The following is a 57,671-nucleotide window of genomic DNA, read 5'->3' on the forward strand; positions in this document are numbered from 1 at the left end:
CCAGGCGAGGATCGGCCAGATTCACGTATCGGCGCACGAATTCCGGTGCGTTCGGATCTTGCGGGGCGAGGGCCATGTTGCGTTTGACTCCAAGGTATGTGGCCGACGCAGGGCGCCGACCGTAAGGGTGTTGGGGCAGGCGCCAGCATCGCCGGCTACCCACGGTTTGGATGTTTCTGTGTTTCAGCGCGTCAGGGCAGCGTTGACCGGTGCACCGGCTTCGGCCCCCGCAGACTCGGAAATCGGCTCGTAAGGCAGGGCGCCGTCGAGGACGTTGTGCGCTCTTGCAAAGTCGACGTCTTTTTCCCATGCGGCCACCACGAGCGTTGCCACGCAGTTGCCGAGTAGGTTGGTAATGGCCCGCGCAATGCCGACGAACCAGTCCACGGGCAGGATCAACACGAGACCGATCACCGGGATGGCCGGAATGGCGGTCAGTGTCGCCGCGAGAATGACGATGGCCGATCCGGGAATGCCATGCGCGCCCTTGGAGGTGAGCAGCGACACGAGCACGACGAGAATGAGGTCGTGGATGGACAGCGGGGTGTTGGTCGCCTGCGCAATGAAGATGACCGCCAGGGTGAGGTAGATGGAGAAACCGTCGAGATTGAAGGAGTAACCGGTCGGCACGACGAGGCCCACGGTCGATTTCTTGATCCCCATCCATTCGAGCTTGCGCATGATGGTCGGCAACACGGCATCGGACGACGCGGTACCCAGCACGATGGAGAGCTCTTCACGGAAGTATTTGATGAATTTGAAGATGTTGAAGCCCGCCAGACGCAGCACGCCTCCCAGTACGACGGTGACGAATACAAAGCAGCTCAGGTAGAACACGAGGACGAGCATGCCCAGCTGTTTGAGCGACGCCGCGCCGTATTTGCCGGTGGTGAATGCCACCGCCCCCAGCACGCCCAACGGCGCCAGCCGAATGATGAATGCCATCACGCGGAAGAAGACATGGCTAAGGTCGTCGATGAAGCGAGCCACGGGACGGCCTCGCTCGCCAATGGCCGCAAGTGCGCATCCGAACATCACGGAAAACACGAGGATCTGCAGGATGTCGCCCTTGGCAAAGGCGTCGGTGATGGTGTCGGGAATGATCTTCAACAGGAAGCCCGCAGTGTCTTTGAGACTCTTCGCATTCTCGGTGTACGCGGACATGGCGCTCGGATCGAGGCTGTGAATGTCGATGTTCATGCCCACGCCCGGACGCGTGACCCACGCAAGCACGGCGCCAATGACGAGCGCGAAGGTCGTGATGATCTCGAAGTACACCACCGCCTTGACACCCACCCGGCCGACTTTGCGTAAGTCTCCCGCGCTCGCCATGCCACTCACAACCACGCAGAATACGATGGGGCCGATGACCATCTTGATCAATTTCAGAAAGCCGTCGCCCAAGGGACGCAATGACTCTCCCAACTGCGGAAACCATACGCCGAGCGCCACACCGACGATCAACGCAATGACAACTCGGCCAAACAACGAACGAAACAGCTTGGGCATGGTTTTGTCTCCTCTGCCTGCGTAAATCACTCTCTCGGATTTCGCGATTTCTACGTCTGACGGACTGCTCTCGGGGGCTGACTCTGTGCATCTACCGCATCGATGAGCGCTGCGCACTCATCCACCACGTTCCAGTGTAGTCAAACACGTCATACCGGTCTGACCAGTGGTGTTATGGCGAATATTAGAAATTCAATATAGTGAGGTCAAGGTGAGTCTTGTGAGGGGATTCCCTAGGGCGACGGGATGCGCCACGGTCGGCTGTGCCGATGGCGGCGATCCGCTCGAAAGTCTTTGTTTTGCCAGGCGAATCCCGCGTCATTCGGGGTGAACTTCGCTTTCCTTCTGTCGGTCGCACAGGTATCTGGCAGGTGGTTCGGGGGGGCAGGCGGCTTCTCGGGCGGCATGCGCAGATTCCCCAAAACCGACGAAGCAGGGAGGCGCCATGCGGATGAAGGACACGGTGGTTCTGGTCACTGGCGGCGGGCAGGGCATCGGGCGCGCGATCGCGATCCGACTGGCCCAGGAGGGCGCGCGGCTGGTGGTCGAGGACCGGCTGGACAGTGCGATGGCTGAGCAGACACTCGATCTCGTGCGCAAGGCCGGCAGCGACGGCTGCGTGATCGCGGGAGATGTGGGCAGTGTCGCCGACGACCGCGCGGTGATCGAGCAGGCGGTCGAGGCCATGGGCCGCGTGGACGTGCTGGTCAATAACGCCGGTGTGGAACGCCGCGCCCCGTTCCTGGAGGTGACGGAGGACGATTATGACCTGGTGATGGACGTGAATCTGAAGGGCGCGTTTTTTGTGACGCAGGCGTTTGTGAAGCACCTTCGGGACACGCAGCGCGGCGGGCGCATCGTCAACGTGAGCTCGGTTCATGAGGAATTGCCGTTTCCGCATTTCGCCAGCTACTGCGCAAGCAAGGGCGGCATGAAGATGATGATGCGCAACCTTGCCATCGAACTCGCCCCGCTCGGCATCGCCATCAATAACGTGGCGCCCGGCGCGGTGGGCACGCCGATCAATCGGAACTTGCTCGCGAACAAGGCCCAGCTCGATGCACTGGTCGCGAACATTCCCCTCGGACGTCTGGCGGATCCCAGCGAGGTGGCCAATGCCGTGCTTTTCCTCGCCTCGCCCGAGGCAAGCTACGTCACCGGAACGACGCTGTTCATCGACGGTGGCCTGCTCTGGAATTATTCGGAGCAATGAGGATGACGGACTCCGCTCAACGCACGCTCGCTCGCGGTGGCATGACGCCAGAGGTCGCGCACTCGGCGCCCTCGGACGTGCTTACGCCAGCCGACCGCTATCAGGAGCTGTTTGTGGCCGTGCAGACGCAACGCATCTTTCCCGACAGCAAGACGTTCGTCGATTGCGTGCCTTCGCTGGCCCCGGAGGAGGTGCTGCGCCGCTACCGGGAAGCCGCGCAAGTGCCCGGCTTCGATCTCTCACGCTTCGTGGCCACGTATTTCACGCTGGAGCGCACGCCGCCAAGCCATTACGTGTCGGCGCCGGGGCAAGCACTGGTGCCCCACATCGACGGCCTCTGGGATGTGCTCACGCGCCAGCCGGAAGCCCACCCGGCATGCAGTTCGCTGTTGCCGCTGCCTCGTGCCTATGTGGTGCCCGGCGGACGCTTCCACGAGCTCTACTACTGGGACTCGTATTTCACGATGCTAGGGCTCGCCAGCAGCGGCCGTCACGACCTGCTGGTGAGCATGGCCGACAATTTCTCGTTTCTCATCGACACCTATGGCCACATTCCCAATGGAAACCGCACGTATTACCTCAGCCGCTCGCAACCGCCGATGTACGGCCTGATGGTCGAGCTCTTCGAGTCGCATGGCGTGAGCCGCGCCTTACGCTATCTGCCGCATCTGCGACGCGAGTATGAGTACTGGATGGACGGCGAGGCGTCGCTCGCACCCGGCGACGCCCGGCGTCACGTGGTGTGCATGCCCGACGGCGCTTGCCTGAACCGCTATTGGGACGAGCGCGATTCGCCGCGCGAGGAGGGCTATCTGGAGGATGTGAATACGGCGCTGCACGCCCCGTACCGTCCCGCGGGCGAGGTGTATCGCGATCTCCGCGCAGGCGCAGCCTCGGGCTGGGATTTCAGTTCGCGCTGGCTCGATGACGTCAATGACCTCTCGTCGATCCGCACCACGGCGATCATCCCCGTGGACCTGAACAGCTTTTTGTACGCCTCGGAACGCCAATTGGCCTGCCTCGCCGAGGCCGCCGGCGACACGCAGGCATCGCACGCGTTTGCCGCCCGCGCGCTGGCCCGGCGCGACGCGATGACCCGCTATCTCTGGAGCGACGAGCTTGGCGCTTTTCTCGACTATGACTGGCAACGCGGGCAACGCCGAACTTGCCTGAGCGCAGCTGCGGCCACCCCGCTGTTCGTCGGACTGGCCTCGCCGCCGCAGGCGCAACGCACCGCCAAGACGCTGCGCGAACACTTGGTCGCCGCCGGCGGGCTGCGCACGACCCAGGCGTCGAGTTTGCAACAGTGGGACCCGCCCAACGGCTGGGCGCCGTTGCAATGGATCGCCATCCACGGACTTCGCAAGTACGGCGAGCAAGCCCTGGCGAGTGACATCGCGCACCGCTGGCTCTCGACCGTGAGCGCGCTGTATGTTCGCGAGAGCAAGCTTGTGGAAAAGTACTCGCTGCATACGAGCGACGCCATGTGCCCAAGCGGCGGGGGCGGCGGCGAGTACCCGCTGCAGGACGGCTTCGGCTGGACCAACGGCGTGGTTCGTCGCCTGCTCGGCGATCACCCGGAACATCACGCGCACCAGGCGCTGGCACAAGGCTCCGCACCCGGCAAATGACCCTGCTGATGACCCGGCAGATGATCGGGGCCGCGAAGCGGCGCCCGATACCGCGCGCGCGGAACCAGCTGCCGGGCTCCCGTGCGCCCGGCAGGCTGGCACCGGGCCGATATTTGGCGTCGTACAATGCGCCTTACGAATCCCCGCATTCCCAGTGAGGCCTCATGAAGCATTCGGCGCATGCCGTAACCGACGCCGCCGTCGCCACTATCCGCGAGCGCATCGAACGCCAGATCTATCCCGCCGGCGCGATGCTTCCCTCGCAGCGCCAACTCGCCGAAGAGCTGGCGATCAGTCGCGCCTCGCTGCGCGAGGCGCTCTCGACGCTCGAAGCGCTCGGCATGGTCGCGATCCGCCCCGGCAAAGGGGTGTACGTGAACGACGCGTCGGCACGGGTCGGCGTCGCCTGGCGCTTTGCCGACCAGATATCGCTCGCCGATACTTACCAACTGCGCTTTGCCCTGGAAGGCTTCTCGACCCGGCTCGCCGCCCACGCCGCCAGTGCCGACGAGATCGACTGGCTCACGGACAACGTCGAAGCGATGAAGGCCGCCCTGATCGAGGGCGATGTGGATACCGCCGCCCATCTGGATTTCGCCTTCCACCTGCGCATCGTGGGACTGGCCGGCAACGGTGCCATCGCAGACATTTTGCGCGGCAGCACCGACATCGTCATGGAAAGCCAGCGCCTGCCGTTCTATCAGCGCGAACTCGTGCTTTCCACCTATCATGAACATCTGGAGATCCTCAACGCCCTGCGACGCCGCGACGGCGCCGCCGCCGGGGCCGCAATGGAGCGCCATATCGTGCTGGCAGCCCAGCGAGCAGGGATTCATTTCCCTATCCCCTCTGCGTATCCGTCGCCCGGCGACACGCCCCCCCGGGAGAACGCAGAGCGTACTGGTGCCGCACACGTTCAGCTTTGAGATACATCGGATTTGCGCTATACTTTGAAGGTTTTAGTCATTTAACCCTCACCCTAGCGCCTACCCGCCTGACATCTCGTCCGCAGCCCGAGCATCCGCTGTGCGCATATTCCGCGCAATTCCGGTGCCCGCGCTGATGTCATCGCGAGCGGACGATGGGGCTGGCAGCCGGGGTGAACCCTTCAGGAGTTTCCCGTGCTGCCGTCATTCCCACCCGCCATTCTCGCGCTCGCTGACGGCACGGTCTTTCGTGGGTACGCCATCGGCGCTGCCGGTCACACCATCGGTGAAGTGGTCTTCAACACGGCCATTACCGGCTACCAGGAAATCCTCACCGACCCCAGCTATGCGCGCCAGATCGTCACGCTGACGTATCCGCACATCGGCAACACGGGCGTCAACGGTGAAGACGTCGAAGCCACGAAAGTCCATGCCGCCGGCCTGATCATCAAGGATCTCCCGATCCTCGACTCGAATTTCCGCGCCAGCAAGACGCTCTCGCAATATCTGAAGGACGAAGGCGTCGTCGCCATCGCCGGCATCGATACGCGCCGCCTGACTCGTATCCTGCGCGACAAGGGTGCCCAAAACGGTTGCATCCTCGCCGGTGAAGAGGCCGACGAAGCCAAGGCCATCGCCCTCGCACAGTCGTTCCCCGGGCTGGCCGGCATGGACCTCGCGAAGGTCGTCTCGACCACGGAAAAGTATTCGTGGACGCAAACGGAATGGACGCTCGAGGAAGGCTACGGCGAACAGACGCAACCGAAATTCCACGTGGTCGCGCTCGACTACGGCGTCAAGCGCAATATCCTGCGCATGCTTGCCGAACGCGGCTGCAAGGTGACCGTGCTGCCTGCCCAAAGCTCGGCTGACGAGGTGTTCGCCCTCAACCCGGACGGCGTATTCCTCTCGAACGGCCCCGGCGACCCGGAGCCGTGCGATTACGCCATTGCCGCCACCAAGACCTTCCTCGAGCGACGCATCCCGACGTTCGGCATCTGCCTCGGTCACCAGATCATGGGCCTGGCAGTCGGCGCCAAGACGCTGAAGATGAAGACCGGCCACCACGGCGCCAACCATCCGGTGAAGGATCTGGCAACCGGCCGCGTGGTCATCACGTCGCAAAACCACGGTTTCGCTGTCGATGCAAACAGCCTGCCCGCCAACGCCCGCGTGTCGCACGTGTCGCTGTTCGACGGCACGCTGCAAGGCTTCGAGCTGACGGACCGCCCGGCCTTCTGTTTCCAGGGCCACCCGGAAGCGTCGCCCGGCCCGCACGACATCGGCTACCTGTTCGACCGCTTCGTGCAGTCGATGGCCGACGCCAAGCAGCCTGCGTAAGGCACGGCGACGACGAACAACGGACAAGGAATCACGTCACATGCTCGGAAACTCGATCGGCATCGTCAACCTCTGGACCTATCTGGCCGGTGTGGTGGTGATCATTCTGCTGCCGGGGCCGAACTCGCTGTATGTGCTGTCGGTGGCAGCGCAGCGCGGCGTGCGCCAGGGCTATGCGGGGGCGTGTGGCGTGTTCCTGGGCGACACGATCCTCATGACGCTGTCGGCCGCGGGCGTGGCATCGCTGCTGCACGCCCAGCCGGCACTCTTCTTCGTGGTGAAGTATCTCGGCGCCGCCTATCTCTGCTGGATGGGCCTGAACATGCTGCGCGGCGCGCTCGCGAATGCGCGGGCGGCCCGCGCCAGCACCGCAGCGTCGGTCGCCGCGCCGAAGCACGTCGACGCGGATCACCCGTTCAAGCGCGCGCTGTTCATCAGCCTCCTTAACCCGAAGGCCATCCTGTTCTGCGTGTCGTTCTTCATCCAGTTCGTCGATCCGGGCTACGCCCACCCCGCCGTGTCGTTCGCGGTGCTGGGCGTGATCGTGCAGACCTGCAGTTTCCTGTACCTGAGCACGCTGATCCTGGCCGGTTACCGCCTGGCCGAGCACTTCCGGCAACGCCGCCGGTTGAGCGCCGGGGCAACCGGCGGCGTGGGCGCGCTGTTCGTCGGCTTCGGTGTGAAGCTGGCGACCGCGACGCTGAGTTAAATTTTTGTTGAGAACGTTATGCCAAAGCGCACAGACATCAAGAGCATCCTCATCATCGGCGCCGGTCCGATCATCATCGGTCAGGCATGCGAATTCGATTATTCCGGCGCACAGGCCTGCAAGGCCCTGCGTGAGGAAGGCTATAAGGTCATCCTGATCAACAGCAACCCCGCCACGATCATGACCGACCCGGATACGGCCGATGTGACGTACATCGAACCGATCACGTGGGAAGTCGTCGAGCGCATCATCGCCAAGGAGCGCCCGGACGCGATCCTGCCGACGATGGGCGGCCAGACCGCGCTGAACTGCGCACTCGACCTGCACCGCCACGGCGTGCTCGACAAGTACAAGGTGGAACTCATCGGCGCGTCGCCCGAAGCCATCGACAAGGCCGAAGACCGCCAGAAGTTCAAGGACGCGATGACCAAGATCGGTCTCGGTTCGGCCAAGTCGGGCATCGCCCACTCGATGGAAGACGCCCTCGCCGTGCAGGCACAGATCATGGCGGAGACCGGCGGCAGCGGCTACCCGATGGTGATCCGTCCGTCGTTCACGCTCGGCGGCTCGGGCGGCGGCATTGCCTACAACCGCGAGGAATTCGAAGAGATCTGCAAGCGCGGTCTCGACCTCTCGCCCACGCGCGAACTCCTCATCGAGGAGTCGCTGCTCGGCTGGAAGGAGTTCGAGATGGAGGTCGTGCGCGATCGCGCCGATAACTGCATCATCGTCTGCTCGATCGAAAACCTCGACCCGATGGGCGTGCACACCGGCGACTCGATTACCGTCGCCCCGGCGCAAACGCTCACCGACAAGGAATACCAGCTGCTGCGCAACGCGTCGCTCGCCGTGCTGCGCGAAATCGGCGTGGAGACGGGCGGCTCGAACGTCCAGTTCTCGATCAATCCGAAGGACGGCCGCATGGTCGTCATCGAGATGAACCCCCGTGTGTCGCGCTCGTCGGCGCTGGCCTCGAAGGCCACCGGGTTCCCGATCGCGAAGGTCGCCGCCAAGCTCGCCGTGGGCTATACGCTCGACGAACTGCGCAACGAAATCACCGGCGGCGCCACGCCGGCTTCGTTCGAGCCGACCATCGACTATGTCGTCACCAAGGTGCCCCGTTTCGCCTTCGAGAAGTTCCGCGAAGCCGACGCCCGCCTCACCACGCAGATGAAGTCGGTCGGGGAAGTGATGGCCATGGGCCGCACGTTCCAGGAATCGTTCCAGAAGGCCATGCGCGGTCTGGAAGTCGGCGTGGACGGTCTGGACGAGAAGTCGACCGATCGCGACGAGATCGTGGCCGAAATCGGTGAACCGGGCCCGGACCGCATCTGGTACGTCGGCGACGCGTTCCGCATCGGCATGAGCCTCGAGGAGGTCTACGCCGAGACGGCCATCGACCCGTGGTTCCTCGCCCAGCTCGAAGACATTGTCAAGAAGGAAAAGGCGCTCGCCGGCCGTACGCTGGAGAGCCTGTCGACCGAAGAACTGCGCTTCCTGAAGCAAAGCGGTTTCTCCGATCGCCGCCTGGCCAAGCTGCTGGGTACCGATCAGACCGCCGTGCGCCGCGCGCGCATCGCCCAGAAGGTGCGCCCGGTCTACAAGCGCGTGGACACGTGCGCGGCCGAATTCTCGACCAATACGGCTTACATGTACTCGACCTATGAGGAAGAGTGCGAAGCCCAGCCGACCAACAAGAAGAAGATCATGGTGCTCGGCGGCGGCCCGAACCGGATCGGTCAGGGCATCGAGTTCGACTACTGCTGCGTGCACGCGGCGCTCGCGCTGCGCGAGGACGGGTACGAGACCATCATGGTCAACTGCAACCCGGAAACGGTCTCGACGGACTACGACACGTCCGATCGTCTGTACTTCGAACCGGTGACGCTCGAGGACGTGCTGGAAATCGTCGACCTCGAGAAGCCGGCCGGCGTGATCGTGCAGTACGGCGGTCAGACGCCGCTCAAGCTCGCGCTCGATCTCGAGGCGAACGGCGTGCCCATCGTCGGCACCAGCCCGGACATGATCGATGCCGCGGAAGACCGCGAGCGCTTCCAGAAGTTGCTCAACGACCTCGGTCTGCGTCAGCCGCCCAACCGCACGGCGCGCGCCGAGGACGAAGCCCTCAAGCTGGCCTCGGAAATCGGTTATCCGCTGGTGGTGCGTCCTTCGTACGTGCTGGGTGGCCGCGCGATGGAAATCGTTCACGAGCCGCGTGACCTCGAGCGCTACATGCGCGAAGCCGTCAAGGTGAGCAACGATAGCCCCGTGCTGCTCGACCGCTTCCTGGACGACGCCATCGAGTGCGACGTCGACTGCATCTCGGACGGTACCGACGTGTATATCGGCGGCGTGATGGAGCACATCGAACAGGCCGGCGTGCACTCGGGCGACTCGGCCTGCTCGCTGCCGCCGTACTCGCTGTCGGCCGAAACGGTCGCCGAACTCAAGCGTCAGACGGCCGCGATGGCCAGGGCGCTCAACGTGATCGGCCTGATGAACGTGCAGTTCGCGATCCAGCAAGGCAATGGCGTGGACACGATCTACGTACTCGAAGTGAACCCACGCGCCTCGCGCACGGTGCCGTACGTCTCTAAGGCCACCGGCCGTCAACTGGCCAAGATCGCCGCGCGCGCCATGGTCGGCCAGTCGCTCAAGTCGCAGAACGTGACGACCGAGGTCTTGCCGCCGTATTTCAGCGTGAAGGAAGCCGTGTTCCCGTTCGTGAAGTTCCCGGGGGTCGACCCGGTGCTCGGACCGGAAATGCGCTCGACCGGCGAAGTGATGGGCGTGGGCCGCACGTTCGGCGAAGCGCTATTCAAGTCGCAACTGGCAGCCGGATCGCGCCTGCCGGCCTCGGGCACGGTGCTGCTCACCGTCAAGGACGCCGACAAGCCGCGTGCCGTCGAGGTCGCCCGCATGCTGCACGCGCTGGGTTACCCGATCGTGGCAACGCGTGGGACCGCGGCGGCGATCGAAGCCGCCGGCATCCCGGTGCGCGTAGTCAACAAGGTGAAGGATGGCCGTCCGCACATCGTCGACATGATCAAGAACGGCGAAATCGCGCTGGTATTCACCACGGTGGATGAAACGCGCACGGCCATCGCCGACTCGCGCTCGATCCGCATGTCGGCGCAGGCGCACAAGGTCACGTACTACACGACCATCTCGGGCGCCCGCGCCGCGGTCGAAGGCCTGAAGTACCTGCAGAACCTGGAGGTCTACGATCTCCAGGGGCTGCACGCCTCCTTGCCGGCCTGAGGAAGTCCGGTCCGCCCGTCCGGGCGGGCCATCCACCCGGCCACCCCGCGGGGTGGGGCGCGATGACGCAAAATTTGGCACGCCCGATGAGGAACCGATCCCCGTCAGGCGCGCCAAACGCTTCATGACTGGCGCAATGTCGTCTGGCGAACCCTCGGGGTCGCGCCGTCGGCAACTCTGCTACACTAGTGCCATACAGGTGTCACAGCCGCGGTTGAGCGGCGTTCGCGAAAAGTGCGAATGCGGCTTTGCTGCGGCAATTTTTTTGTCTTTCGGAATAACGCGCATGAGTACCATTCCTCTGACCAAACGGGGCGCCGAGCTGCTCAAGAATGAGCTGCACCGCCTGAAGACCGTCGAACGTCCGAACGTGATCACTGCGATTGCCGAAGCCCGTGCGCAGGGTGATCTGTCGGAAAACGCGGAATACGACGCCGCTAAGGAAAAGCAGGGCTTCATCGAAGGACGCATCGCCGAGCTCGAGTCGAAGCTCTCGGCGGCCCAGATCATCGACCCGTCGGCGCTCGACGCCGAAGGCCGCGTGGTGTTCGCCGCCACCGTCGAGCTCGAAGACCTCGAGAACGGCGGCACGGTTCTGTACCAGATCGTCGGCGACGATGAAGCCGATCTGGAGCACGGCAAGATTTCGGTGAGTTCGCCGATCGCGCGTGCGCTCATTGGCAAGTACGCAGGCGATGTGGCCGAAGTGCAGGCCCCGAGCGGCGTGCGTGAGTACGAGATCATCGATGTCCGCTACGTCTGATGTGACGTCTGCCGGCGGCGCGCCCCGGCTGGAACGGTTGTTCCGGCTGGTGGCAACGCTCTGGTGCGGAAGTCAGTGGGCGATCGGCTATATCGTTGCGCCCACGCTTTTCGCGGTGCTCGAATCACGCACGGTGGCTGGAACGGTCGCCGGTCGACTGTTCCATACGCAGGCCTGGCTGAGCCTGGTCTGCGGCGCGTTGCTGGTCTGGCTGGCCACGGCGCTCATTGCCCGTACGTCCGATGCCATCGCCGCGCGCAGCTATCGAATGCTGCGCTGGTTGGCGGTGGCGATGATGGTTTGCGTGCTGATCGGCTCGTTTGGCCTGCAGCCGTTCATGGCGGATCTGCGTGCGCAGGCGGAAGCCGCGGGCGTGGAAATCGGTCGGTCGGCTTTCGCTGCCCGATTCGGCATGCTCCACGGTATTTCGAGCGGAATTTACCTGCTGCAAAGTCTGCTGGCGATCGTGCTGATCTGGCGTCAGCCGGTGCGCGGCTGATTGTCGCAGGGGCGGTCGGCCGGGCCGGATCGACCGGTCGGCGGGCTCGTCGAGTCGTGCCGCACGCCGTCGTCCACAAAAAAACGCGCCCGACATTGTCTGGGCGCGTTCTTTTGAGCGAACGCCGCAAAGCGGCAACGGGGTACGGGGCGTCGGATCAGTCGTTGCGCTGACGCTTGACGCTGGTCTGGCGCTTCTTGGCCTTCTTGACGATGCCGCCGGCGGTCATGCGTTCGTTGCCGCGAACGGTCACTTTCTTGACCGTCGGGCGTCGCCCGGCGTTGGTGCTGTGCTTGACGACAGTCACGGTGCGTGGGGCGCGACCCTTGACCGTGGCTCCGGTGCCGCCGGACTTGGCGCGAATCGGGGTGTCGGCAGTGTCGTCGGGCGTGGGGCGGTACAGGACCAGCAGCTTGCCGATGTGCTGCACGGGGGCGGCGCCGAGCTGGTCGCAAATGGCATCGTAGATCGCCACGCGCGTGTCGCGTTCGTCGCCGAACACGCGCACCTTGATCAGTTCGTGGGCCTTGAGGGCGCCGTCGATTTCCTTGAGCACCGCCGGCGTCAAGCCGTCGGCGCCGATCAGAACGACGGGATTCAGCGCATGGGCGGCGGAGCGCAAGTCGGCGCGTTGCGCCGGGGTCAGGGTCAAAGCGGGCATAGAAAACAGACGAGACAAACGAGTTAGGATGCGCCCGCGAGCGGTGGCCGCAGCGTCTGCCGCGCGGCAGACCGGTCCACGCGTTTTTGGGCGCGCAAGGGCGTATTATCCTGCAAATTGCAGCGTTTTCGAAGAATCATGGCAAAAAACCGTTTCAGTCACGCGTGGCTGCACGATCACATCAACGATCCCTACGTCAAAATGGCGCAACGCGAGGGCTATCGCGCTCGCGCAGCCTATAAGCTCAAGGAAATCGACGAACAGGACCGGCTGATCAAGCCGGGACAGGTGATTGTCGACCTGGGATCGACACCCGGCAGCTGGAGCCAATACGCGCGCAACAAGCTTGCCAAGGGCAATCGGGTCGACGGCGGCATCGACGGCACGATCATCGCGCTCGATATCTTGCCGATGGAACCGATTGCGGACGTGCATTTCCTGCAGGGCGACTTCCGGGAAGACAGCGTGCTCGAACAACTCGAGGAAATCGTTGCCGGGCGCAAAGTCGACCTTGTAGTTTCGGATATGGCCCCCAACTTGTCGGGAGTGGCGTCGGCCGACGCCGCGCGAATCGAGCATTTGTGCGACCTGGCGCTCGATTTCGCTCAACGACACCTGAAACCGGAGGGCGCGCTGCTGGTCAAATGTTTTCATGGCAGCGGGTATAGCCAGATCGTCGAGAAATTCAAACAACAGTTCAAAACGGTGGCGCCGCGCAAGCCGAAGGCGTCTAGAGACAAATCTTCCGAAACGTTCATTCTCGGACGGGGTTTGAAAAAACCGGCTTGATGCCCGTCAAACCGGCGCACTGGCGCTATGGTGGCGGTAGAGAATCACTATGGCGGTGCGCCTGCGAGTGGATTAGAATGAATTCCTGGCGCGAAGCGATTTCATGAAGGAGCAACGCTTTGAACAATAATATGTTTTCCAAAGCGGCGGTGTGGTTAGTCATCGCGCTGGTCTTGTTTACTGTTTTTAAACAGTTCGACAAGCCGCACGTCCAGGAGGGCGTGACGTACTCCCAGTTCATGGACGATGCCAAGAATGGCAAGATCAAGAACGTGGTGGTGCAGGGCCGCAGCCTTCAGGTCACGCCCAGCGACGGTCAGAAGTACACCATCGTCTCGCCCGGCGACATCTGGATGGTGGGCGACCTCATGAAGTACGGGGTTCAGGTCTCGGGCAAGGCCGACGACGAACCGAACGTGCTCATGTCCGCGCTTTACTATCTCGGACCGACGCTGCTGATCATCGGCTTCTGGTTCTACATGATGCGGCAGATGCAGGGCGGAGGTAAGGGCGGTGCCTTTTCCTTCGGCAAGTCCCGAGCCCGCCTCATCGACGAGAATGCCAATCCGGTCACTTTTGCCGACGTCGCCGGATGCGACGAGGCCAAGTACGAAGTCGGCGAACTGGTCGACTTCCTGAAGGATCCTCAGAAATTCCAGAAGCTGGGCGGCCGTATTCCGCGCGGTGTGCTGCTCGTCGGCCCGCCGGGAACCGGTAAGACGCTGCTGGCGCGCGCGATCGCGGGCGAAGCCAAGGTGCCGTTCTTCAGCATTTCGGGGTCGGACTTCGTGGAAATGTTCGTCGGCGTGGGCGCGGCCCGTGTGCGCGACATGTTTGAAAACGCGAAGAAGCAGTCGCCGTGTATCGTGTTCATCGACGAAATCGACGCGGTCGGTCGCCATCGTGGCGCCGGCATGGGCGGCGGTAACGACGAACGCGAACAGACGCTGAACCAGATGCTCGTCGAAATGGACGGCTTCGAGGCGAATTCGGGCGTGATCGTGATTGCGGCGACCAACCGTTCGGACGTGCTGGACAAGGCGCTGCTGCGTCCGGGCCGCTTCGACCGCCAGGTCTACGTCGGTTTGCCGGATATCCGCGGTCGCGAGCAGATCCTGAAGGTGCACCTGCGCAAGGTGCCGATCGCGAACGATGTCGACGCTTCGGTCATCGCACGCGGCACGCCGGGCATGTCGGGCGCCGATCTGGCCAACCTCGTGAATGAAGCCGCACTGTTTGCGGCGCGCCGTAACAAGCGCATCGTCGAGATGCTCGACTTCGAAGACGCGAAGGACAAGATTTTCATGGGTCCTGAGCGCAAGTCGGCGGTCATGCGCGACGAAGAACGCCGTGCCACGGCCTACCACGAGTCGGGCCACGCAGTGGTGGCGATGCTTTTGCCGGGGGCCGATCCGGTCCACAAGGTCACGATCATTCCGCGTGGCTGGGCGCTGGGTCTGACGATGCAGTTGCCGGAGCACGACAAGTATTCGGAATATCGCGACACGATGCTCACGCAGATCGCGATCCTGTTTGGCGGTCGTGCGGCCGAGGAAGTCTTCATCAACAAGATGTCGACGGGCGCATCGAACGACTTCGAGCGCGCGACCAAGCTGGCGCGCGATATGGTGACCCGCTACGGCATGTCGGACGCCCTGGGCCCCATGGTCTACGTCGATACGGAGCAGGATTCGGTGTTCGGCCGGATGTCCGCCAAGTCGGTGTCGGAAGCCACGCAGCAAAAGGTCGATGCGGAAGTGCGCCGAATTCTCGACGAGCAGTACGCCCTGGCCAAGAAGCTGCTGGAAGACAACCGCGAGAAGGTCGAGTCGATGACGCAGGCGCTCATGGAGTGGGAAACCATCGATGGCGAGCAGATCAACGACATCATGGATGGCCGTCCGCCGCGCCCGCCGAAGAGCGGCCCGTCGAACGGTGGCGCCTCGGGGGGCAACTCGCCGCTCAAGCCGAGCAACACGCCGGCAACCGTCTGAACGGTTGCCGCGACGCTCGGAAGCACGTCGTTCGAGAAAAGGCCGGCATACCGCCGGCCTTTTTGTATTTTCGGGCCGGGATCGGGCCACGGAGGCGGGCGCCCCCGCCAAATCGGCATATCGGCGTTACCGAGTGTTTCCGAGTGTTTCCGCGGTCGATTCGCAGGGCGAATCCGGTACCATTACGGCCATAAGCGATGTCCCGCCTTGCGGACACGTCGGTCCGCTCCTCCCGAACGGGCCGCCACACAGGTCTTTCTGAGCTACGAGCTGTCGAATGTCCACTGAGCAGTCGAAATCCGCCCCTTCCGCCTCGATGCCCGCCGACGATGTCGTCGTGTCCGCCGATGCCCTCGACACCCCGCCCAAGCCCGCCACGCTGGCGCTGGGCCCCCGTTTTCAGCTCGATGCCAATCGTGTCCACGTGATGGGCATCCTGAATGTGACGCCCGATTCGTTTTCGGACGGCGGCAAGTTCGTGGCCCGCGATGCGGCACTGCGCCATGCCGAGCAACTGATTGCCGACGGGGTGGATATCCTCGACATCGGCGGCGAGTCGACCCGTCCGGGGGCCGAGGCATTGCCGGAGGATGCCGAACTCGAGCGCGTCGTTCCGATCGTGGAGGCGTTGCGCGATTGCGGCGTGCCGCTCTCGATCGACACCTACAAGCCGGGCGTAATGCGCGCCGTGCTCGCCGCCGGGGCGGACATGATCAACGACATCTGGGGCTTCCAGCAACCCGGTGCGATCGAGGCGGTACGCGACAGCGAGGCAGCGCTGTGCATCATGCACATGCTGCACGATCCGAAAACCATGCAGGACGCCCCGATCTACACCGATGTGGTGACCGAAGTTGCGGCCTTCCTTGACGGTCGGGTCGACGCGATGCTCTCGGCCGGTGTTGCACCGACGCGTCTGTATCTCGATCCGGGATTCGGTTTTGGCAAGAATCTCGCCCATAATCTCGCCTTGCTCAAGCACTTGCGCGTGCTCTCGCGCGACGGCCTGCCGTTGCTGGTGGGCATGTCTCGCAAAAGAATGCTCGGTGAAATCACCGGGCGCGCGTTGCCGATGGAGCGCCGCACGGCCAGTGTGGCGGCCGCGCTGTGCGCCGCCCAGCAGGGCGCTGCGATCGTGCGGGTGCACGATGTCGCGGAGACGGTCGATGCCCTGAAGGTATGGCAGGCGGTGCGCGACGCCGAGTAGGCGTATGACACGCCGGGCCAGACGCCGGCCGGGGACCGAGTGGGGACGCACGTCGCAGAAAATGTCGCCGCCCCGCTCGCGCTCGAACGACGAGCAAGATACAAAATGAAAGACGCGCGCGTCCGGCCCATCACGGGGCGAGGGCGCGACGCCTCACCTGGGAACGAAGCAAGATGAAACGACGCTATTTTGGGACGGACGGTGTCCGCGGCACCGTGGGCGAAAGCCCGATCACGCCGGAGTTCGTGCTGCGGCTCGGCTATGCGGCCGGGCGCGTGCTGGCCGGCAATCAGACGTTGGGCCGTCCGACGGTGTTGATTGGCAAGGATACGCGGGTCTCGGGCTACATGCTCGAAGCCGCGCTGGAAGCCGGCTTTGCTGCCGCCGGCGTGGATACCATGATGGCAGGCCCCATGCCCACGCCCGCGGTTGCCTATCTGACCCGTGCATTGCGTCTGGCGGCGGGCGTCGTCATCAGCGCGTCGCACAATCCGTATCACGACAATGGCATCAAGTTCTTCTCGGCCGACGGCAATAAACTGCCGGACCAGACCGAACTGTCGATTGAAGCCGAGCTCGACAATCCGATGTCCTGCGTGCGCTCCGAGCAGCTCGGCAAGGCGCGTCGCCTGGATGACGCCGCCGGGCGCTACATCGAGTTCTGCAAGAGCACGTTCCCGAACGATTTCGACCTGCGCGGCATGAAAATCGTGGTCGACTGTGCGAACGGTGCGGCGTATCACATCGCGCCGCACGTTTTTCACGAATTGGGCGCGGAAGTCATCGCGATCGGCAACCAGCCGAATGGTTTCAACATCAACGAGGATTGCGGGGCGACTGCGCCCGATGCGCTCATGCGCGCCGTGCGGGCGAATCATGCCGACATTGGCGTGGCGCTCGACGGCGACGCCGACCGCCTGCAGATCGTCGACGGCGCGGGACGTCTCTATAACGGCGACGAGCTGTTGTACCTGCTCGTCAAGGACCGTCTGGACAACGGCGGCGTGCCCGGTGCAGTGGGCACGTTGATGACCAATATGGCGGTCGAAGTGGCGTTGAAGGGCCTCGGGGTGCCGTTCGTGCGTGCCAAGGTCGGCGATCGCTACGTGCTCGAGCAACTGCACAAGCATGGCTGGCAGCTCGGCGCGGAGGGCTCGGGGCACATCCTGTGCCTGGACAAGCACACCACGGGCGACGGCATCGTTTCGGCGCTGCAGGTGCTTGCGGCCATTCGTCGTGCGGACAACAAGCCGCTGGCGCGGCTGCTCGATGGCGTGCGTCTGTTCCCGCAACACATGATCAATGTACGCACGACACCCGGTTACGACTGGCAGGCGGACGCACGTCTTGCCGCCGAACGCGACGCCGTCGAGGCAAAGCTGGGCGATGCGGGCCGTGTACTGATTCGCGCGTCCGGCACCGAACCGGTGTTGCGCGTGATGGTGGAGGCGCGCGACGAATCGCAGGCCACCTCGTTGGCCCAGCATCTGGCGAACGTCGTGAAGGCCGCTGCTTGACGCTTGAACGCCTGGATGCCTTGGCGTCTTGGCACCTTGAAGTCGTAACGTCGTAACGCGTCGGCCGGTCCGTCTTCCGGTCGCCGCGCGGCGGCGGTCCGCCGACCGTTCGCGGTCGATCTGCCTGCCCCCCCGATGCGACCTCGTTCGCCTCGCTCGTTCCCGCCGGTGACGCCCGGCGTAGAAGCCGTCACGGTTCGTGGCGGCTTTTTTCGTTTTCAACGTCCGGAAACGCCATTCGGGCGCTTCACAGCACCTTCCAGTCGTAGGAATCAACGCGGCATCGCGCCGTCCGTTTGTGACAGTCCTCGTGACGACTGTCAGCGAATTTCCGACATCGAATCGTCACGGTTACGGCGTGGTCACGGTGCGCGGAACGTGCTTCGCGGGCACGCCCAATGGCCACGGAAATCGGCCCGAAACCCTTGCCTGTCAAAGGTCTTGCTCGTTGCCGGGGTGGCAGGGACGCTGCATGCAATGTGTCGATGGGAAGGCGACTTCGTGACACTTTGATGGTGGGCTTTCGAATATGACACATTACTGTCACATTCCGAATCTATGCTTCGAGCCATCCACACGCTGTACCACACCAACTCGGAGAGATCCATGAAGCTGATGAAGACTGCGATTGCCGGCCTGGCTGGCCTTCTGTTTGCCGCGGGCGCGATTGCGGGCGAGATTACGGGTGCCGGCAGCACGTTCGCCGCTCCCATCTACACGAAGTGGGCCGACGCGTACCAGAAGGCGACCCAGAACAAGGTGAACTACCAGGGTATCGGGTCGTCGGGCGGCATCAAGCAGATCCAGGCCAAGACCGTCGATTTCGCCGGCTCGGACGCTCCGTTGACCGATGAAGAACTCGCCAAGCAGGGCCTGTTCCAGTTCCCGACCGTGGTCGGCGGCATCGTGCCGGTCATCAACGTGCCGGGCGTGAAGGCTGGCGAGTTGGTCCTGTCGGGCGAAGTGTTGGGCGACATCTACCTGGGCAAGATCAAGAAGTGGAACGATCCGGCCATCGCCAAGCTGAACCCGAAGGTCAAGCTGCCGGATACCGACATCGCCGTGGTTCGCCGCGCCGACGGCTCGGGCACGAGCTTCGTGTTCACGAACTACCTGTCGAAGGTCAACGCCGAGTGGAAGAGCAAGGTCGGCGAAGGCACCACGGTCAACTGGCCTACCGGTACGGGTGGCAAGGGTAACGACGGCGTTGCCGCCTTCGTGCAGCGTTTGCCGGGCGCCATCGGCTATGTCGAATCGGCCTACGCCAAGCAGAACAAGCTCACGCACACGGCACTCGTGAATGCCGATGGCAAGACGGTCGAGCCGGATGCCAAGACGTTCGCTGCCGCAGCCGGCAAGGCAGAGTGGTCGAAGACGTTCTATCAGATCCTGACCAACGAGAAGGGCGCCGATTCGTGGCCGATCGTGGCGGCGACGTTCGTTCTGGTGCATCAGAAGGCTGACGCGGGCAAGGAAGCGCAAAGCGCCGACGTGCTCAAGTTCTTCGACTGGTCGTTCAAGAACGGCGTGAACACCGCCAAGGAACTGGACTACATCCCGCTGCCGGAAGCGGTGCTCAAGCAGATCCGTGCCGGCTGGAAGGCGAAGGTTGCCGAGTCGGCCGCCAAGGCCGGTATCTAACGCGCCTTGCAGGCATCGGGCCAATGCCAAGTGGCGTTGCCCGAGACCTCAAACCGGCAATATCCGCGCCGCCTGTTCCGAAGCCCGGACGCTGATCCGGCAACGGCTGGCGGCGCGCTCACGCTGAGACGACATCATGGCAGAAGCCACCAGCCCCCTCGCAACGCCGGGCGCGCAGCGCGCCCCGTCTTCCGTTGGCGACTTTCTCTTCGCGCTGCTCACTCGCGCGGCCGCGTTCATCACGCTGCTCCTGCTCGGTGGCATCATCGTGTCGCTGATCGTGAGCGCAATGCCGTCGATCGAGAAGTTCGGCTTCGCCTTTCTGTGGACGAAGGAGTGGGATCCTCCCGCGGAGCAATTCGGCGCGCTCGTCCCCATCTACGGCACGATCGTCACGTCGGTGATCGCGCTCATCATCGCGGTGCCGGTGAGCTTCGGTATCGCGCTTTTCCTGACGGAACTCTCGCCGGTATGGCTGCGCCGCCCACTGGGCACCGCCATCGAGCTGCTCGCGGCCATCCCGAGTATCGTCTACGGCATGTGGGGCCTGCTGATCTTCGCTCCGATCTTCAGCCAGTATTTCCAGAAACCGCTGCAAACGTTGCTCGGCAACGTACCGGTCATCGGCGCGCTGTTCCAGGGCCCGCCGCTGGGCATCGGTATTCTGCCGGCCGGCGTCATCCTCGCGATCATGATCATCCCGTACATCGCCTCGGTCATGCGCGACGTGTTCGAAGTCACGCCCGTGCTGCTCAAGGAATCGGCGTACGGCATCGGCTGCACGACCTGGGAAGTGATGTGGCGAGTGGTGCTGCCCTTCACGAAAACCGGCGTCATCGGCGGCATCATGCTCGGCCTGGGCCGGGCGCTCGGCGAGACCATGGCCGTCACCTTCGTGATCGGCAACACGAACCTGCTCGACAACGTGTCGCTGTATTCGCCGGGCAACAGCATTACCTCGGCGCTGGCCAACGAATTCGCCGAAGCCGGGCCGGGCCTGCACACCTCGGCGCTCATGGAGCTCGGCCTGATTCTCTTCTTCATCACCTTTGTGGTGCTGGCGCTATCCAAGCTCATGCTGCTGCGCCTCGAGAAAAGCGAAGGTAAATAATGACCCAACAAGCGCTCGAACTGGAAACGCCCGACGTGAAGCCCACCGACGCCTTTACCCGCGTGCGGCTCCAGGCCTACCGCCGCCGCAAGAACATTTTCGCGATCGCCATGTCGCTTGCGGCGATGGCCTTCGGCCTGCTCTGGTTGCTGTGGATTCTCTACACGACCCTCTCGCTGGGGGTCGGCGGCCTGTCGCTGTCGTTGTTCACCGAGATGACGCCGCCGCCGAATACCGCCGGCGGGGGGCTGGCCAACGCCATCGCGGGCAGCCTCGTGATGGTCGGCATGGCCACGCTGTTGGGCACGCCGCTGGGCATCCTCGCGGGCGTGTACCTTGCGGAATACGGACAGAAGTCCTGGCTCGCGAGCCTCACGCGCTTCATCAACGACATTCTGCTCTCGGCGCCGTCGATCGTGATCGGCCTGTTCGTATATGCGCTGGTCGTGGCCAAGATGGGGCACTTCTCGGCGTGGGCCGGCATCGTGGCGCTTGCGCTGCTGCAGATCCCGATTGTGATCCGCACTACCGAGAACATGCTCAAGCTGGTGCCGAATAACCTGCGCGAGGCCGCCTTCGCGCTGGGAACGCCGAAGTGGCGCATCATCGTGAAGATCACGCTGAAGGCTTCGATCGCCGGTATCGTGACGGGCGTGCTGCTGGCCGTGGCGCGCATTGCGGGCGAGACCGCGCCGCTGCTCTTCACCGCGCTGTCGAATCAGTTCTGGTCGATGAACCTGAACCAGCCGATGGCCAACTTGCCGGTCACGATCTTCAAATTTGCCATGAGCCCGTTTGCGGAGTGGCAGGCGCTTGCCTGGGCGGGGGTGTTCATCATCACCCTCGGGGTGCTGTTCCTGAACATTCTGGCGCGCACGCTGTTCGCCAAGAAGTGACCGGCGAATCGAGCGACGCGAAACGACACCTCCCGACACGACGCCTACATGACGGTTGAGACCAACATGACGAACCCGACCCAAGAAATCAAGCTGCCCTCGAAGATCGAAGTCAAGAACCTGAACTTCTTCTACGACAAGTACCACGCGCTCAAGAACATCAACCTGCGCATTCCCGATCGCAAGGTCACGGCCTTCATCGGCCCGTCGGGTTGCGGCAAGTCGACGCTGCTGCGCACGTTCAACAAGATGTACGCCCTGTATCCGGAGCAGCGCGCCGAGGGCGAAATCAACATGGATGGCGAGAACCTGCTCACCAGCAAGCAGGACATCGCGTTGCTGCGCGCCAAGGTCGGCATGGTGTTCCAGAAGCCGACGCCGTTTCCGATGTCGATCTACGACAACATTGCGTTCGGCGTGCGCCTGTTCGAGAAGCTCTCGCGCTCGGAAATGGACGACCGTGTCGAGTGGGCGCTGACCAAGGCGGCGCTGTGGAGCGAAGTCAAGGACAAGCTGCAACAGTCGGGGTACGGCCTCTCGGGCGGCCAGCAACAGCGCCTGTGCATCGCGCGCGGCATCGCCATTCGTCCGGAAGTGCTGCTGCTCGACGAGCCGTGCTCGGCGCTCGACCCGATCTCGACCGGCCGTATCGAAGAGCTGATCGCGGAGCTCAAGGACGACTACACCGTGGTGATCGTCACGCACAACATGCAGCAGGCCGCACGTTGCTCGGACTTCACGGCCTACATGTATCTGGGCGAACTGATCGAATTCGGCGAGACCGAGAAGATCTTCATCAAGCCGGATCGCAAAGAGACCGAAGACTACATCACCGGCCGTTTCGGTTGAAGCCCACGAGGAAATCAGCGACATGAACGACAAACACCTTTCCAGCCAGTTCGACTCCGACCTCAATCAGGTTTGCTCGCGCGTCCTCGAAATGGGCGGCCTGGTCGAATCGCAGATCGTGACGGCCATGCGGGCGCTCAACACGTTCGATCGCGCGCTCGCGGACGAAGTGATCGCCACCGAGCAGCGACTCAACACCATGGAAGTCGAGATCGACGAGGAGTGCAGCAAGATCATCGCCCGCCGTCAGCCGACCGCGCGCGATCTTCGTCTGCTGCTCTCGATCTCCAAGACGATCACCAACCTGGAGCGCGCGGGCGACGAAGCCGAGAAGATCGCCAAGCGCACGCGCCATCTGCTCGAGGACGGCGCCGCGCAGAGCGTGAATTTCGCCGAAATCAAGCTCTCGGGCGAGATGGCCGCTCAGTTGCTGCGCCGCACGCTCGACGCGTTTGCGCGCCTGGACATCGTTGCCGCGGCGGAGATCGTGCGCGACGACAAGGCGATCGACAATGAGTTTCGCGGCTTCGTGCGAAAATTGGTCACGTACATGATGGAAGACCCGCGAACCATTTCCGCGGGCCTGGATTTCCTGTTCATCGCCAAGGCTGTCGAGCGTATTGGCGACCACGCGAAGAACATCGCCGAATTCATCATCTACATTGTCAAGGGCACCGACGTCCGGCACATTTCGCGCGAAGATCTGCAGCGGAAAGTGCAAGGCGAGTGAAGCCAGACATTAACGAAGGTTTGAGAGGAACCGATGCCCAGCAGCATTCTGATCGTGGAAGACGAGCCGGCGATTTCCGAGCTGATCTCCGTTAATCTCCAACACGCGGGTCATTATCCGATCCGGGCGTACAACGCGGAGCAGGCCCTCACGTTGATCAGTGACGTCCTGCCGGATCTGGTGCTGCTGGACTGGATGCTGCCCGGCAAGTCGGGGGTCACGTTCGCGCGCGAGCTGCGCGCGAACGAGCGCACCAAGCACGTGCCGATCATCATGCTCACGGCGCGCAGCGAAGAGCAGGACAAGGTGATGGGCCTGGAGATCGGCGCGGACGATTACGTTACCAAGCCGTTTTCGCCCAAGGAACTGATGGCACGAATCAAGGCCGTGCTGCGACGGCGCGCGCCGCAGCTCACCGAGGATGTGGTGAGCGTCAACGGCCTGAAGCTCGACCCGGCGACCCACCGCGTCACGAGCCATCAGGCCGGCGGCGACAGCATCAAGCTGGATCTCGGGCCCACGGAATTCCGCTTGCTTCACTTCTTCATGACGCACCCCGAGCGCGTGCACAGCCGCTCGCAGTTGCTCGACCAGGTGTGGGGCGACCACGTGTTCGTCGAGGAGCGCACGGTCGACGTGCACATCAAGCGTTTGCGCGCCGCGCTCAAGCCGGCGGGCCACGATGCTATGATCGAGACCGTGCGCGGCAGCGGCTATCGCCTGACGAAGTCCGTCTGACGGTCCGAACCGAGCCTGCGCTCCGAGCGCCTGGCGGCCGACACCTGCCGGGCCACGGCCGCTCTCGTCCGGTGGCGCCGGGCGGCAAAATTCCTGTGCATCGTCTATGAATATCATCTGGGCCCGTGCGCTGGCGTTCCTGATCCTGCAGGCGGTCATTTCGGTGGCCGTCGGCTGGCTGTTCGGCGCGAGCGCGGGTTACGTCACCGCCATCGTGCTGCTGGTGACGCAGCTTCTGTTCAACGTCTATCACGCCCAGCGTCTCTGGCGTCTGCTCGACGCCCCCGTCTACGGAGAAGTCCCCAGCGCCATCGGCCTGTGGGGCGAAATCTACTACCGCCTGCACAAGCTCGCCAAACGCTGGCACAGTCAGGTCAAGCAGGTGGAGCAACAGCACGCCCGCTTCATCCAGGCGATCCAGGCGTCGCCCAACGGCGTGATCATGCTCGACGAGCAGAATCAGATCGAGTGGTGCAACGCGATCGCCGAGGTGCATTTCGGCATCGACGCCAGGCGCGACCTGCGTCAGCAGATTACGCATTTGCTGCGCACGCCGGCGTTCTTGCACTATCTCTCGTCGGAGCGCTACGACGAGGCGCTCATCATGCCGCACATGGGGGCCAAGCGTAACCATGTGCTGTCGATGCAGGTGTTCCCGTACGGAGACAACCGCAAGCTGATCATCTCACTCGACGTGACCGACATCGAGCGCACCGACGCCATGCGACGCGATTTCGTGGCGAATGTCTCGCACGAGCTCAAGACGCCGCTCACCGTGCTCTCGGGCTTTCTTGAGACGGTTGGCGAGTTGCCGCTGTCACCGGAGGAGATCCAGCGCTACGTGGAGATCATGCGTCAGCAGGCCTCGCGCATGCAGAACATCGTGAACGACCTTCTCACGCTCGCAAAGCTCGAAGGCAGCGGCAAGCCGCCGTCGGACGATCGGATCGACATGGGCATGCAGATGCGCTCGCTGCGAAGCGACGCGGAAGGACTCTCCCAGGGGCAGCATGTGATCGAGGTCGATGCGGCGCCGGGAATCGATCTTCGCGGCGCGGAGGGCGAGCTTCACAGTGCGTTCAGCAACCTCGTGAGCAATGCCGTGCGATATACGCCATCGGGCGGCAAGATCCGGATCGAATGGGGACCGAGCGCCGACGGCGGCGCGCGTTTTGCCGTCGTGGATTCGGGTTTCGGTATTCCCGCCGAGCACATTCCGCGGCTGACTGAACGCTTCTACCGCATCGATCGCAGCCGATCGCGCGATACCGGGGGCACGGGCCTGGGGCTGGCCATCGTCAAGCACGTACTCACCCGACATCAGGCCGATCTGAAGATCACGAGCGAGGTGGGGCGGGGCAGCGTGTTCGCGATTCACTTCCCGCCCACGCGAGTGGTGCATCGCGCTCCGGTGGATGCGTCGGCCGCCTGATTGCCGGTGCGTCCCTGAGGCTCGGTGCCGAAGCGGAAAACGAGAAGGGGAGCGTTCGCCCCCCTTCGCCGCCCCTTCGTCATTTCGACCTGCCGTCGGGTTCGTGCCGCTGCCGCAGCGGCGCGCGCTCAGTTGCCGGTCTGCACGTGCTGCGCGATTTCCTGCATCAGCGCCATCTGGCTGTTGAATGGGGCCTTGCCCGGCTTGCGGCGCACGTAGCTGCCGTCCGGGCGCATCAGCCAGGCGGCGGTGTTGTCGCGCAGATGCACCATCAGGCCTTCGCGAATCACGCGCGCCTTCAGACGCTTGTCGCGCACCGGGAAGGCCACCTCCACGCGTCGAAAGAAGTTGCGCTCCATCCAATCCGCGCTCGAGAGCATGACGCGCTCGTCACCATCGGCGTGGAAGTAATAGATGCGATGGTGCTCGAGAAAGCGCCCGACGATCGAGCGAACGGTGATGTTCTCGGAGAGCCCCGGCACGCCGGCGCGCAGCGAGCACACGCCGCGCACGATCAGGTCGATCTTCACGCCGGCGCGCGACGCCTTGTACAGCTCGGCGATGATGGTCGGCTCGAGCAGCGCGTTCATCTTCGCGATGATGCGGGCCTTGCGGCCCGCCGCGGCCGCTTCCGTCTCGCGGCGGATGGCTTCGAGCAAATGGGCGTGCATCGTGAAGGGCGATTGCCACAAGCCGTCGAGGCGGGTCTGGCGACCGATGCCCGTCAACTGCTGGAAGACCACGTGTACGTCGGCGCACAGGGTTTCGTCGGCGGTCATCAGCCCGAAGTCGGTGTACAGACGGGCCGTGCGCGGGTGATAGTTGCCGGTGCCGAGGTGGACATAGCGTTTGAGATACGTCTTCTTTCCCTGACGCGTGCGTCGCACGATCAGCAGCATCTTCGCATGACATTTGTGGCCGACCACCCCATAGACGACGTGCGCGCCGACCGCTTCGAGACGTGCCGCCCAGTTGATGTTCGTTTCTTCGTCGAAGCGCGCGAGCAGCTCCACGACCACCGTGACTTCCTTGCCGTTGCGGGCCGCTTCCATGAGCGCGTCCATGAGGGCGGATTCGTTGCCGGTGCGGTAGATCGTCTGCTTGATGGCCACCACGTCCGGGTCGCGGGCGGCCTGGAGCAGCAGCTCAAGCACGGGCTGGAAGCTGTCGTACGGATGGTGCAGCAGCAGATCGCCCTGGTCGATGAGGTCGAACATGGCGGGCGAGGCGGTCATGCGCTTGGGCAAGGCCGGCACGAACGGCACGAACTTGAGGTCCGGGCGGTCGACCATTTCGGGCAGCGGCATGAGGCGCACCAGGTTGACCGGGCCCTTGACGCGGTAGCAGTCCGAGTCGGACAGGCCGCATTCGGTTTGCAGGCGTCGTACGAGTCGCGATGGCGCACCCGCGTCGACTTCGAGGCGCACGGCGTCGCCGAGGTGCCGGGCGGGAAGTTCGCCCTGGAGTGCCGTGCGCAGGTTCGTGATTTCGTCTTCGTCGACGAACAGGTCGCTGTTGCGGGTCACGCGAAACTGATGACACCCCTTGGCGGTGAGGCCGGGGAAGAGTTCGCTTGCGAAGCGCAACATGAACGAGCTGAGCAGCACGAAGCTGTTGGGCAGGGGGGCCAGCGCGGGCGGCATCGGCACGAGGCGGGGCAGGGCACGCGGGGCCTGGACGATGGCGAGTTCCGCGTCGCGCCCGAAGGCGTCCTTGCCCTCGAGCTCCACGGCGAAGTTAAGGCTCTTGTTGAGGACTCGCGGGAACGGGTGCGCGGGGTCGAGGCCGATGGGCGTGAGCACCGGTACGAGTTCGCGCAGGAAATAGTCGCGGGCCCATTCGACCTGAGCGTCGTTCCATTGGCCGGACGGGTGAAACGCGATGCCTTCTGCCTCGAGTTTCGGCAGGATGCTGTCGAACATCGCGTATTGCTTTTCGACGAGCGCCTGTGCCCGGGCGCAGACTTGCGTGTAAACTTGCTGGAACGTCATGCCGTCGGGCGTGAGCATGCCCGGATTCTCGCGCATCTGCTCTTTCAGTCCGGCGACACGGATTTCGAAGAACTCGTCCAGATTGCTGCTCACGATACAGACGAAGCGCAGGCGCTCCAGCAGTGGCGTTGCCGGATCGGCCGCCTGGGCGAGCACGCGCTCGTTGAATGCCAGGATGCCCAGCTCACGATTGAGCAGCGGGTAATTCATATTGAACGTGCGAAAGACATAGGATTGGCGTGAATTCTTCATCCGTATTGTTGCAGTTATATGACATTCACATTTGTCAACGACGTGTCATATGCGATTTGTAACGTATTCGTCATTTATTTGTCGAGTGCGCGTCATGCATTTAAAGTGAAGCATCGCGTTTACCGACTCTCATCGCTCAGGCGCACCTCCCCATGAGTACCCCTACGCCCTTGCTAGCGGCCGTCGATCTCGGTTCGAACAGCTTTCGCCTGATCATCGGACGCGTGGAGGAAACCTCCGCCGGCACGCAGATCTATCAGGTCGATGCATTGCGCGAGCCCGTGCGGCTGGCCGCCGGCCTGAATGCCGAGAAATACCTGGATCATCCTTCGCAGCAACGTGGGTGGGACGTGCTCAAGCGCTTCGGCGAACGGCTGCGCGGTTTTCATCCCGATCAGGTGCGCGCGGTGGCGACCAACACGCTGCGCGTGGCGAAGAATGCGCAGGACTTTCTGGGCGAGGCGCAGAGAGCGCTGGGTTTTCCGATCGAAGTGATTGCCGGACGGGAAGAGGCGCGCCTGATCTATGCGGGCGCGGCGCATTCGGTGCCGACCTGCCCGGGCAACCGGCTGGTGGTGGACATTGGCGGTGGTTCGACGGAATTCATCATCGGTGAGGACTACGAACCGATCATCATGGAGAGCCTGTATATTGGCTGCGTGAGCCACAGCCGTCAGTTCTTTCCGAGCGGCAACGTGGACGAGTATGCGATGAAGCAGGCCGAGCTGGCGGCGCGTCGCGAGATTCAGATCATCTCCGCGCCGTACCGCGATGCGGGTTGGTCGCAGGCGATCGGGTCGTCGGGCACGGCCCGCGCGTTGGCCGAACTGCTCGAGGCGAATGGTTTCAATGACGGCGGCGTGCATGGTCTCACACGCGGTGGCCTCGAGCGTCTCAAGCGTGCGCTCATCAAGGCCGAGAACGCGAATCGCCTGAAGCTGGCCGGACTCAAGCAGGATCGCATTCCGGTGCTGCCCGGCGGTCTGTCCATCATGTTGTCCGTCTTCAACGAACTCGAAGTCGAGCATATGGAAACGACCGACGCCGCGCTGCGTCTCGGCGTGATGTACGACCTGCTCGGGCGGACGCAGCACCAGGACATGCGGGCGGTGACCGTCGAGCAGTTCATGCGGCGATACGGCGTGGATCGGGCACAGGCCGAGCGTGTGGGACGCCTGGCCGTTGCGCTGTATCGTCAGTTGCCGGTCGACGGTGCCGGCGACGCTGCTGACGACGGTCGCGAGGAAGACGAGGCGTTGCTGAGCTGGGCGGCGTCGCTGCACGAGATGGGGCTGTCGATCTCCCACAGCGCCTACCACAAGCATTCGGCCTACATCGGCAGCAATGCGGACATGCCGGGGTTTTCGCGTCCCGATCAGGCGCGCCTGGCGGAGCTGCTGCTTGGGCACGTCGGCAAGCTGGGCAAGCTTGCCTCGCAGGCGCAGCAGGTCGACTGGAAATTGCTGTTCTGCCTGCGGCTCGCCGTGCTGTTCTGTCGTCGGCGAACCGACGCGCTACCCGACTGCATCGAGGTCGAGCGTCTGGGCGACGGTTTCCAGGTCTCGGTGCCGCGAGTATGGATCGAGGCCAATCCGCTGACCGACTACAGCCTGCAACGTGAGGCGCAGGAGTGGGAGAAGATCGGCATGCGCTACAAGGTCGTGTACGCCTGAGCGTCTGCGTCGAGGGCCCGTCGAACGAGGGCGCGCTGATGTGCGGCCCGCGATAAAAAAGCCCGGCAAATGCCGGGTTTTTTTTATCGCGTCGGGGACGGAATCCGTTGGGGGGAAGGTCTGTCAGGCTTGTTGGAGCTTTCCGACGAGCTCGGGTCCGAGGAAATGGCGCGCGTAGCGCGGATTGATGTCGGACAGCCGGAACAGCGTGAGGAAATCGGCGGTGTTGAAGTCGGGGTCCCAGGCCGGCGCGCCGCAGATGCGGGCCCCGAGGCGCAGATAGCCCTTCACGAGCGCGGGCGGTTCGACGTCGAGCGTGGATTGCAGCTCGTCGACGGGCAGGGCGATGCGCGGCACGGCGTGATATTCCGCGGGTGCCATGGCGGCGCCTTGCAGCTTGCGGTACAGGCTGGCGGCGTAGTGCCCGCCGTCGGCCATCGGCACGCTGGCGCAGCCGAGCATCGTTTCGAGGCCGTTGCGCAGCATGTATTCGGCCAGACCGCTCCAGAGAGCCATGATGACGGCGCCATTGCGGTAGTCGGGGTGCACGCACGAGCGGCCCGTTTCGAGCATTTTCGGGCGCAGGTGATCGAGGCGGGAGAGGTCGAATTCTCCTTCGGAGTACAAACGTCCGAGGCGTTTGGCTTGTGCCGGGGGCAATACGCGGTAGGTGCCAACGACCCTGAGCGAGTCTTGATCGCGCACGATCAGGTGGTCGCAATATTGGTCGTATTCGTCGACATCCAGACCGGCCGGGCCTTTGACCGAGGCGCCCATTTCTTCGGCGAAGACCTGATATCTCAGGCGTTGGGCTTCCCGAAGCTCGCTTTCGTCGCGTGCCCACGCCACGGCCAGATTCGGTTTGACAGGCGTTTGAGGGCGAGGAAGACGCCTCCGCGACGTGGGGGTCAACGAAGAGAGCGGCATGGTGGGGTTCGGCAGGTCGCGCATAAAGGCCCTTTTTTTGACGGTCGCGTTGCGACGTACTTTAAAAAGCATCAATGTCGATTCCGTGAACGATAGGCGACAATTCTATGACAAAACCTCAAGTGTCATGATCCAGGTCCCATTTTCCGTACCTTCCACGGGTCTGGCGCAGGCGCTCGGGAGGGGCCTTTCGCGCGGGTGGGCGCCGCCGGTTCGCCGCCGGCGGCGGGCGAGTTCAGAGCAGATCGGGGTTGATGACGGCGCGCACGACGACCTGGCTTTCGTCTTCGCGACGGCGGGAGGAGAGCCACCAGATGCCCGACTTCTTGATGGTCCAGTAAGCTTCCTGGCCGCTCAGCAGCAGGGCGGCGAGTTGTCCGAGGGCGGGTTGGTGGCCCACGACGACGACGGTCTGTGCGGTGCCGGGCCAGTGGATGGCGCCGAGCAGGGTCATGGCGTTGGCCCCTGGGGCGAGGTCGCGCACGATCCGCGGGGTGGGCGTGAGGGCGTGGGCCGTTTGCACGGCGCGCACGGCGGGACTGGAGAGGATGAGGGCGTCCGCAGGCAGGCGGGCGCGCAACCACTGGGCCGACTTTTCGGCTTGTTTGCGACCGCGATCGGTCAGTTCGCGGGCGAGGTCGGCCTGGGCGCTGAGGGCAAGGGTGGCCGGCAGGTTTTCGGCGTCGGCGTGACGCCAGAGAATCAGGTTCATCGACACGGGTTCGGACATGGAGAACCTCCCACTATGGCGGGGTTTCGTGGCGACGGCATGACCGTCGACGACGCTGCAACCAAAATCTCATTGTGCCAGCCCAAATGGGGAAATTGCCCACGGGATGTGCGTCTATTTGACGCGGGACGCCGAACCCTCTAGAATCTAGCCTCTTTGCTCGGAGCGTAGCGCAGCCTGGTAGCGCATCTGATTTGGGATCAGAGGGTCGTAGGTTCGAATCCTATCGCTCCGACCAGCAGGATCAAGGGGTTACACGTTTCGGCGTGTAGCCCTTTTTATTTTTCCGCTCGCCGTTACCGTCCAGTTACCGGAAAACCGGCTGGAACTGCACCGAACATAACCGCGGTGAGTCGAGCCTTTCCGAAGCGAGTGTCTTGCACTTTGTGAGCATCGACTTTCGTCTATACGTGCCAGGATTCGCAGGGCGGAACCACAATCAGCGACCAACGTCCTCGTTCTTTAAATCGGAAGATGCTATTCGCTTTCCGTCAGCCGCAACGATGAATGGCGGAAGGTTGGGATCTGCGTCGCCTCGAACGCGAACGCTCTGCTCTCGGTGCTCGATCCATTCGTTGCGCCAAAATCGCCCTCAATGCACTCCATCTGACCCGCTGTGATGCCCGTGTGAAGCCTCATAATTTCCGCAGAGCGTGATGCTGTTCCGGGTGAAGCAATCTTCCAGGCACAGAAGCTGTGTCGGCGCGCTCCTTCCCTTGGATACGTCGAGCGCGCTGAGCGTGCAGCGATGGGGCACTCGGACTACATTGCGAAATGGTCATACGACGTCGCCGCTGGGATCACCCGTTAATCGGAAAACATCAAGGAGCGCCTATCCATACGCGACATGATGGATCAACTGCGCATCGCGGGCATCGAGACAGGCGGCCCCGCGCCGTTCAGCCCGCGCGACGGCAAGGCGTTCACCGGGCAACTCGACCGCTTTCTGGCACGTCACCGTGCTTCGCCGCGCTGAGCCACGTCGCTACTCGCTGCGATTCTCGATGCCTTACCTGCTGCCGCGCGCTCAGAAGAACATTTCGAAGTTGACCCCGACGTGTGTTCGTGCGCCGACGTCACCGCCCGCCACGCCATTCACGAACGCCGAGACCTTCGCCTTTTTTGTCACCCGGTAGCCCACGCGCGCACCGTATTCCAGCCAGTTCAGACGGCTGGAGACCTGCGGGGCCAGGCTGCCGATCCCGCCGACGTTCAACTGCGAGCCGTCGCGATAGTTGAAGCCGTGTGCCCACGCACCCCAGAGCGCCGCTTCGATGGTGGACGTGAAGGCGTGCACCCACTTCTCGCGGATCTTGAACAGGTTCATGGCCGATGACGACGGCCCCATGCTGGCCTCGAACGGGTTGCTCGGCGAGAGCACTTCGCTATACGTTGACGTACGCATGACCTGGCGTCCGAGTTCGATGGATTGCGTGAACTGATCGCTTTCGCTCACATCGATGCGCATGCCGAGGCGGGCGAAGCCATACGCCTGACGCCCGGACGCATTGCCGCTGCCCGTCGCCGTGCCCGATCCGTTCGCGTAGTTGCGCGAGAAGCGATAGTTGCTGTCCGGCGAGTAGAAGCCGCCGATCTCGCCGAACCAGCCGAAGCGCCCACCGAGCGGGCGCTCGTAACGCAGCTTGAGCGCAGCCGTGAAGGCCCCTTTCATCTGCGTGTCGGCGTACGTTTCCGAGGCGTAGCCCACGCCCGCGACGATCTCGAACGGCGCAAGATTCAGATGTCCCGTGATCCCTGCCGAAAGCGAGCCGAGGGAGCCAAAAGCGGCGATGCCGCCCGCTGACCCCGATGTGCCCGATGCCCCTGACATCTGACCTTCGCCCAGCATCTGATCGGCAAAGCCGTGCATCTGTCCCATGACGCCCTGACGTGCCTTGCCCATCTGATTGGCGGATGCCTGGACCGATGCGGGGGTGCTGATGCCGGCAATCACCGGGGGCGTCGGGGTGGCCGTGCCGGGAGGTGTGCCGGGAGGTGTGCCGGTCTCCGGCTTGGTGGTCGGCGTCTCCGGTGTCGTCGGGGCAGGATCGGGCTTTGGCAGCACCGTCGCGTCGAGATAACGAATGACGTACACCTGCGGGAGGCTATTCGGCCCGGAGCGGAATCCATCCCCCGCGATGTACTGCCCGTTTGACGAGAGGCCCGCAATGGTGCTGAGGGAAATGCCGCTCGTAGAGACCCCGGCGTTGGACAGCAGTGTCAGCAGATCCTGCATACCGGTCGCGCTTGTCCAGCGGAACATGCGCATTTCGCTTTGCGCATTGTACGAGGCACCCACGACCACGGCGCCGTTGCCACTGACGTGGCTTGCGATGGACATCGACCCGCCCAGCGTGCCCAGATCGACCATGCCAGCGGCGCTCGTCCACCGGAAAGCGTGCCAGTACTGATTGCCCGTCGTTTGGGCGGCGCCGACGATGGTCGATCCATCGGTGCTCAGACCCGCAAACATGGTTCCATCGCCGCCCAATGTGCCAAGATCCTTCATGCCCGTCGCCGCTGTCCAGCGGAACGCCCGCTGGGCGGCGTTGTTCGCGGTGTTGGCGATGCCGGCCACGACGTTGCCGTCGGCACTCACGGCGGTCGCGTTGGTCATGTCGCCGCCGACCGTCCCGAGGTCCTGCATGCCCGTGGCCGCCGTCCACCGGAACGCGTGCGCCTCCACCGGGTTCGTGGCCGACATGCCGGACCAGCCGACTACGACGCTGCCGTCGGCATTCGCAGCATTCGCCGAGGAGGCATCGCCGCCGAGCGTGCCCAGATTCGTCATGCCGTCAGCCTCTGTCCAGCGAAATGCGCGCTGCATGGACATGCCGTTCGCGAGGCTGCCTCCCACGATGGTCTTCCCGTCCGCGCTGACACCGTAGGCGTTTGTCGACACGCCGCCGAGCGAGCCAATATCCTGCATACCTCCGGCAGCCGTCCAGCGAAAGGCGTAGGTGGTGCTGATGCCGGTGCGCACATAGCCGACTACGACGCTACCGTCAGCGCTTACCGCAGTGGCGTTGCCGCTGGGGCCGGTGAGTATCTGGACGCCGGTGGGATTCGTCCAGCGAAAGGCGTGTTGTTCTCCCGATATCGTCGCAATGCCGATCACGGTCGAGCCGTCGGCGCTCAGACCTACGGAATTCGTGCCGGTCGCTTGCGACGACGAGAAGAAGATGGGAGGGGCAGCGCTCACCCCATCGGCGGCGTAGGCACTCGGGCAAAGCAGTGCGCCAGCCGCCAGAGCGATCAGGGAAGGGCGCGCGGGGCGGCACTCGGGGAGGACGAAGGCCATCGTTGAAGTTCGAGAAAAAGCCCGATCTTCGATGAAACGGAATTCGCCCGCCCCGCCCAGTGTCCCGGAAACATTGACTGCACGTCCCAACGGTGCGACGCGCCTTCGCGAGGCTCAGTCGGAGGTGCCGTATGTGCCGGGGCGCGCCCGCTGAAGGCCTTCGAGCCACGCCCGGACGGTGGTTTCGTCTCGCGACGGCGCCGCGTCCTCGGTGCCGGAGTTGCCGCCGGCGCGCACGAGATGGCGAGCCGTCGTTCTGTGCGCACTCGCGCGCACTTCCCCCGGACTCACACCGAAACGCCGACGGAAGGCACGACTGAAGACACTCTCGCTCGAGAAGCCGTAACGGTAGGCGATCTCGATGATCGCGATCCGCTGGCCGGTCGAGAGCAGCAGCTCGTCGAAACATCGGTCGAGCCTTCGGGCCTGAATGTAGGCCTGCACGCCACCGTCGGCCTGAAACCATCGATACAGGTTCGATCGCGAGATGCCCATGGCCGCCGAAATCTGCGCCGGCGACAACTGCTCCGCGTGCAGATGGCGTTCGATATACGCTTGCACCAGTCGCTTCACGCCGTCGCGAAGCATCTGCTGCGTGGGGGCGTCGCTCTCAAGCAACTTCGAATTCGCCCCACCCAGCAGAATCAAGCCGGCATTCACCGACGCCGCTGTTTCCTCGGGCGTGAGCGTGTGCGCGCTTCGCGCCAGCTCGCCGAGGTGAGAGGCGAGCAAACGGGTTGTGCCGAGCGCGGGGTTGAGCACGGCGCCGTGCAGCTTGCGCTCGCGCAGCGACGTCGGCAGGCGGTCACGGGGCACGGTCAGCGTAATCGTCGAGTACGAGAGGGTGCGGCTATGCACCGTCTGACCGAGATCGAACAGGCAGATCGCACCGGCACCGACGCCCACCGTACGTTTGCCGTACTCGCCCTCAATGCGCCCCGAGGCCACCCAATGAATCATCAAGTGATCGACCTGGCTGCGCCGGACGTCCGCCGCGCGGCGCCGGTGCGTCATCGTGGCCGAGCACGCACTGCGGCTGATCAGGCAATCACCCAAATGCGTGCCACTCATCTCGGCCTGAAACCCCATTGGACTGCTTTCGATGTCAACGTCCACATAGGGCCGCACCAGCGTGCGCCAGACCTCGGGGGCTTCCGGGTGTGTCCGGCTGTCGAACCGGGCGACGAACTGCCGCGACGCGTCGTGCATTTTCACCAGGTCTCCTGTGAACTGGCCCGCAATAACTCTCCGTTGGCTTCATTCATAGATACGTCCGCTTTCTTTCACCGTTATCTGGCGTCGAACTGGTTGCTACCTGTTTGCGCGGCCGTGCCCCGGCCTTGTCGCACCGCGTCATGTCACCGATGCCGTCCTGCTGATCCGCTTGGGTTTTCTGTGCCAAATGCGGAGCGAGTTTTTCGGCGTATCGGGTCAAGTCGACCCGGGTAGAAACACCAATTATCGGGCGAATTCGGCCGGCGCCAGCTCTTGGAGAGCTGAGTAAGGCCCACTTTCGTTGTAGTGCCCGCGCCATGCCTCGATAGTCGCTTTCGCTTCGTCCAGCGTCTCGAACCAATGCAAGTTCAAACACTCGTCACGGAATGATCCGTTAAACGTCTCAATGTGGCAATTGTCCGTGGGCTTTCCTGGGCGACTGAAATCGATTTTCGATTGTGGTGATATGCCCATATGTCGAGCAATCGCCCGGAATGGCCTTGTCCAGGCTTAGCTCGGCGACTAGCTTCTTGAACCGTGCGTTCTCGTCTTGCAACTGTTTGAGCCCACGCACCTGATCCGACTGCATACCGGCATATTGCTAACTCCAGCGATAAAACGTCTGCTCCGAAATACCGACGTGACGGATGAGATCGGCCACCGGCATACCCAACTCGGCCTGCTTCAGTACCGCCACAATCTGCTCGACTGAAAAGCGCTTGCGTTTCATAGCAAACTCCTCCTTTTTACAAGGGCAAAGTTTGCCGAAAAACTAACATCCCAGGTGGTCCGGATTTCTCATTGCAGATCAGCATCCTGGCGTCATCGGCGGAAGCTTGCGGCGGGAGTAAAATCATCGGCACGCGATCTCGCGTATGCAATGCAGGTGCGCAATGCCGATCAATTATCTACGTGGTTTCACACATCCGGCGCGAACAGACGCGGCAAACCGGCGTCTCGGCCGGTGGCTGGCGTTCGTCGCCGGGGCAGCCAATGCCGGCGGTTTTCTGGCGATGGGACAGTACACCTCCCACATGTCCGGCGTCGTGGCGTCGCTTTCGGACAATCTGGCACTTGGTCAGATCGTTCTGGTGCTCACAGGACTCAGCGCGCTGCTGGCGTTTCTCACGGGAGCGGCCACCTCGGCGGTACTCATCAACTGGGGACGCCGCCATCATACGAACAGCGAATACGCGGCGCCGCTGATGCTCGAGGCCATGCTGCTGCTTTGTTTCGGCTTCGTCGGGGCGAACCTGGCGCACCACCATTGGCTGTTCGCGCCAGGAACCGTAGCGCTGCTCTGCTTCGTCATGGGCCTGCAAAACGCGATCATCACCAAGATTTCGAAAGCCGAGATCCGCACAACCCACGTCACGGGCCTGGTGACGGACATTGGCATCGAGCTCGGGAAGCTGCTTTACTGGAATCGCTCGCAAGCCTCCCCGGACCGAAACCATGTGACGGCAAACCAGGCGAAGCTGCGCCTGCTGTCGTCCTTGCTGGGCATGTTCTTTGTCGGTGGCCTGGCCGGTGCGCTCGGCTTCAAGCATCTCGGTTTCGTCTCCTCGGTCCCGCTGGCCATCGCGCTCGTCGTGCTGGCCATTGTCCCGCTGCTGGACGACTTTTCCCACCGGGCCCACCCGTGATGCGACCGGCGACGTGCGCAAGCCTGAACTTGCGCCGTCATTCGCTGCGCGAGACGCTCAGAACCCGAGTTCCCGCTGCAACACTGCCGCCACGAAACGAATCCCTTCTCCGGCAAAGCTCTGGCGTCCTGCGCCGAGATGGACGGTGCCGGTAATCTCCCGTCCCAGTCCCTTGCCACCGCCGCACTGCCCGAACCGCACCTGCCACGTCGCGACAAGCGGCACCAGCGCATGCGTCTTCGCATTCTGCCCGGCAGGGATGGGGCCGCCGTAGACGCCGGCGACCGACGGCGCATCCAGCGTCGACACGTTGACATTGTCGATGGCTTCGATCACTCAATGCCGCGCCGCCAGTTCCGGCAAGCTGCCGACAAACGTCGCCAATTGCCCGGCCGCGAGTCGCGCCACGTCGTCCTCGCCCACGTAGGCGTCGCCCTTGACCGCACCGGGGGAGATGGGGGCGTCGACCCGCTCGCCGCGCAGCAACCCCGTGCCCGCCGCCTGCAACCCGACCACCGCCTGGCTGGCGGCCTCCCATTGCTGCGTGAGCGCCGTCCGCTGCTTTTGGAACCGCTCGTCGAACGACTGCCGGTCGACTTCCCAATTTGCTACGGACGACCCGAACGTATGAGGAACTCAATCAATTTTTCGTGTCCGCTGACTTAGCCGAATGCAAAGACGTTGGGGAGAAAGCTTTTAAAAGTGAGAGGGTATTTTGGCGACAGACGAGGCTCCGGCGGGGCGGGCGGGCACAACGCAGCGGAACTCCGGTAGCGGGCCTCAGGCCGAGGTTGACAGCTCGAACCCCTCGTCGATCCAGCCGGTGATGCCGCCGATCATGATCTTCACTGGCCGTCCGAGCTGGGCAAGTCGGATGGCACCTCGCGTGGCACCGTTGCAGTGGGGCCCCGCGCAGTACGTGACAAACAAGGTGTCGGCCGGAAAATCGGCCAGTTTCGACGCAACGAGCTTTCCGTGGGGGAGGTTGACGGCGCCCGGCACGTGCCCTCGGGCGAACAGCGCCGGGCTTCGGACGTCGAGCAGGACGAAGCCTGGTGCGCCGCTGGCGAGCGCGCTGGAAACATCCCAGCAGTCGGTTTCGAATTGCAAAGACGTCTGAAAATGATCGAGCGCGCGGGCGCTGTCGGCTGCGGGGACTGCGGTCACGGCGTTGGTCACGTGGCTTGAGGACATGGTCGAACTTCCCGTAGTTAGGGTGATGGGAGATAACGCGATGCTTCAAGGCCCATTCTGTGCCTGCGCGGTACATGAGGTAAGTGGCGTAATCGACAACATCCGGTAACATTACGCCATGAACCCACATTTTGTTGTCGCGCTGGCGTACGACCGGCTCTGTACCTTCGAATTTGGCTGTGTGACCGAGTTGTTCGCGCTGGAGCGCCCGGAGCTTGGCGTCGACTGGTACCGCTTTGCCGTGTGCGCGGTCGAACCCGGTCCGCTTCGCGCAGCCGGGGCAATCACGATCGGCGCGCCCTACAAGCTTGGGTTGCTCGATCAGGCGGATACGATCGTGGTGCCGGGCTGGCGAGATGCGGATGAAGTCCCGCCCGAGCCGCTGCTCAGGAAGATTCGTGCCGCATATCGGCGCGGAGCCCGGCTTTGCACCATCTGTTCCGGGGTATTCGTGCTGGCGGCCGCGGGGATGCTCGACGGTAAGACCGTCACCACCCATTGGCGCTATGCAGAGAAGTTGCAGCAGCGCTACCCGCGCGTGCGAGTGCAGGCGGATGCCCTCTATGTGGATGAAGGACAGATCGTCACGTCGGCGGGATCGGCGGCGGGACTCGACATGCTGATCCATCTGGTGCGGCGCGACTACGGAAGCCCCGTGGCAAACCGGGTCGCGCAGCGGCTGGTGTTGCCGCCGCATCGTGAAGGCGGACAGGCGCAATTCGTCCCGCGCCCGATGCCGCCGGACGGAAGCAGCCGGCTGGCCAGGCTGATGGACTGGGTGCGCGAGCATCCGGCCCTGCCCCACACACTGCAATCGCTCGCCGAGCGGGCCTCGATGAGTCCGCGCACGTTGCAGCGCCAGTTCCACGAGGCCACAGGCATGGCGCCGTACGAGTGGCTCGTGCGCGAACGCGTGAGCGTGGCGCGCGAGATGCTGGAAGCGGAAACGCCCCCAACGATCGCGCGCATCGCCGAGCTCGCGGGGTTCGGTTCGGAGGAATCGCTGCGCCGGCATTTTCGGCGTATGGTCCGGACCAGTCCGACGGCATATCGGGAAAAGTTCGGTCATGGTGCCGGGACAAGGCCAACCGGTAGAATGTCGGCACAATGGCACGACGATGTCATTCTTTCCTAGGTTCCCCGGAGGGCCCCATCAATGCGCAAACTCGCTTTTCTGCTTCTTGCCAGCACGGTGTTGCTGGCCAGCTGTGCCGTATATCTTCCCGACGATGGTCCGCATGGCGGTCGCGGCGGTCCCGGCAATGGTTTCTGCCCGCCGGGCCAGGCGAAGAAGGGGAATTGCTGACACGAAACGCAGTGCCTGCAGCGCTGCCGCATCGCCTGTCGGAACGGTCATGACGGCGTGGTAGGATCGGTCGCAGCCACGCGCTTCAGCATGTGGCTTCGATCCAATCCGGGCTCGTCGCGTGACGAGGCCTTCAGGAGGCCGGCATGTCCGTAGAACAGAAGACGTCGCACCGCGGGTTCACCATCATTACCGTTCTCGAGCGCCTGTCCAGGGGCCGCGCCCGGCTCTCGGCCAAGGTGCTCGCCAGCGACGAAGACCACAAGCGTCGCCTCGGTGGCAAGAAGTTGCTCCAGGCCAAGCGCTGGTTCGATCATTTCGCCGAGGATCTGGCCGCGCCGGTGATCGCCGGACTCAAGCACACCATCGACCTCGAACTCGCGGTGGCGAAGCGTGTGCCGCAGGCCGCGCCCCGGGCTTCAGACGCCAAGGCGGGCAAGGGCGGAGCTTCGGCAAAGCCGGGGAAGGGGGTGAAGGTCGCCAAGCCCGCCAAGCCCGCCAAGCCGACAAAGGCCTCAAAGGCGGAGAAGGTCGCCAGGGCTGGAAAATCGGGCAAGACGGACGCGACGGCGAAGTCCGTGAACTCGGTGAAGCCCGAGAAAACTGCGAAGGCCAATGGCGCGTCGAAGGTCGGCGCGGCCAACGGCGCAACGCCGACCGCGGGATCCAGATCGACATCTGGCCCGGGCGCGGGCAAGCCGGGGCAGCACAAGACCGCCCCGGACCGCAAGCGAGCCGATTCGGCTTCGGCAGCCCCCATCGGTTCGCCGGCACCGACGCCCGTCAGACGGGCCTCGGCGCGCAACTCCGGTTGACGTGCCACGGCGGATTGCCGTGGTGGTGGGTGTGCGCTACAAGTTCCAAGCCGCATTTTGTGCGGCCTTGGCGGGCCCCCAAGCCCTGGCGTCACCCAAAATGGGTGCATTGCACGCGCGTAATGTGTATAATCTCGAGCTTGTCCAAAAATTGGGCATTGCGGGAAGTGGCGCTCACTGACGAACGATGAGATGCCGCTTCGCCATCATCAACCGTTCAGCCAGTCTGGAAGGCGCGGTGCGAGGTTCACGCGATAGTGTGCCGGGCATCGAATGCCAATCGGGAGATCGCAGAGGAGGTGAGTCGCGGTCCCGCCGGATGTGGTGTAGTGCAGTCCGTGGCAAGTCCGTTCGTCGCGCCTGGCAGGAGGTATCTCCGGCAGGGCGGGGAAGGGTGTCTTTGCGCGGTAAATTAAATATGCGGCTCGACTGAGCCGATCACTATTCGAGATATTGCATGACCAAGATCGTTATCAAAGACGGTGAACCCGTTGAAGTCGCACTGCGTCGCTTCCGTCGCGCCATCGATGGCACGGGCCTGATCAAGGAAGTCAAGGCACGCGCTGCTTACGAAAAGCCGACGGCCGAGCGCAAGCGCAAGAAGGCGGCTGCCGTGGCCCGTCTGCGCAAGCGTCTGCGCAGCCAGACCCTGAAGAAGAAGATGTACTAAGCACGCCATTGCGCCGAAGCGGCGCAATGTGTGCAAAGTGAAAAACCCGCCGAGAGGCGGGTTTTTTTATGGACCGAAGGCAGGCCTGGGGGTCGCGAGTCGATTTGCTAAACTTGTGCCCGCTGCGGCCTTGTCGCGAATGATCGGCCGCCGACTCTTCCCACGATTCCCATATGAAAACATTGACTTTTGCCGCGCTTGACGGCCTGACTCAGCAAGCCGAGCAGTCGCCTCGCGCGCGCATGAACCAGAACCTGCATGATGCGCTCGACGAGCCGATCCAGCGGCTTGCGATTGCGATGGAACCCTCGACGTATATCCGCCCGCACCTGCACCATCACACGTGGGAGTTGCTCACGTCGCTGCGTGGCCGTCATATCGTGCTGACGTTCGACGCGACGGGCGTTGTGACGGACCGTTGCATTCTCGGCGAGGACACCAGCGTGGTGGAGACGCCGCTGGGTGTGCATCACACCGTGCTGTCGCTGGACCATGGCGCCGTGATTTTCGAGGTGAAGCATGGCCCGTATCGACCATTCGTCGAAGCCGACTACGCCGCCTGGTCGGCTCCCGCCGAGACGCCGGAGGCCGTGGCATTCATGGCGTGGGTCAAGACGGCCAAAGTCGGCGAGCGCTGGGTGGCCTGATCAGCGCGTCCACCGCTGAAATTCGGTGGCCATGGCAATCAGTGCCTTGGCTGCCGCGTCGACGGAGTCGGGCCGGTGGTCGCAAGGCCACGGCAAGCCGCATCTCTGTTTATTGCCCATGCCCGTGGTACCGAATCGGGCTGCATCGCGCGGTTCGGGGTGTGACATTTGCGCGGCGGGCGTCGTCACTCGCAGGTGGGGGGGGGCTGGCTTGAGTCGACGCCGCCTGCGGACCCAACGCGCGGGCCAGCGCACCGATCGGACAATGAAGGTCCCAATCCGACACGTCGCGCGGCATGCGGGAAATCACCACCACGCGTTCCCCCATCGACCATTCGACGAGGCGGCGCACGTTCGCCGGTCCGACGAAACCTACCTTGGCGAATCGCGCGGACGCTGCTTCCAGATAGCGCAACTGACTGACGAGATCGCCGTCATGGGTGCTGCCGATGACCAACAGATGCCGGTGCAGCGTAACGCCGCCGCCGGTCCATGTCGGGAGCGCACAATCCGGGGGCGGGCTGCGGGTGTCGCCGCCCCGTGCCCAGGCATGAGCGTTGGTGTCGGGGGCGGCGCTGGTGTCGGACATCGGGACGCGTGTGGCACGCTGCGGAGGCCTCGTCATGCGAATCCTGGCATCGATCAGGGAGGGGGCGACGATTTCGGCGGGGTGGTGGCGGCATTCGGACACGGAAGCCCGACGGTACGACGCCGGCGGAGTGCGCAAGTGGCACGTCAAAAATGATAGTCCAGCAGAAGCGTCGAACCGGTCGCGCGTGTTTGCTGCCGGGGCGAATTCGTTTGCTGGACGGCGAAAAATTTGAGCGTCGATGCTGGTGCGCGGCGAGGGGCGCGGTAGGTGCGAGGGCGCGGCGCAATGGGCAGGAGACCAGATCCGCCCGGGGGGCGGGGGGGGGCGCGGCGCTTGCCGGAGGCGTTCTCGCTCAGGGCTGCGTGAGCGGCAGTCCTGAGCGAAGCGGCGGCGACCGCCGCGAAGCCGTGAATTACTTCTTGCGGCGCACGGCCTTCTTCGGGCGCGGTGCATCGTCGTCCTGCACGGTGAGCTGGCCGCCCGTGCCGAGGCCGCCGGCGACGGTCTGCTGCTTGTAGTTCTTCACGGCACGCACGACGTTGTTGTACGAGTCGGTGAAGGCGGCAACGATCACCTTGCCTTCGGCCGTGTTCGAGTAACCGCCGAGCGAGCCGCCCGCCGAGCTGCCGACGATGCGGCCGAGGGCGCCGAAGTCCATGGCGCTCGCGCTGCCTTCCGCGGCGGCGATCTGTACGCTCGAACGGTTGTCGATGACGGTCAGGAGCGTGCTGGCTTCTTTGGAGTTCATGCTGCCGGCCAACGCGCCGATGGCCGAACCGATGCCGCCCGGCAGGAGTCCGGCGATGCTGGCGCCTGCGCCGCCGGCGTTATTGTTGGTAAAGGTGATCGACGGGCTGAGTGCGTAATCGGCCGACACCATCTTGCCTTTGCCGAAGTTCGACTTGTTGCGCAGTTCCCCCGACTGCTGCAGGGCGCGTTCGCCCATGACCGTATCCATGCCGCGCCCGCGCTCGACCACAACGAAGCAGTTCGACTGTTGTACGAGCAGCTTGAGCACGGGCACGGTGGAGCCGAGCTTGTACTGGCCAGTCAGGATGCCGTACCACGGCGCCGTGGTGTCCTCGATGACGGCGAGCGTGCCCAGCGGACGGTCGCATTTCTCGAGGGTTTGATTGGCGTTTTCGGCGTTGGCGCCGCCGGCCGAACCGGTGGCGGCCGTCTTGGCGCTGCTGCTCCCCATGTTCATGGTCGAGCACCCGGCCATGATGCCGGCCGCGACGAGCAGGCCGGAAATTTTTGCGAGATGGTGTGCCATTTTCCTAGTCTTCAGATTGTTGTTCTGGAAATTCGCGGCGCTGCCTTGCCCCGCATGCAGGGCGTTTCGGTCAGGTCGGTGACGCCGCCGTCTGTCAGGAGTCAAAAATCAGGAGTGAGAAGCAAATTACAATAGGACTCCTACGCTGAAATGCCTCGTAAGAACATTCCGCGCCGCATGCTAGCACGCACTTCAAACGCGCATTACCTATTAAAAATCATGGGGATTACGAAAGGATTAGTGCAGCGTCTTTCGATGGATGAGGTAAGGATTAGGTGGAAACCATCAGAATTGGCGAGGCGAATCCGTCGTTCGTATGCCGAACGACCTTGAGGCAAACCGATAAACGGTCAACGCGGGAAGACGGGGTATGTCCGCAATGGGGGGAAGGACCGGGGACTGAATGGCAAGAGGCGAATGCAAGCCGAATCGCCGCCGAAAACATCGGGGCATGGGGAGCCTCGTGGCAAAACCGTATCGGCGGGACTTGCCGATTTGCCGCGGCCAAGGCAGAAAGCCTTGCTTTTTGGTCCCCCGACAGAAAACACATTTCAATTTTAGTTTGTTGAATTTTATATGCTTTCTAATCTATGTTAAATATTTGTACCCCCAAAAGTACCCCCAGAGCTCCGGTCTGATTGGTCGCGTTGTGATTTTGGGGCTGGTAAGCTTTGGGTCAATTTGTCGAAAGCCTGGTGACCGTTCGTCGATTTGGGCTTTTGGCGACCAGAACCGTCGCGCATTGGACCAGGAAGCGCTAAACATATGGACAGCGTAGAAGAACTAGAATCCGATCCGCCTCTCCATGAGTGGCCTGAATGGGATTGGTTTGATCAAATAACCGATCTTTTGAAGCGAACGGTGCGAAGTATTTGCGATCGAGATATGAGCACACCGGCTCCTTTGTACCCGCTCCTAGATTCGATTGATGAATCCGCCGACTCATTGGCTATGTTGATACGACTTCAGAGATTGCGCGATTCCTACGTGCTGTCAAGGGTGATATACGAGACGGCTGTCAACGTGTGCTTCTTGTTGGTGGATCCGGGGCCACTATCAGAGCGCGCCTATTCCCACGCACGACAAAAGTCACTTCGCAATCTCACGCGTGCGATTAAGGTCGCTGGAACCCTCATATTTAAGTTTGAGCCGGAAGGAGCGAAGCAGTTCTTGAATCAGTCAACGCACAAGACTTGGCTGACTGAATTCACTTCAAAATCTGGTCGGGAAATTACGTCTTGGACGCCGGAGAATGTCCAGCAGCGCTTGGACGCGATTTATTTGAAATTTGGAGAGAGCAAGACGCGAGGGCTAGCGTTCGGATTGCTAATTTATCGAAACGCCTCCGAGATTGCGCACGGAACGTTGTTTGGGACGTTGTTTTCGTGGGGAGCGATGGAGGTTGGACATCCACTTTGCTCGAAGGACGACATTGGGAAATTTAGGCGGAAAGAGCTTCGCCATATGATGAAATTAGTTTCCTATTCGCTCGAATCTCTAATTCGAGTCGTAAGTTCAGTAATGGATGAGCCCGATGTGGATGTTGCCGCAGCCAATGCCAGAACTGCATATTACGAACGGCGAGGGATGTAGGCCGCTCGCTCCGGTTCGATGTCTTTGGCTTTGATGGTCGACAGATCTGAAACGGCTGGCGTTTGACGAGGGGCCCGACGTCTGTCTGATGGGCGTTGGGCTTCTGTCAAACCTTCAGCACCTCGGGAGATGGCACAGTGAACGCCGTTACTCAACAGAATTCAGTGTGTTGCTGGCCATGTCCCACGTCCATTGTCTTTTTCGTACACGTTGCGATGCGGTCGCATCCAGCCGTCCTCGTACTCCGTCACCAACGAGCGATCGGACGACGTAGATCGCTCCTGCGCTAGGTAAATGCTGCACCTTCGCGGCCGACTCAGACACAATTGCAGATGCGTTGGGGTCGCCGGCAATGGTTGCGCATCGGGCGTAGAACGCACGCGCAAGCGCTTCAATTTCGGGAAGGTTTTTCGCCTTGGCAATACGAATACTTCGCTCATAATAGTCGCGAGCGTATTCAAGCTCTCCGGCTGCATAAGCTAATGCGCCAGCGTTCGCGAGCAATTGTGTCGAATGAGTTCGAGCCTCGGGGAGTCGTGCCAAGACTATTAGCTGGTCGAAGGCATCATCAAGATCCCCATTCTGAATTTTAGCGAACAGGAGATTTAGCCGAAGGTGAAAGCTCTCTTTTCCGTCCACCTTGATGGCTGCTTCGACAGCCTTTTGGGCTCGTTCATACTGGCCATCTAAGCTGTACAGGTAGCACAAGGCGTCGTGAGAGCGAGAACCAAAAGGTTCATCATCCACCCAGGCTAGCGCGTGGGAAATCGCCTCTTCAATTTGTAGCTTTCTGTAGGCGTTATGACTATTTGCTTCGTATGAGAGCGGTGTGCGGAGAGCGTCGTCATTGACAATTAGGCGTAACTTCGAGGCAGCCCACTCGGCTTGGGCGAGGCTATTGTCGTTGGGGTGGAGAAGGGCTTTTTGAAACAACTGTTTCGCTTTTTTATCGCCACCGTTCAGATACTCCACTGTGGCTAGCGCGCTTGCCAGTTCGCTTTGATCTCCGCCTATACGCTTCTCATCCAACAATCTCCGCAAGTTTTGTTTTACCAGACTCGAAGTACGTCCGCGGACTGTAGCGACTGCAATCTCTGACGCCTGAATCCAAGGGTCTGATTTCAATAGGGGCGTGCTGCGAAGCAAATCATGCGCAATTTCGTGCTCGCCGATGTGGAGGTAATACCGTGCCGCTGCACGAACGACAAATCTTGATTGCGGCGCCATTGCGACTGCAGCTCGGACGTATCTCAGCGCAGATTTTTCGTGTTGTTCAACCGTTAGCGCGCGTGCTACATCCATGAGTAACACCGGGTTACGGTAGTCTGCGAGAAGGTGCTTCCTGGCCTCTTTGACGAAGTCAGCGCCGGACGCTTGGACGCGCTCTTCTGCATCAGTTCCCAAGATTTTTTTCGCTGTCTTAACTAGTTGCCGACCTCCAATCTTCTCTTCGTTCGCGATGATGACATTCGCGGCCTTTCTGGCCACGTCCGCTAGGCCAGCTTCGCTAGCAAGGAACATCAGTTCCGAGGCAATGGGTACAGAGCAGTGGGAGGTGAACTCTCTCTCCTTTAGGGCGACTTCCTCGCTAAGGTCACGGCGAACGGCTGGCTTAGTTGTTTTAGCTTCATCCGTTTGGGCGGTGATGATAGACGTGCGCCACCGGGGTACGACACGTCGAGCTTCTGGACGGTTATGCATGTTTGTTCGGGCGCCGCACGCTTGCTGCCTTTTCCAATCGATCGAAGCGTGACGCATACCTTTGCAGCCACAGTAAACCACTTGCGGTAGTGGTCCCGCCGTTCGACCGTCCTCTAAGGCTCGGGGCAGGCGAGCACAGGTCACGCACGATGTCGACAAGCTCATCGCGAAATTGTGCGGGGAAGTCCCCTGACAGATCGCTTAATGCGACCGAAAACGACGCCTGAATATGAGGCAGAACTTCCTCATATGAGTTACCCCAGTTGCCCGGTCGATATGCGAGTGCAACACGTTGCATTACAAACTCGGGAAAACAGATGTTTGTGAAGGTAAAGACGACAAGACATCCCAGGTGAAATACGTCCGTGCTTAGTCTGCGCTCCACCCAATCGCTTGATGTGTGACCATATCGCTGCTCAAAGGGGGCATAATTAGTCGCTCCAGCGATAGCGAAATTATCGTGAGGGGCTGTTTTTCCTCTCAGAGATGAGCGCCCGAGGTCGGCCAGTTTCAACTTGTCCCCCTTGAACCGGAGGACGTTTGACGGTTTCAAGTCTTGGTGAGCAATTGCCTGACCGTGCAGTTGAAGCAACGCGAGTGTCGTCTGATGGAGAACGTAGAATTTCCATTGGTCGGAAACCGGCGTTGCAACATTCACGGTTCCTCGAATATCGCCGACAGCCAGTTCGAATACCAAAAAAGGTACTTGTCGAAGGACTTGGACAACGTCGGGCCCGCGCTCAATTTCCCCGGCTTCTAGCACTTCAACAACGCGGCCCAGGCGCTTCTCCTTGCACAGTTGCACGAGTTCACTTTCATGTGTAAATCCGGCGATAAGATCCATAAGCTGGCTGATGGGAAACTTCTCTATATCGAGCGCCTTGAGAAAGGCTTTCTTACCATCCTTTTCCACATAGTAGCAATCAGAGAAGTGGCCTCCGGTGTGATCGTCGGAAAACTTGGCTCTTTCTCCAATTGCCCAACCGCCAGGCGTAGTTTTCCCCGTAAGGTCAAGCATGATCGTCCCCCGTGTTCGAGTTAAATTTTCTAAAATTTGGGTCGTACCGTGTGACGTCTAACCCGTATGTCGCATAAATATCAATTGCTTCCGGCGGTCCGTCAAGACTTGGGCTACGGTGTTACGTCGAGCTTGCCGGGTACACGCTAGGAAAAAAAGCCGTGGTTTCGTGGCATGGCACAATATCCTGTATGTGATTTCAATAAAATCAAAGACTTAGCTGCCAAGAAAATGCCACGATTTTGAGTGTGGCGCGGCAAAAGTTCCGTGGCCCAAAAAATAGGCAACTCGTCAAAACCGTGGCACGTGTCAGCTCCTTCTTTTTTTCTTCTTCTCTTTCTCTTTGATTTTTAAAAGAAAAGAAGAAAGTAAGGATGGACCGGCGCAAAAGCCGGGTGTGGCAAAAGAATCCGAAACCGTGGCATTTCAGAGAAAAACCGTGGCGGGCGGTTCTAATAAATTCAATGGGTTACAGATGATTGCCACGGAACCACGGGTTTTTTCTCGCTACCTCGTACCCAGCGGATCGACGGGGGGCGGCATCGCTCGCGTGCGTATGTAGATCGAGAATGGAGGTTTGTGGCAAGGGACTTCCAATCTTGTAGTCCCTTGGCCGGGCCGCTCGAGGGAGAGGGGCCGCATCCGACTTGCGCCGGTGGCGGTCTAGCATGTGCGCACCGCAGGGAGAGGTGGTAGGGCACCGCCAGATCGGTGGTGCCTATCGAGGAAAGGGCAGAGGTGCCGCCGAGGGCGGGCCGGCTTATCAACGAAGCGCTGAGCCGGTCAATTGTTGCCGTAGTTGGCAGGCACGTCGGGCGATGCGTACAGCCCGAGCTGCTCGAGCTTCGAAAGGCGAATAGCCGTCAGGTGAGCATGCCTGCGCCCGCCGATGCGTCGCTCCACGTCGTCCATCGGTTTGCCGCCACACACCGGCACAACGTTGGACTGGAGGAGCTGCTGTTTGAAGACCCGCCCGGTCTTGATCGGCAGCGCGTCGAATTTTGCCCGCAGGTGCGGGGCCGTCGACAAGTGATCCATCACGTGATTAGGACGCAGAAATAGCGCCATTTCTCGCTTGCCATCAACCAGGATTTCGTCCCAGGCAAACGGATGCTCAAACCGCTTCGCCTCGAGCTCCGACAACAGGATCTCCATAATCCAGACCCAAGGCAGGCGCGTGCCGTTTGTGTCGGCCAGGTGCGCGTTCATCTCGGCGATGAGGTCCTCGACAAAGTGGCCCTCATCAACGTCGAGATCTGCGAATTCGCAGAGCAAGCCCCACGCCGTCATGACGGCCGTATAGTTTTCTACCATCCGCCGCGCCGTCGCGTCGCCCTTCTCGGCACGACTGCGTTGCTGAACTTGCGCAACGCACGTGGCGTGCAAATCGCGAACGCGTGCAGGTTCGAGTTCGGCAAGAAACTGCAACCACTCCCAGACCGGGAATTGCGGCAGGTTGTGCGGGATCACATCGCCTTGTTTCCCTACCGATAGCGACGTGCGGCACAGCTTGGATTGCAGGCTCTCCACATCGACCTCTTCTCCGGCTAGCAGCACGGGCGCGCACATCAAGTATGGCGTTAGCGAACTGCCAACACGTGTGAACTCGAAACGGTAGGTCGATTGCAGCAAGCCATCGATGTCGGTCAGGATGGACTTGGGCAACTTGGAAAACTCGTCCCACCCGACCGGATGAGATGTCCATGAAACCGACGCACGGCGGCGGTGGTCGGTCTTGAGCATCTGACCGGACAGCACCTGAAACGCCAATGTCGCTTGCAGGCTTTCCAGCAGTTTCGACTTTCCGGAACCCTTTTCAGCTTGCATCTGCAAATGCGGGTAGAAGCCGAGCACCGCCTTGAGGTGTGCGCCAAGCGCCCACACAAGAGCTGTGGCGGCCGCGTTGCTCTTGAACGTCTTCTGATATGCCCGAATCACTTCGCGGGCGTTATGGGCCGATCCTCGCGGGAAGATCATGTTCGCATACAGACACTGCTTTTGCGGCTCGACAAAGTAGCAGTCGCCGCCCTGCATCGCGGCGAGTTGGCCATCGCGCCACGCAACGCCGACAAAGTTCACCACGTCGCGGGCCTGCAAGTCCGCCGCGCGCTCGAAGATGTTGACCATGCGGCTGAATTGCGCGGGCAACCAAATCGCGCCGAACTGACTGCGCCACCACTCCAGGTTGTATAGCTTGTCGTTACCGACTACCTGTCGTTGTAGTGTCAAGCCGTGACGGGGTACCTGTGCGCTGATGCCGAACACCGTCTCGGGTTGATTGTCCGGTGTGCCGTTGATCGTGGCCAGGTGGCTCTGAATGCGCAAACGGGAAATGCTGGCGACGCGGAATGAACACAGGTCGGCGAATTCTTCGCTTCGGTCACGCGGGTTTTCTTCCTCATCGGCTTCTTTCCACTTGCTGACATATCGCGTGTGGTCATCAGAGACGCGGAAGCGCCAATACACACCAAAATCGTGCGACGGCAGGAAGATGCGGCGAGTGCCCGAGAGGCGTTCGCCGCCACCCGGCATGCCGGGGATCATCCATGCCTCGAGGCGACGCAGCCGTGCAGATAGTGCGTCTGCGCCATGCTTCTTGAGCACATCGTTGATGTCCTCGCCTTCCTCCCATTCCTGCATGTCGACAAAGAGCGAGCCGATGTCCATAGCGGTAAGCGTGTCAGACAAATGCCACGCCGCTGTGAGGCCAGCGCGAGTACCGGTCCTCTCGTTGATGGCATCGGTGTGATCGAGCGCGATGCGCACGTGCCGCTTGCCTTTGAGGAACGACCAGTCGATCTTTTCGGCGTTGCTGGTGCCGCGCAAGGCGAACGCTGCGACCTTGCCCGGCAGGGAGCAGCACTCCACCGACAGAGCATTGATGGGGCTCTCAACGATATACACCGTATCGGCACGCTGGAGCCGAGCCGGGTCGCTAGTCCAGCCGTAGCCGAGTTTGGTCCCGTGGCATTGTGTTTTGACGCCTCCATTGAGCTCTGGATCTGCGTAGCGCATGTCAATGGCGACGACGCGCGACGTATCGAGCGCGCGCACGACAAATGCAGCGGCGGGACCGCCGTGGCTCTTCTCGCCGGGAGGCACGCTCTTGTTATGCCATGTGTTCCAGCCGAGGCTTTCGCATTTGATTGCGTGCCGGATAACCGATTCGTCAATGCCTCTGCCGCTCAGGTATGCCACAACGGGATCTGGCGTGGCCAAGACATTCTTGGCGATGTAATCCTCCTTGCTCTCGAGGGCAGCGGGTTTCGGTTCACACGACTTCGGCAGCGGGATGCCCTGCATTTCACTGAGCAGTTTTGCAGCGTCCATGACAGACTCCACGCCGGGCGCGAAGTGAATGAGAAAGTCGATGCAACTGCCGCCGCGATCCGCCGACCAGTCTTTGAATGCGCGCCCGTCATCGAAGACTGAGACAGAGGCATTGCGGTCGTCGTGATGTGGGCTGTGGTAGTTACCCTTGGCGCCGTCGCGGCGAAGGCCGAGTTTCTCGGCCAATTCGTTGATGTCGACCAGACGTTTGACGTCTCGAAACCACGCGGCCATTGCATTGTCGTTCGTGTGTTGCATGGCTTGCCTCAAAGCATCGTCGAAATGTTGTGGAACGACTCGTCCAACTGGCGCTTGAGGGGCGCGAGCAGGGCGTGCAGTCCATCTGGATCAACCGGCTTGCGATCTGCGCCAGCGAGGTAGAGCAGCTTGAGAAAGGTCTCTAGGCCGGAACTGACGGTGTAGAGGTCGATGACGGTTTGTTGAAGCGTCGCCTCGAGCCCCTCGCCCATCGTCGCCAGCTCGGACTGAATCTCATGAGCCGCCTGGATCGAGCGTTTGCGGCCATCGGAGAGGAACCAGCGCAGATCGTTGAGCTTCCTCCGATGGAGGTCGAGCGCAAGATGGCAAGCGAAGTCGGTGGGCATCGGCTTAGCCATGACGCACCTCCGTTTCGACAACGCGGGCGATTGCGACGAGTGCCTCACCAACGGCATCGAGCGACGCGTTATCGGTCGGTGCATTGACGGCCGCGCGCAATGCGGCGCGAGCGATGGACAGGATTTCAGTGAGGGCGGATTGCTCGTGACGAGCGACGGCATTAGCCATTGCGGGCTCCTTGGGGTAATTGGAGGCCCGCCGCTCATTTCCACGTGAGGGGTGGCGGGCCCGACAGCGGGGGTGGAAAACCGGTACCCAAGGAAACCGGCCAGCCCGAAGGCTGCCCCGCCCGGCCCGCCATAGAAGAGATAGGCATGCGCGAACGCAACGGACGAAAAAAATGCCGCGAAGCGGCTGTCCGCCTTGGAGTAGTTCGGGTTTCCACACCCGGCCACCGTTGTCTCGGCAGCAAGAGAATTGTTGGTCATCTTTACATCAAAGTCAAGCGAACGCAGCGGCTCGCAAGTTCACAGAAGAGAAGAGAGCGGCCCGCCTATTAACGGCGGGCTACTCAGTTTCAGGCGCTCATCGGTTCCGAACGGTCGGTCCCGCCTGCCAACTGCTTCGCGACGTCCGGGTTCGGGGTACTGCTGGGCGACAACGTTCGAACGACTTCCACTAGGCTCATGAATGTGTGACCGCATTCGAGTTTGGTGCACTGGCAGTACAACTCCCGCGTCACGCGCGACAGTGGTCGGCTTGAGCGAATATGCGCTCGTGAGTCGCAGTGAGGGCAGACCAATTTCATTGTGATGCTCCGTCGGAATTGTTTGCTCGGCCTATGCGGCGCGGAGCCGCATTGCCGGGCTAGCAGTCGGTGGTGATTCGGTAGTCCTGCTGACCGTTGCTCGTGAAAATTTCTACGCGCTCCGACGGGCGTCCCAATGAGACAGAGAAGCGATGCCCGCATGATCCATTCATGCATCGGAACGTTGCTTCGCCGGTCGTGTTGGGAAGTGCGCGGTACGACTCGGCTGGCGTTTCCGCGTGGCATTTCGGGCAGTCTGCGATCATGTCATCGTCCTCCTTGTGTGGCTGCAATGCGGGCATCGTTAGCAACGGCACGCTGGTTTTCTACGCTGAGCCGATATCTCATGCTTGGCGACATGGTGTCGTACCGTTCGCGACCCATTGGACGGGCTACGGTATCAACGACAGTGTCTTGCTTTGCGTCATCGGCCGTTGCGTCGTAGGTGCGTTCAATGACACTGAAGACCTCGCGTAGCATCGCTTCTTTCAGCGAGACCAGTCCGTTCATGGCCCAAGATGCCCCTGGGCCGTCCAGGCGCATTCTGCGTTCAACTAGGGCCATGGCGTGAATCACGGGCTGCAAGTTCTCGGGAAGTGCAGCGAGTTGCTCGTCGCGGCGTGTCGCAACGATGTTCGCGAAACACTCGCGCTCGTCCTTCTTCGCGTCGCCTGCTTCTACCTTCGCTAAGGCAAACAAGGCCTCGACCTCTGCTGCGATCGATCGGTAGTCCTCTGCAAGCGTGTAAGCCGCGCGCTCTTGAGCCTTCAGCTCGTGAATCTTTTTGGGCGACGGGTTGCCGTCGCGGATCAGTGCTTTCACTGACTCCCGAGCGGAATTTGCTTCGGCATCAGCGGCGGATGCCGCCTTTCGATGCGTTTCGAGTTCCGCTGCAAGTCGGTCGGCATCGTCTCGCAATTTCTCGAATGCGACGCACGCTTCGGCATGCTTGGTAATTGCCGCTTTGACGGTTGGTGAGTGTTCGGTAGTCATATCGATTCTCAAAGTTGACGCGCCGCGATGCGGGCCTCCATCCAATGGCGAATTTCACTGGCGAGCCAGGCGACGTTCTTTCCTGTCAGTGGTACTGGCTTCGGAAAGTCGCCACGACGAACACCGTCATAAACGGTGGACATCGGTAGGCCGCAGACGGCCATGACTTCGGGCAGTCGCATGAATCGTTCGGGCTCGGATTGCCCTGCATGATTCAAGCGGATGCCGGGTGTTTCGCAATGGCTAGATGTCCCTGCGTGCGAACGTGACATCGGGTTTCCTCGTTGGTTTGGGGGTGAGCGACTAAGCTCGGTATTGCTCGCTGGCGCTCAATGGCGCTCGGTACTGCTCGGAGCAATCCCAGTGTCGGACGCCAGACTTGAGATGCACAACCGCTTGATGTTGTATACGGTGCCTGCACAACAAAAGGGGCCGAGGAGAGGGGGGCGAACGGCATGTACCTCCGATGTGCGGCATCGCGGCGATGGATCGGCGTCCTTGTCGGCCAGTCGTGCCCGGAGTTCCCGATGAGGGGACGCCTGATGGAGTGGCCGGGCACGCGGTCACCGTCGTCTCTCTGGTGATAGCGGCATTGAACGGCTGCCTAGGAATCGGGCGATTCGACATGCGACATCTCCTGTGCGTAGAAACACGATACGGGGGGCTACGGCGGGCTGGGCCAGAGATGCATGGTGCCAGTCGAGCGCGGCGGCTCAGGCCGACACGTGACGCGCTGGGTGGTTTGGTTAGGCGTTCGTTGTAATGCCCTTTGTCGCCCTAAACCCAGCGCGCGCAGTCATGACCCCGCCACGCCTGCGCACTTAATGCATCACTTTTTATGCACTCGTCCGGAGGCCGCTGAGGCCCGCCTGTATTGGCGGGACGGGGCGTTTCCGGGTGCATGAAACGTGTGCACTTTCATGCGCCAAGCTCACGCACTGCTGCGTCGCTTGGCTGTGCGCCCTTGATCTGGCGCGTCTGCGTGGTAATTGAGCGGGTCCGCGATCCAGGCATGGACCTGGCTGAAGTCGTAGAGGGTGCAGCGCTCAGTGAGGCGAATCGGCGCGGGGGCTTTTCCCTCTAAAGTCAGTAGACGCCATTTTTCGCGTCCAACGCCAACAAAAGGGGCGATGTCAGCCCAGCGACCACGGCCCGTAGCCGGAAGCTGAAGAGTGGAGGAGGGGGTGGCGTGGGTGCGGGAGCGGATAGTCATCTGCGGGAACATGTAGCCCCATACGGGCGTTTTCCAAAATCGATGACTTGAGCCTAAGTTATCAACAGCACATCAACAGAAACCGAATAGCCCAGGCCTATTGCGTGGGCGTCGGCTGCATGTTGCTAAATACGGGGTGAAACTTGCGAAACACCGTATCAACGGCGTTTGTAATGCCAAACGGATGTGACGCTACCGCCAATGCGTTCTTGGCTCTCCGCCTTCTTGATTAGAGTGCTGATGCGCTGGGGAGTGATTCCGTACGAAGCTGCGAGTTCTGCAACTTTCGCGCCTCCTCTGCGAGCTTCGAGAAGTACTTGTAAGTCCTGACGTGTCCAATGACGCCCGTTGCGGCTGCCCGGAGAAAGCAATATCCGCGTGGGCGAATCTTGAGCGGCGGCATTACGCTGGGCTGATGCGCCGGACAGTTGATCGCGAAGCGTAGCGATTTCTGCTGTGGCCGTGGCTAACTCGTGGGTGAGTCGCTTCACCTCGAGCTCCATAGCTTGGAGCCGCGAATGTGCGGCATGCGCGCCGGAATTATTTTCTCGTGATCGAACGGCGTGCCATTCATCTTGCCAAAACGACGGAACGTCGTCGTCATTAGTGAATCTGGAAAACCACTCTACCGTGATATCGGCGCCGTGGTCCAAGACGAAGCGCCAGAACTCGTCTTTTCCGAAGTACAAGCGATTTCCTATGCGATAGGCTGCTGCATCGACGGGGTGGCAGCTCCCTGGCTCCGCAATCGCTCGCAGAACTGTCTCCAGCGTAATTTCCGGGAATTCTGGACTGCCGGCGAACACACCAAAACCTATGCCATAGGGTGTCGGTGTTTCAGACTGTGGGTCGTAAATGGTGAGGTGCAAGTGCGCTTCTTTTTCAAGTAGCCAGCGCGCAGCAAAATGCTCGGGAACCTGCTCTACCATTGCCAAAAGTTCTAACGCGGACATCAACGAAACGTATTCGATGGCGACTCTGTTGTACTCGTCATTGATTCCCATACTCGACCTTTACCATGATCTGCTTTTGCGAAAGCCGTGTGTGATGGTTCGCTGCGTCTCCAATCGCAGCGCTCTACGCGGGTTCGCGGTGTCTAGAGATGTGTCAACCTAGCGAGAGAGCCGTTACGTGTCGGTGACTGGGGTTGTTGCGGCGGGCAGGCATCCGATGAAATTGCAGCACGCAGACAGTGCGGTTATGCGGCAGTTTCGAACTTGCCAGGTATTACCTTCACCCTTTTTCGAGCTGCGTCTATGTAATCCGCCCAGTGCTGCATCATTTTGCGACGATCTTGAAGGTACTCCGCATGCACATATGCCGCGGTCACTTGATTTCTCTCGGCGTGTGCAAGTTGTCGGTCCACCAAGTCGCGTGTGTATCCCATCTCTCGGAGGGTCGTCGCGGCTAGGCCGCGAAAGCCGTGGCCGGTCATCCGTGATTTGTAGCCCATCCGATATAGGGCGTAAAGCATGGTGTTGTTAGATATTGGCTTGCGACCTTGTGGGCTGTGAAAGACAAACTCTCTCGCCCCGTTGATTTGACGAAGTTGCTCTAGAACGCTCATAGCTTGCCGACTCAGTGGCACAATATGTGGCGTTCTCATCTTCATGCGTGACGCTGGGATGCGCCACTCTTTGGCATCTTCGTCGAATTCCTGCCACGTCGCCCCGATCAATTCTGCTGTTCGGACGAAAGTCAAGGCCATAAGCTCGAGCGCAAGGCGAGTGACCGGCTCGCCTTCGTAAGTGGCGATGTCCCGCATTAGTGTCGGGAGTTCGAAGGGTCTAATGCGTGCCATGTGCTGCACTGCGGGTCCTTTTTTGAGGATTACCTGTGCGTCCACGTCACTGGCTGGGTTGCGCGCACATCGACCTGTCATGATCCCGTACTGGAACACCGCGCGTGTGCGCTGGAGTATTCGTTTCGCAGTCTCGCGCACACCCCGTGCCTCGACCGCTCGCAGCACACCGACGAGCGTGTGTGCCTCAATGTCAGCGATAGGCATGTCTCCTAGAGTCGGGAAAACGTCTCCCTCGAGAGAGCCGATGACTTTCTCTGCGTATCCGGCGCTCCAACCTCCGCGTTGACTCTCGAACCACTCGCGCGCGACCGCCTCGAATGACGTTGCGGCATTGAGCAGAGCTAGTCGTTTTACCTCCTTTCGGTGGGCGCTCGGGTCAGCGCCTTGCGCGAGGCTGTCCCTCGCTTCTTCCTTCTTTTTGCGTGCGGCGGCGAGGCTGACTTCGGGATATACGCCCAACGCTAGCAGTTTCTCCTTGCCGCCGTGTCGGTACTTTAGACGCCAGTACTTTTGATTTGCGGGAGTAACCAGTAGAAACAAGCCGCCGCCGTCAAATAGCTTATACGCTTTGTCCGAAGGCCTTGCGTTCTTGATGGCAATGTCTGTTAGGGCCATTGGGGGTATCTCGTGGCTCGGGGTATTTTGTACCCCCAAAGGTACCCCCAATGTACCCCCGCTGTCGATGGGCAATCACGGCTGTCCGTGGGCATAAAAAAACCGCGAAGCCTTGAGCTGTCGCGGTTTTGTGGGCAATGCTGGGAATCGTTAGGCAGTAAGCTGGTCCCCCCGACAGGAATCGAACCTGTATCTAGCGCTTAGGAGGCACTCGTTCTATCCATTGAACTACAGGGAGGGAGCGGACGCGATCCGCTCAGAAGGGGCAGAGTATAGCAAAAACGCCCGGCAAGAAGGAATGCTTCCCGATTTGCCGGTCGTCAAGTCGGTTCAGGCAAATCAGTGCCCGCTCGCGCTGCCTCCCGACACCTCCCGACACCAAGCCT

Annotated in this window: 49 protein-coding genes, 2 tRNA genes and 2 pseudogenes; 28 read left to right on the forward strand and 25 right to left on the reverse strand. The window is 62.0% G+C overall.

Translation table 11 applies throughout. The features are described from left to right. Window positions 1–183 precede the first annotated feature (183 nt). A complete protein-coding gene (locus tag PMO31116_RS12985) occupies window positions 184–1,509 on the reverse strand; it encodes a C4-dicarboxylate transporter DctA (protein WP_150567084.1) in 1,326 nt (441 codons plus the stop codon). A 445-nt stretch (window positions 1,510–1,954) separates the two neighbouring features. Between PMO31116_RS12985 and PMO31116_RS12990 the strand changes: the two genes are divergently transcribed. The 8 genes from PMO31116_RS12990 (at window position 1,955) to PMO31116_RS13025 (ending at window position 11,852) form a co-directional block, all read left to right on the forward strand. After that, window positions 1,955–2,722, forward strand: coding sequence for an SDR family NAD(P)-dependent oxidoreductase (locus tag PMO31116_RS12990; protein WP_150567085.1), 768 nt, complete (start codon window positions 1,955–1,957; stop codon window positions 2,720–2,722). Beyond that, window positions 2,719–4,353 carry an alpha,alpha-trehalase TreF gene (treF, locus tag PMO31116_RS12995; RefSeq protein ID WP_150567086.1) on the forward strand — a complete coding sequence of 545 codons (1,635 nt, stop codon included), beginning with the start codon at window positions 2,719–2,721 and terminating at the stop codon, window positions 4,351–4,353. The genes PMO31116_RS12990 and treF overlap by 4 nt, the downstream gene beginning before the upstream one ends. Before the next feature lie 164 nt (window positions 4,354–4,517). Then, a complete protein-coding gene (locus PMO31116_RS13000; protein ID WP_150567087.1) occupies window positions 4,518–5,279 on the forward strand; it encodes a FadR/GntR family transcriptional regulator in 762 nt (253 codons plus the stop codon). Between the two features lie 195 nt (window positions 5,280–5,474). Next, window positions 5,475–6,620, forward strand: coding sequence for a glutamine-hydrolyzing carbamoyl-phosphate synthase small subunit (gene carA, locus PMO31116_RS13005; RefSeq protein WP_150567088.1), 1,146 nt, complete (start codon window positions 5,475–5,477; stop codon window positions 6,618–6,620). A 40-nt stretch (window positions 6,621–6,660) separates the two neighbouring features. After that, window positions 6,661–7,329 (forward strand): leucine efflux protein LeuE, encoded by a 669-nt coding sequence (leuE, locus tag PMO31116_RS13010; protein ID WP_150567089.1) that lies wholly within the window; start codon window positions 6,661–6,663, stop codon window positions 7,327–7,329. An 18-nt stretch (window positions 7,330–7,347) separates the two neighbouring features. Further along, a complete protein-coding gene (gene carB, locus PMO31116_RS13015; RefSeq protein ID WP_150567090.1) occupies window positions 7,348–10,590 on the forward strand; it encodes a carbamoyl-phosphate synthase large subunit in 3,243 nt (1,080 codons plus the stop codon). Between the two features lie 286 nt (window positions 10,591–10,876). Then, window positions 10,877–11,353, forward strand: coding sequence for a transcription elongation factor GreA (gene greA / locus PMO31116_RS13020; protein WP_150567091.1), 477 nt, complete (start codon window positions 10,877–10,879; stop codon window positions 11,351–11,353). After that, on the forward strand, window positions 11,337–11,852 hold the full coding sequence (locus tag PMO31116_RS13025) for a DUF4149 domain-containing protein (RefSeq protein WP_150567092.1): 516 nt from the start codon (window positions 11,337–11,339) through the stop codon (window positions 11,850–11,852). The genes greA and PMO31116_RS13025 overlap by 17 nt, the downstream gene beginning before the upstream one ends. 157 nt (window positions 11,853–12,009) lie before the next feature. Here PMO31116_RS13025 and yhbY read toward each other — a convergent pair whose 3' ends face one another. Next, window positions 12,010–12,513, reverse strand: coding sequence for a ribosome assembly RNA-binding protein YhbY (gene yhbY, locus PMO31116_RS13030; protein ID WP_150567093.1), 504 nt, complete (start codon window positions 12,511–12,513; stop codon window positions 12,010–12,012). Window positions 12,514–12,651: 138 nt separating this feature from the next. Here yhbY and PMO31116_RS13035 point away from each other — a divergent pair, with 138 nt between their 5' ends. The 11 genes from PMO31116_RS13035 to phoR all read left to right on the forward strand — a co-directional run bounded on the left by PMO31116_RS13035 (window position 12,652) and on the right by phoR (window position 25,417). Then, window positions 12,652–13,302, forward strand: a complete 651-nt coding sequence (locus PMO31116_RS13035) for an RlmE family RNA methyltransferase (protein WP_023595185.1) — start codon at window positions 12,652–12,654, stop codon at window positions 13,300–13,302. Between the two features lie 119 nt (window positions 13,303–13,421). Then, a complete protein-coding gene (ftsH, locus tag PMO31116_RS13040) occupies window positions 13,422–15,296 on the forward strand; it encodes an ATP-dependent zinc metalloprotease FtsH (RefSeq protein WP_023871788.1) in 1,875 nt (624 codons plus the stop codon). Window positions 15,297–15,612: 316 nt separating this feature from the next. Continuing rightward, window positions 15,613–16,503, forward strand: a complete 891-nt coding sequence (gene folP, locus PMO31116_RS13045) for a dihydropteroate synthase (RefSeq protein ID WP_174971312.1) — start codon at window positions 15,613–15,615, stop codon at window positions 16,501–16,503. 173 nt (window positions 16,504–16,676) lie between these two features. Then, entirely contained in the window at window positions 16,677–18,020 is a 1,344-nt protein-coding gene (gene glmM / locus PMO31116_RS13050; RefSeq protein WP_150567094.1) for a phosphoglucosamine mutase, read from the forward strand. Between the two features lie 606 nt (window positions 18,021–18,626). Then, on the forward strand, window positions 18,627–19,661 hold the full coding sequence (gene pstS / locus PMO31116_RS13055) for a phosphate ABC transporter substrate-binding protein PstS (RefSeq protein ID WP_150567095.1): 1,035 nt from the start codon (window positions 18,627–18,629) through the stop codon (window positions 19,659–19,661). Between the two features lie 136 nt (window positions 19,662–19,797). Further along, a complete protein-coding gene (gene pstC, locus PMO31116_RS13060; RefSeq protein WP_150567096.1) occupies window positions 19,798–20,772 on the forward strand; it encodes a phosphate ABC transporter permease PstC in 975 nt (324 codons plus the stop codon). Continuing rightward, window positions 20,772–21,668, forward strand: a complete 897-nt coding sequence (gene pstA / locus PMO31116_RS13065; RefSeq protein WP_150567097.1) for a phosphate ABC transporter permease PstA — start codon at window positions 20,772–20,774, stop codon at window positions 21,666–21,668. Before pstC ends, pstA begins: the two co-directional genes overlap by 1 nt. 66 nt (window positions 21,669–21,734) lie before the next feature. Next, window positions 21,735–22,517 (forward strand): phosphate ABC transporter ATP-binding protein PstB, encoded by a 783-nt coding sequence (gene pstB / locus PMO31116_RS13070; RefSeq protein ID WP_023595192.1) that lies wholly within the window; start codon window positions 21,735–21,737, stop codon window positions 22,515–22,517. 22 nt (window positions 22,518–22,539) lie between these two features. Continuing rightward, entirely contained in the window at window positions 22,540–23,247 is a 708-nt protein-coding gene (gene phoU, locus PMO31116_RS13075) for a phosphate signaling complex protein PhoU (protein WP_150567098.1), read from the forward strand. 33 nt (window positions 23,248–23,280) lie between these two features. Further along, window positions 23,281–23,985 carry a phosphate regulon transcriptional regulator PhoB gene (gene phoB, locus PMO31116_RS13080; protein ID WP_023595194.1) on the forward strand — a complete coding sequence of 235 codons (705 nt, stop codon included), beginning with the start codon at window positions 23,281–23,283 and terminating at the stop codon, window positions 23,983–23,985. Window positions 23,986–24,091: 106 nt separating this feature from the next. Next, window positions 24,092–25,417 carry a phosphate regulon sensor histidine kinase PhoR gene (gene phoR / locus PMO31116_RS13085; RefSeq protein WP_150567099.1) on the forward strand — a complete coding sequence of 442 codons (1,326 nt, stop codon included), beginning with the start codon at window positions 24,092–24,094 and terminating at the stop codon, window positions 25,415–25,417. A 128-nt stretch (window positions 25,418–25,545) separates the two neighbouring features. On the opposite strand, the gene ppk1 is transcribed toward phoR, so the two are convergent. Then, on the reverse strand, window positions 25,546–27,660 hold the full coding sequence (ppk1, locus tag PMO31116_RS13090) for a polyphosphate kinase 1 (RefSeq protein WP_150567100.1): 2,115 nt from the start codon (window positions 27,658–27,660) through the stop codon (window positions 25,546–25,548). A gap of 152 nt (window positions 27,661–27,812) precedes the next feature. Between ppk1 and ppx the strand changes: the two genes are divergently transcribed. Further along, a complete protein-coding gene (gene ppx / locus PMO31116_RS13095; RefSeq protein ID WP_150567101.1) occupies window positions 27,813–29,333 on the forward strand; it encodes an exopolyphosphatase in 1,521 nt (506 codons plus the stop codon). Window positions 29,334–29,456: 123 nt separating this feature from the next. On the opposite strand, the gene PMO31116_RS13100 is transcribed toward ppx, so the two are convergent. Together PMO31116_RS13100 and PMO31116_RS13105 are read right to left on the reverse strand one after the other, a co-directional pair. Further along, on the reverse strand, window positions 29,457–30,284 hold the full coding sequence (locus PMO31116_RS13100) for a GNAT family N-acetyltransferase (protein WP_150567102.1): 828 nt from the start codon (window positions 30,282–30,284) through the stop codon (window positions 29,457–29,459). 211 nt (window positions 30,285–30,495) lie between these two features. Then, a complete protein-coding gene (locus tag PMO31116_RS13105; protein WP_150567273.1) occupies window positions 30,496–30,972 on the reverse strand; it encodes a SixA phosphatase family protein in 477 nt (158 codons plus the stop codon). A 179-nt stretch (window positions 30,973–31,151) separates the two neighbouring features. Between PMO31116_RS13105 and PMO31116_RS13110 the strand changes: the two genes are divergently transcribed. Both PMO31116_RS13110 and PMO31116_RS13115 read left to right on the forward strand, forming a co-directional pair. After that, window positions 31,152–31,228, forward strand: a tRNA-Pro gene (locus tag PMO31116_RS13110). A gap of 576 nt (window positions 31,229–31,804) precedes the next feature. Continuing rightward, window positions 31,805–31,966, forward strand: a pseudogene (locus tag PMO31116_RS13115) (DUF188 domain-containing protein); the annotation flags it as partial. A gap of 51 nt (window positions 31,967–32,017) precedes the next feature. Here PMO31116_RS13115 and PMO31116_RS13120 read toward each other — a convergent pair. The 3 genes and pseudogenes from PMO31116_RS13120 to PMO31116_RS13130 form a co-directional block, all read right to left on the reverse strand. Then, on the reverse strand, window positions 32,018–34,291 hold the full coding sequence (locus PMO31116_RS13120; protein ID WP_150567103.1) for a hypothetical protein: 2,274 nt from the start codon (window positions 34,289–34,291) through the stop codon (window positions 32,018–32,020). 114 nt (window positions 34,292–34,405) lie between these two features. Then, window positions 34,406–35,500 (reverse strand): helix-turn-helix domain-containing protein, encoded by a 1,095-nt coding sequence (locus PMO31116_RS13125; protein ID WP_246185288.1) that lies wholly within the window; start codon window positions 35,498–35,500, stop codon window positions 34,406–34,408. A gap of 249 nt (window positions 35,501–35,749) precedes the next feature. Further along, window positions 35,750–36,236: pseudogene (locus tag PMO31116_RS13130) on the reverse strand (integrase core domain-containing protein). Window positions 36,237–36,399: 163 nt separating this feature from the next. Here PMO31116_RS13130 and PMO31116_RS13135 point away from each other — a divergent pair. Beyond that, window positions 36,400–37,152: a YoaK family protein gene (locus tag PMO31116_RS13135; RefSeq protein WP_150567105.1), complete on the forward strand. Its 753-nt coding sequence runs from the start codon at window positions 36,400–36,402 to the stop codon at window positions 37,150–37,152. Window positions 37,153–37,209: 57 nt separating this feature from the next. Here PMO31116_RS13135 and PMO31116_RS23695 read toward each other — a convergent pair whose 3' ends face one another. The 3 genes from PMO31116_RS23695 to PMO31116_RS13145 form a co-directional block, all read right to left on the reverse strand. Beyond that, entirely contained in the window at window positions 37,210–37,488 is a 279-nt protein-coding gene (locus PMO31116_RS23695; protein WP_174971275.1) for a hypothetical protein, read from the reverse strand. Continuing rightward, window positions 37,489–37,668 carry a hypothetical protein gene (locus PMO31116_RS23700; protein ID WP_174971278.1) on the reverse strand — a complete coding sequence of 60 codons (180 nt, stop codon included), beginning with the start codon at window positions 37,666–37,668 and terminating at the stop codon, window positions 37,489–37,491. Between the two features lie 264 nt (window positions 37,669–37,932). Further along, complete coding sequence (locus PMO31116_RS13145) at window positions 37,933–38,346, reverse strand: rhodanese-like domain-containing protein (protein WP_150567106.1); 414 nt, start codon at window positions 38,344–38,346, stop codon at window positions 37,933–37,935. Between the two features lie 118 nt (window positions 38,347–38,464). On the opposite strand from PMO31116_RS13145, the gene ftrA reads away from it, so the two are divergent. Further along, window positions 38,465–39,481, forward strand: a complete 1,017-nt coding sequence (gene ftrA, locus PMO31116_RS13150; protein ID WP_150567107.1) for a transcriptional regulator FtrA — start codon at window positions 38,465–38,467, stop codon at window positions 39,479–39,481. Between the two features lie 18 nt (window positions 39,482–39,499). On the opposite strand, the gene PMO31116_RS23705 is transcribed toward ftrA, so the two are convergent. Next, window positions 39,500–39,703 (reverse strand): hypothetical protein, encoded by a 204-nt coding sequence (locus PMO31116_RS23705; protein ID WP_174971281.1) that lies wholly within the window; start codon window positions 39,701–39,703, stop codon window positions 39,500–39,502. Window positions 39,704–39,798: 95 nt separating this feature from the next. Between PMO31116_RS23705 and PMO31116_RS13155 the strand changes: the two genes are divergently transcribed. The 3 genes from PMO31116_RS13155 (at window position 39,799) to PMO31116_RS13165 (ending at window position 41,784) form a co-directional block, all read left to right on the forward strand. After that, window positions 39,799–40,467, forward strand: coding sequence for a hypothetical protein (locus tag PMO31116_RS13155; protein WP_150567108.1), 669 nt, complete (start codon window positions 39,799–39,801; stop codon window positions 40,465–40,467). A 457-nt stretch (window positions 40,468–40,924) separates the two neighbouring features. Continuing rightward, entirely contained in the window at window positions 40,925–41,137 is a 213-nt protein-coding gene (rpsU, locus tag PMO31116_RS13160; RefSeq protein WP_010806331.1) for a 30S ribosomal protein S21, read from the forward strand. 173 nt (window positions 41,138–41,310) lie between these two features. Then, a complete protein-coding gene (locus PMO31116_RS13165) occupies window positions 41,311–41,784 on the forward strand; it encodes a WbuC family cupin fold metalloprotein (RefSeq protein WP_150567109.1) in 474 nt (157 codons plus the stop codon). 109 nt (window positions 41,785–41,893) lie between these two features. On the opposite strand, the gene PMO31116_RS13170 is transcribed toward PMO31116_RS13165, so the two are convergent. Together PMO31116_RS13170 and PMO31116_RS24075 are read right to left on the reverse strand one after the other, a co-directional pair. Continuing rightward, window positions 41,894–42,373, reverse strand: a complete 480-nt coding sequence (locus PMO31116_RS13170) for a hypothetical protein (RefSeq protein ID WP_150567110.1) — start codon at window positions 42,371–42,373, stop codon at window positions 41,894–41,896. A 415-nt stretch (window positions 42,374–42,788) separates the two neighbouring features. After that, window positions 42,789–43,652 (reverse strand): CsgG/HfaB family protein, encoded by an 864-nt coding sequence (locus PMO31116_RS24075; protein WP_023871762.1) that lies wholly within the window; start codon window positions 43,650–43,652, stop codon window positions 42,789–42,791. A gap of 765 nt (window positions 43,653–44,417) precedes the next feature. Between PMO31116_RS24075 and PMO31116_RS13180 the strand changes: the two genes are divergently transcribed. Continuing rightward, a complete protein-coding gene (locus PMO31116_RS13180) occupies window positions 44,418–45,245 on the forward strand; it encodes a DUF5677 domain-containing protein (protein ID WP_150567111.1) in 828 nt (275 codons plus the stop codon). A 147-nt stretch (window positions 45,246–45,392) separates the two neighbouring features. On the opposite strand, the gene PMO31116_RS13185 is transcribed toward PMO31116_RS13180, so the two are convergent. The 11 genes from PMO31116_RS13185 to PMO31116_RS13235 form a co-directional block, all read right to left on the reverse strand. Continuing rightward, window positions 45,393–46,946, reverse strand: a complete 1,554-nt coding sequence (locus PMO31116_RS13185; RefSeq protein ID WP_150567112.1) for a tetratricopeptide repeat protein — start codon at window positions 46,944–46,946, stop codon at window positions 45,393–45,395. Continuing rightward, a complete protein-coding gene (locus tag PMO31116_RS13190; protein ID WP_150567113.1) occupies window positions 46,939–47,964 on the reverse strand; it encodes a protein kinase domain-containing protein in 1,026 nt (341 codons plus the stop codon). Before PMO31116_RS13190 ends, PMO31116_RS13185 begins: the two co-directional genes overlap by 8 nt. A gap of 783 nt (window positions 47,965–48,747) precedes the next feature. Then, window positions 48,748–51,552: a toprim domain-containing protein gene (locus PMO31116_RS13195; RefSeq protein ID WP_150567114.1), complete on the reverse strand. Its 2,805-nt coding sequence runs from the start codon at window positions 51,550–51,552 to the stop codon at window positions 48,748–48,750. Window positions 51,553–51,560: 8 nt separating this feature from the next. Next, entirely contained in the window at window positions 51,561–51,911 is a 351-nt protein-coding gene (locus tag PMO31116_RS13200; protein ID WP_174971271.1) for a DUF1484 family protein, read from the reverse strand. Then, window positions 51,904–52,080 carry a hypothetical protein gene (locus tag PMO31116_RS23710; protein WP_174971315.1) on the reverse strand — a complete coding sequence of 59 codons (177 nt, stop codon included), beginning with the start codon at window positions 52,078–52,080 and terminating at the stop codon, window positions 51,904–51,906. The genes PMO31116_RS13200 and PMO31116_RS23710 overlap by 8 nt, the downstream gene beginning before the upstream one ends. A 349-nt stretch (window positions 52,081–52,429) precedes the next feature. Then, window positions 52,430–52,906: an Ogr/Delta-like zinc finger protein gene (locus PMO31116_RS24345; protein WP_343038614.1), complete on the reverse strand. Its 477-nt coding sequence runs from the start codon at window positions 52,904–52,906 to the stop codon at window positions 52,430–52,432. A gap of 21 nt (window positions 52,907–52,927) precedes the next feature. After that, a complete protein-coding gene (locus PMO31116_RS13210; protein WP_150567117.1) occupies window positions 52,928–53,653 on the reverse strand; it encodes a hypothetical protein in 726 nt (241 codons plus the stop codon). A gap of 8 nt (window positions 53,654–53,661) precedes the next feature. Further along, complete coding sequence (locus PMO31116_RS13215) at window positions 53,662–53,835, reverse strand: helix-turn-helix transcriptional regulator (RefSeq protein WP_240756006.1); 174 nt, start codon at window positions 53,833–53,835, stop codon at window positions 53,662–53,664. 1,189 nt (window positions 53,836–55,024) lie between these two features. Beyond that, on the reverse strand, window positions 55,025–55,870 hold the full coding sequence (locus PMO31116_RS13225) for a MarR family transcriptional regulator (protein WP_150567119.1): 846 nt from the start codon (window positions 55,868–55,870) through the stop codon (window positions 55,025–55,027). A 194-nt stretch (window positions 55,871–56,064) separates the two neighbouring features. Then, window positions 56,065–57,285 carry a tyrosine-type recombinase/integrase gene (locus PMO31116_RS13230; RefSeq protein WP_150567120.1) on the reverse strand — a complete coding sequence of 407 codons (1,221 nt, stop codon included), beginning with the start codon at window positions 57,283–57,285 and terminating at the stop codon, window positions 56,065–56,067. 163 nt (window positions 57,286–57,448) lie between these two features. Further along, window positions 57,449–57,523, reverse strand: a tRNA-Arg gene (locus PMO31116_RS13235). Between the last annotated feature and the right edge of the window lie 148 nt (window positions 57,524–57,671).

It is taken from the genome of Pandoraea morbifera, assembly GCF_902459575.1.
Taxonomy (GTDB): Bacteria; Pseudomonadota; Gammaproteobacteria; order Burkholderiales; family Burkholderiaceae; genus Pandoraea; species Pandoraea morbifera.

Coding starts and splice junctions, on each gene's coding strand:
- phoR (WP_150567099.1), top strand. CDS start 24,092: ATGAATATCATCTGGGCCCGTGCGCTGGCGTTCCTGATCCTGCAGGCG.
- PMO31116_RS13210 (WP_150567117.1), bottom strand. CDS start 53,653: ATGACTACCGAACACTCACCAACCGTCAAAGCGGCAATTACCAAGCAT.
- glmM (WP_150567094.1), top strand. CDS start 16,677: ATGAAACGACGCTATTTTGGGACGGACGGTGTCCGCGGCACCGTGGGC.
- folP (WP_174971312.1), top strand. CDS start 15,613: ATGCCCGCCGACGATGTCGTCGTGTCCGCCGATGCCCTCGACACCCCG.
- PMO31116_RS13025 (WP_150567092.1), top strand. CDS start 11,337: ATGTCCGCTACGTCTGATGTGACGTCTGCCGGCGGCGCGCCCCGGCTG.
- pstB (WP_023595192.1), top strand. CDS start 21,735: ATGACGAACCCGACCCAAGAAATCAAGCTGCCCTCGAAGATCGAAGTC.
- pstS (WP_150567095.1), top strand. CDS start 18,627: ATGAAGCTGATGAAGACTGCGATTGCCGGCCTGGCTGGCCTTCTGTTT.
- ppk1 (WP_150567100.1), bottom strand. CDS start 27,660: ATGAAGAATTCACGCCAATCCTATGTCTTTCGCACGTTCAATATGAAT.
- PMO31116_RS13125 (WP_246185288.1), bottom strand. CDS start 35,500: ATGCACGACGCGTCGCGGCAGTTCGTCGCCCGGTTCGACAGCCGGACA.
- PMO31116_RS13035 (WP_023595185.1), top strand. CDS start 12,652: ATGGCAAAAAACCGTTTCAGTCACGCGTGGCTGCACGATCACATCAAC.
- ftrA (WP_150567107.1), top strand. CDS start 38,465: ATGAACCCACATTTTGTTGTCGCGCTGGCGTACGACCGGCTCTGTACC.
- PMO31116_RS13215 (WP_240756006.1), bottom strand. CDS start 53,835: ATGCGACTGCCCGAAGTCATGGCCGTCTGCGGCCTACCGATGTCCACC.
- PMO31116_RS24345 (WP_343038614.1), bottom strand. CDS start 52,906: ATGCCACGCGGAAACGCCAGCCGAGTCGTACCGCGCACTTCCCAACAC.
- pstC (WP_150567096.1), top strand. CDS start 19,798: ATGGCAGAAGCCACCAGCCCCCTCGCAACGCCGGGCGCGCAGCGCGCC.
- PMO31116_RS13180 (WP_150567111.1), top strand. CDS start 44,418: ATGGACAGCGTAGAAGAACTAGAATCCGATCCGCCTCTCCATGAGTGG.
- PMO31116_RS13105 (WP_150567273.1), bottom strand. CDS start 30,972: ATGAACCTGATTCTCTGGCGTCACGCCGACGCCGAAAACCTGCCGGCC.
- ppx (WP_150567101.1), top strand. CDS start 27,813: ATGAGTACCCCTACGCCCTTGCTAGCGGCCGTCGATCTCGGTTCGAAC.
- PMO31116_RS12985 (WP_150567084.1), bottom strand. CDS start 1,509: ATGCCCAAGCTGTTTCGTTCGTTGTTTGGCCGAGTTGTCATTGCGTTG.
- PMO31116_RS23710 (WP_174971315.1), bottom strand. CDS start 52,080: ATGGCTAATGCCGTCGCTCGTCACGAGCAATCCGCCCTCACTGAAATC.
- PMO31116_RS13170 (WP_150567110.1), bottom strand. CDS start 42,373: ATGTCCGACACCAGCGCCGCCCCCGACACCAACGCTCATGCCTGGGCA.
- PMO31116_RS13195 (WP_150567114.1), bottom strand. CDS start 51,552: ATGCAACACACGAACGACAATGCAATGGCCGCGTGGTTTCGAGACGTC.
- PMO31116_RS13100 (WP_150567102.1), bottom strand. CDS start 30,284: ATGCGCGACCTGCCGAACCCCACCATGCCGCTCTCTTCGTTGACCCCC.
- rpsU (WP_010806331.1), top strand. CDS start 40,925: ATGACCAAGATCGTTATCAAAGACGGTGAACCCGTTGAAGTCGCACTG.
- PMO31116_RS24075 (WP_023871762.1), bottom strand. CDS start 43,652: ATGGCACACCATCTCGCAAAAATTTCCGGCCTGCTCGTCGCGGCCGGC.
- PMO31116_RS13135 (WP_150567105.1), top strand. CDS start 36,400: ATGCCGATCAATTATCTACGTGGTTTCACACATCCGGCGCGAACAGAC.
- PMO31116_RS13145 (WP_150567106.1), bottom strand. CDS start 38,346: ATGTCCTCAAGCCACGTGACCAACGCCGTGACCGCAGTCCCCGCAGCC.
- PMO31116_RS13185 (WP_150567112.1), bottom strand. CDS start 46,946: ATGCATAACCGTCCAGAAGCTCGACGTGTCGTACCCCGGTGGCGCACG.
- treF (WP_150567086.1), top strand. CDS start 2,719: ATGAGGATGACGGACTCCGCTCAACGCACGCTCGCTCGCGGTGGCATG.
- PMO31116_RS13120 (WP_150567103.1), bottom strand. CDS start 34,291: ATGGCCTTCGTCCTCCCCGAGTGCCGCCCCGCGCGCCCTTCCCTGATC.
- pstA (WP_150567097.1), top strand. CDS start 20,772: ATGACCCAACAAGCGCTCGAACTGGAAACGCCCGACGTGAAGCCCACC.
- carB (WP_150567090.1), top strand. CDS start 7,348: ATGCCAAAGCGCACAGACATCAAGAGCATCCTCATCATCGGCGCCGGT.
- PMO31116_RS23705 (WP_174971281.1), bottom strand. CDS start 39,703: ATGACCGTTCCGACAGGCGATGCGGCAGCGCTGCAGGCACTGCGTTTC.
- PMO31116_RS13225 (WP_150567119.1), bottom strand. CDS start 55,870: ATGGGAATCAATGACGAGTACAACAGAGTCGCCATCGAATACGTTTCG.
- PMO31116_RS13190 (WP_150567113.1), bottom strand. CDS start 47,964: ATGCTTGACCTTACGGGGAAAACTACGCCTGGCGGTTGGGCAATTGGA.
- PMO31116_RS13155 (WP_150567108.1), top strand. CDS start 39,799: ATGTCCGTAGAACAGAAGACGTCGCACCGCGGGTTCACCATCATTACC.
- leuE (WP_150567089.1), top strand. CDS start 6,661: ATGCTCGGAAACTCGATCGGCATCGTCAACCTCTGGACCTATCTGGCC.
- PMO31116_RS13200 (WP_174971271.1), bottom strand. CDS start 51,911: ATGGCTAAGCCGATGCCCACCGACTTCGCTTGCCATCTTGCGCTCGAC.
- phoB (WP_023595194.1), top strand. CDS start 23,281: ATGCCCAGCAGCATTCTGATCGTGGAAGACGAGCCGGCGATTTCCGAG.
- PMO31116_RS13000 (WP_150567087.1), top strand. CDS start 4,518: ATGAAGCATTCGGCGCATGCCGTAACCGACGCCGCCGTCGCCACTATC.
- PMO31116_RS13165 (WP_150567109.1), top strand. CDS start 41,311: ATGAAAACATTGACTTTTGCCGCGCTTGACGGCCTGACTCAGCAAGCC.
- yhbY (WP_150567093.1), bottom strand. CDS start 12,513: ATGCCCGCTTTGACCCTGACCCCGGCGCAACGCGCCGACTTGCGCTCC.
- PMO31116_RS12990 (WP_150567085.1), top strand. CDS start 1,955: ATGCGGATGAAGGACACGGTGGTTCTGGTCACTGGCGGCGGGCAGGGC.
- phoU (WP_150567098.1), top strand. CDS start 22,540: ATGAACGACAAACACCTTTCCAGCCAGTTCGACTCCGACCTCAATCAG.
- greA (WP_150567091.1), top strand. CDS start 10,877: ATGAGTACCATTCCTCTGACCAAACGGGGCGCCGAGCTGCTCAAGAAT.
- PMO31116_RS13230 (WP_150567120.1), bottom strand. CDS start 57,285: ATGGCCCTAACAGACATTGCCATCAAGAACGCAAGGCCTTCGGACAAA.